This window comes from Pseudomonas khorasanensis (genome assembly GCF_014268505.2).
Taxonomy (GTDB): Bacteria; Pseudomonadota; Gammaproteobacteria; order Pseudomonadales; family Pseudomonadaceae; genus Aquipseudomonas; species Aquipseudomonas khorasanensis.
Genome location: NZ_JABWQP020000014.1, coordinates 1 through 57,671, shown reverse-complemented (window position 1 = coordinate 57,671; position 57,671 = coordinate 1). Strand labels below are relative to the sequence as shown.

At 60.7% G+C, this 57,671-nt stretch carries 48 protein-coding genes and 1 pseudogene (1 of these 49 running past the window's edge); 19 read left to right on the top strand and 30 right to left on the bottom strand.

Translation table 11 applies throughout. The features are described 5' to 3' along the window. Window positions 1–303, bottom strand: the 5' portion of a protein-coding gene (locus HU727_RS22210) for a hypothetical protein (protein ID WP_186533704.1). The gene continues 6 nt to the left of window position 1, outside the view; the window shows 303 of its 309 coding nt (coding positions 1–303); the start codon lies at window positions 301–303; its stop codon lies beyond the left edge, outside the window. 316 nt (window positions 304–619) lie between these two features. Here HU727_RS22210 and yegS point away from each other — a divergent pair, with 316 nt between their 5' ends. Then, window positions 620–1,537, top strand: coding sequence for a lipid kinase YegS (gene yegS / locus HU727_RS22205; protein WP_186533703.1), 918 nt, complete (start codon window positions 620–622; stop codon window positions 1,535–1,537). Here yegS and HU727_RS22200 read toward each other — a convergent pair. The 3 genes from HU727_RS22200 to HU727_RS22190 all read right to left on the bottom strand — a co-directional run bounded on the left by HU727_RS22200 (window position 1,521) and on the right by HU727_RS22190 (window position 3,993). Then, on the bottom strand, window positions 1,521–2,180 hold the full coding sequence (locus tag HU727_RS22200; protein WP_186533702.1) for a response regulator: 660 nt from the start codon (window positions 2,178–2,180) through the stop codon (window positions 1,521–1,523). The genes yegS and HU727_RS22200 overlap by 17 nt on opposite strands. Continuing rightward, window positions 2,177–3,070, bottom strand: a complete 894-nt coding sequence (locus tag HU727_RS22195) for a sensor histidine kinase (protein WP_186533753.1) — start codon at window positions 3,068–3,070, stop codon at window positions 2,177–2,179. Before HU727_RS22195 ends, HU727_RS22200 begins: the two co-directional genes overlap by 4 nt. 458 nt (window positions 3,071–3,528) lie before the next feature. Next, window positions 3,529–3,993, bottom strand: coding sequence for a hypothetical protein (locus tag HU727_RS22190; RefSeq protein WP_186533701.1), 465 nt, complete (start codon window positions 3,991–3,993; stop codon window positions 3,529–3,531). Window positions 3,994–4,445: 452 nt separating this feature from the next. Between HU727_RS22190 and HU727_RS22185 the strand changes: the two genes are divergently transcribed. Together HU727_RS22185 and HU727_RS22180 are read left to right on the top strand one after the other, a co-directional pair. After that, window positions 4,446–5,381 (top strand): chemotaxis protein CheV, encoded by a 936-nt coding sequence (locus tag HU727_RS22185; protein ID WP_186533700.1) that lies wholly within the window; start codon window positions 4,446–4,448, stop codon window positions 5,379–5,381. Between the two features lie 77 nt (window positions 5,382–5,458). After that, the gene (locus HU727_RS22180; RefSeq protein WP_186533699.1) at window positions 5,459–6,265 is read left to right on the top strand and encodes an MOSC domain-containing protein; all 807 of its coding nucleotides are present in this window, start codon (window positions 5,459–5,461) and stop codon (window positions 6,263–6,265) included. A 70-nt stretch (window positions 6,266–6,335) separates the two neighbouring features. Here HU727_RS22180 and ppnP read toward each other — a convergent pair whose 3' ends face one another. The 8 genes from ppnP to HU727_RS22140 form a co-directional block, all read right to left on the bottom strand. Beyond that, a complete protein-coding gene (gene ppnP / locus HU727_RS22175; RefSeq protein ID WP_186533698.1) occupies window positions 6,336–6,620 on the bottom strand; it encodes a pyrimidine/purine nucleoside phosphorylase in 285 nt (94 codons plus the stop codon). A gap of 70 nt (window positions 6,621–6,690) precedes the next feature. Further along, window positions 6,691–7,233: a 3'-5' exonuclease gene (locus tag HU727_RS22170; RefSeq protein WP_186533697.1), complete on the bottom strand. Its 543-nt coding sequence runs from the start codon at window positions 7,231–7,233 to the stop codon at window positions 6,691–6,693. Window positions 7,234–7,303: 70 nt separating this feature from the next. Continuing rightward, window positions 7,304–9,265 (bottom strand): acetyl/propionyl/methylcrotonyl-CoA carboxylase subunit alpha, encoded by a 1,962-nt coding sequence (locus HU727_RS22165; RefSeq protein WP_186533696.1) that lies wholly within the window; start codon window positions 9,263–9,265, stop codon window positions 7,304–7,306. A 112-nt stretch (window positions 9,266–9,377) separates the two neighbouring features. Then, window positions 9,378–10,175 carry an enoyl-CoA hydratase/isomerase family protein gene (locus HU727_RS22160; RefSeq protein WP_186533695.1) on the bottom strand — a complete coding sequence of 266 codons (798 nt, stop codon included), beginning with the start codon at window positions 10,173–10,175 and terminating at the stop codon, window positions 9,378–9,380. Beyond that, window positions 10,172–11,329: a citronellyl-CoA dehydrogenase gene (gene atuD, locus HU727_RS22155; RefSeq protein WP_186533694.1), complete on the bottom strand. Its 1,158-nt coding sequence runs from the start codon at window positions 11,327–11,329 to the stop codon at window positions 10,172–10,174. The genes HU727_RS22160 and atuD overlap by 4 nt, the downstream gene beginning before the upstream one ends. Window positions 11,330–11,359: 30 nt before the next feature. Continuing rightward, window positions 11,360–12,976, bottom strand: a complete 1,617-nt coding sequence (locus HU727_RS22150) for an acyl-CoA carboxylase subunit beta (protein ID WP_186533693.1) — start codon at window positions 12,974–12,976, stop codon at window positions 11,360–11,362. A gap of 3 nt (window positions 12,977–12,979) precedes the next feature. Continuing rightward, window positions 12,980–13,864 (bottom strand): SDR family oxidoreductase, encoded by an 885-nt coding sequence (locus tag HU727_RS22145; protein ID WP_186533692.1) that lies wholly within the window; start codon window positions 13,862–13,864, stop codon window positions 12,980–12,982. Window positions 13,865–13,876: 12 nt separating this feature from the next. Beyond that, the gene (locus tag HU727_RS22140; RefSeq protein WP_186533691.1) at window positions 13,877–15,661 is read right to left on the bottom strand and encodes an acyclic terpene utilization AtuA family protein; all 1,785 of its coding nucleotides are present in this window, start codon (window positions 15,659–15,661) and stop codon (window positions 13,877–13,879) included. 184 nt (window positions 15,662–15,845) lie between these two features. Here HU727_RS22140 and HU727_RS22135 point away from each other — a divergent pair, with 184 nt between their 5' ends. The 3 genes from HU727_RS22135 to HU727_RS22125 all read left to right on the top strand — a co-directional run bounded on the left by HU727_RS22135 (window position 15,846) and on the right by HU727_RS22125 (window position 18,461). After that, window positions 15,846–16,469, top strand: coding sequence for a TetR/AcrR family transcriptional regulator (locus HU727_RS22135; protein WP_186533690.1), 624 nt, complete (start codon window positions 15,846–15,848; stop codon window positions 16,467–16,469). Window positions 16,470–16,599: 130 nt separating this feature from the next. After that, complete coding sequence (locus HU727_RS22130; RefSeq protein ID WP_225919886.1) at window positions 16,600–17,361, top strand: substrate-binding periplasmic protein; 762 nt, start codon at window positions 16,600–16,602, stop codon at window positions 17,359–17,361. Between the two features lie 86 nt (window positions 17,362–17,447). Continuing rightward, on the top strand, window positions 17,448–18,461 hold the full coding sequence (locus tag HU727_RS22125; protein ID WP_186533688.1) for a GNAT family N-acetyltransferase: 1,014 nt from the start codon (window positions 17,448–17,450) through the stop codon (window positions 18,459–18,461). Between the two features lie 125 nt (window positions 18,462–18,586). Here HU727_RS22125 and HU727_RS22120 read toward each other — a convergent pair whose 3' ends face one another. Then, the gene (locus tag HU727_RS22120; RefSeq protein WP_122597088.1) at window positions 18,587–19,141 is read right to left on the bottom strand and encodes an RNA polymerase factor sigma-70; all 555 of its coding nucleotides are present in this window, start codon (window positions 19,139–19,141) and stop codon (window positions 18,587–18,589) included. A 369-nt stretch (window positions 19,142–19,510) separates the two neighbouring features. Between HU727_RS22120 and HU727_RS22115 the strand changes: the two genes are divergently transcribed. Further along, window positions 19,511–32,509, top strand: coding sequence for a non-ribosomal peptide synthetase (locus tag HU727_RS22115; RefSeq protein WP_186533687.1), 12,999 nt, complete (start codon window positions 19,511–19,513; stop codon window positions 32,507–32,509). 192 nt (window positions 32,510–32,701) lie between these two features. Beyond that, window positions 32,702–33,523 carry an alpha/beta fold hydrolase gene (locus HU727_RS22110; protein WP_186533686.1) on the top strand — a complete coding sequence of 274 codons (822 nt, stop codon included), beginning with the start codon at window positions 32,702–32,704 and terminating at the stop codon, window positions 33,521–33,523. Window positions 33,524–33,611: 88 nt separating this feature from the next. On the opposite strand, the gene dsbG is transcribed toward HU727_RS22110, so the two are convergent. From dsbG to dsbD, 3 genes are read right to left on the bottom strand one after another with little or no spacing between them, the layout of a single operon-like run. Beyond that, window positions 33,612–34,382 (bottom strand): thiol:disulfide interchange protein DsbG, encoded by a 771-nt coding sequence (gene dsbG / locus HU727_RS22105; protein ID WP_186533685.1) that lies wholly within the window; start codon window positions 34,380–34,382, stop codon window positions 33,612–33,614. Next, window positions 34,358–35,239: a TlpA disulfide reductase family protein gene (locus tag HU727_RS22100; RefSeq protein ID WP_186533684.1), complete on the bottom strand. Its 882-nt coding sequence runs from the start codon at window positions 35,237–35,239 to the stop codon at window positions 34,358–34,360. The genes dsbG and HU727_RS22100 overlap by 25 nt, the downstream gene beginning before the upstream one ends. Beyond that, on the bottom strand, window positions 35,239–36,972 hold the full coding sequence (gene dsbD / locus HU727_RS22095) for a protein-disulfide reductase DsbD (RefSeq protein WP_186533683.1): 1,734 nt from the start codon (window positions 36,970–36,972) through the stop codon (window positions 35,239–35,241). Before dsbD ends, HU727_RS22100 begins: the two co-directional genes overlap by 1 nt. A 155-nt stretch (window positions 36,973–37,127) precedes the next feature. Between dsbD and HU727_RS22090 the strand changes: the two genes are divergently transcribed. From HU727_RS22090 to HU727_RS22070, 5 genes are all read left to right on the top strand, one after another. Then, window positions 37,128–37,808 (top strand): response regulator, encoded by a 681-nt coding sequence (locus HU727_RS22090; protein WP_186533682.1) that lies wholly within the window; start codon window positions 37,128–37,130, stop codon window positions 37,806–37,808. Beyond that, window positions 37,808–39,130 (top strand): ATP-binding protein, encoded by a 1,323-nt coding sequence (locus HU727_RS22085; protein WP_186533681.1) that lies wholly within the window; start codon window positions 37,808–37,810, stop codon window positions 39,128–39,130. The genes HU727_RS22090 and HU727_RS22085 overlap by 1 nt, the downstream gene beginning before the upstream one ends. Window positions 39,131–39,354: 224 nt before the next feature. Next, entirely contained in the window at window positions 39,355–39,840 is a 486-nt protein-coding gene (locus HU727_RS22080) for a GNAT family N-acetyltransferase (RefSeq protein WP_186533680.1), read from the top strand. A gap of 142 nt (window positions 39,841–39,982) precedes the next feature. After that, window positions 39,983–41,395, top strand: a complete 1,413-nt coding sequence (locus tag HU727_RS22075) for an aspartate aminotransferase family protein (protein ID WP_186533679.1) — start codon at window positions 39,983–39,985, stop codon at window positions 41,393–41,395. An 84-nt stretch (window positions 41,396–41,479) separates the two neighbouring features. Beyond that, entirely contained in the window at window positions 41,480–41,704 is a 225-nt protein-coding gene (locus HU727_RS22070) for an MbtH family protein (RefSeq protein ID WP_186533678.1), read from the top strand. Window positions 41,705–41,886: 182 nt separating this feature from the next. On the opposite strand, the pseudogene HU727_RS22065 reads toward HU727_RS22070, so the two are convergent. The 10 genes and pseudogenes from HU727_RS22065 to soxR all read right to left on the bottom strand — a co-directional run. After that, a pseudogene (locus HU727_RS22065) lies at window positions 41,887–42,786 on the bottom strand (metal ABC transporter substrate-binding protein); the annotation flags it as partial. After that, window positions 42,787–43,686: a metal ABC transporter permease gene (locus HU727_RS22060; protein WP_034155185.1), complete on the bottom strand. Its 900-nt coding sequence runs from the start codon at window positions 43,684–43,686 to the stop codon at window positions 42,787–42,789. Further along, on the bottom strand, window positions 43,686–44,537 hold the full coding sequence (locus HU727_RS22055; protein ID WP_186533677.1) for a metal ABC transporter ATP-binding protein: 852 nt from the start codon (window positions 44,535–44,537) through the stop codon (window positions 43,686–43,688). The genes HU727_RS22060 and HU727_RS22055 overlap by 1 nt, the downstream gene beginning before the upstream one ends. Next, window positions 44,534–45,463: a metal ABC transporter substrate-binding protein gene (locus HU727_RS22050; protein WP_186533676.1), complete on the bottom strand. Its 930-nt coding sequence runs from the start codon at window positions 45,461–45,463 to the stop codon at window positions 44,534–44,536. The genes HU727_RS22055 and HU727_RS22050 overlap by 4 nt, the downstream gene beginning before the upstream one ends. Before the next feature lie 35 nt (window positions 45,464–45,498). Further along, window positions 45,499–46,074 carry a DUF6162 family protein gene (locus HU727_RS22045; RefSeq protein WP_186533675.1) on the bottom strand — a complete coding sequence of 192 codons (576 nt, stop codon included), beginning with the start codon at window positions 46,072–46,074 and terminating at the stop codon, window positions 45,499–45,501. Beyond that, complete coding sequence (locus HU727_RS22040) at window positions 46,071–46,412, bottom strand: hypothetical protein (protein WP_186533674.1); 342 nt, start codon at window positions 46,410–46,412, stop codon at window positions 46,071–46,073. Before HU727_RS22040 ends, HU727_RS22045 begins: the two co-directional genes overlap by 4 nt. Next, window positions 46,409–46,951, bottom strand: a complete 543-nt coding sequence (locus tag HU727_RS22035) for a PA2404 family protein (protein WP_186533673.1) — start codon at window positions 46,949–46,951, stop codon at window positions 46,409–46,411. Before HU727_RS22035 ends, HU727_RS22040 begins: the two co-directional genes overlap by 4 nt. Further along, complete coding sequence (locus tag HU727_RS22030) at window positions 46,948–48,147, bottom strand: PepSY-associated TM helix domain-containing protein (protein ID WP_186533672.1); 1,200 nt, start codon at window positions 48,145–48,147, stop codon at window positions 46,948–46,950. The genes HU727_RS22035 and HU727_RS22030 overlap by 4 nt, the downstream gene beginning before the upstream one ends. A gap of 215 nt (window positions 48,148–48,362) precedes the next feature. Continuing rightward, the gene (locus tag HU727_RS22025; RefSeq protein WP_186533671.1) at window positions 48,363–48,821 is read right to left on the bottom strand and encodes a VOC family protein; all 459 of its coding nucleotides are present in this window, start codon (window positions 48,819–48,821) and stop codon (window positions 48,363–48,365) included. Window positions 48,822–48,929: 108 nt separating this feature from the next. Next, on the bottom strand, window positions 48,930–49,385 hold the full coding sequence (soxR, locus tag HU727_RS22020; protein ID WP_186533670.1) for a redox-sensitive transcriptional activator SoxR: 456 nt from the start codon (window positions 49,383–49,385) through the stop codon (window positions 48,930–48,932). Window positions 49,386–49,478: 93 nt separating this feature from the next. Here soxR and HU727_RS22015 point away from each other — a divergent pair, with 93 nt between their 5' ends. The 5 genes from HU727_RS22015 (at window position 49,479) to HU727_RS21995 (ending at window position 54,162) form a co-directional block, all read left to right on the top strand. Then, a complete protein-coding gene (locus HU727_RS22015; RefSeq protein ID WP_186533669.1) occupies window positions 49,479–49,832 on the top strand; it encodes an antibiotic biosynthesis monooxygenase in 354 nt (117 codons plus the stop codon). Between the two features lie 110 nt (window positions 49,833–49,942). Then, window positions 49,943–50,212: a hypothetical protein gene (locus tag HU727_RS22010; RefSeq protein ID WP_186533668.1), complete on the top strand. Its 270-nt coding sequence runs from the start codon at window positions 49,943–49,945 to the stop codon at window positions 50,210–50,212. Between the two features lie 100 nt (window positions 50,213–50,312). Further along, entirely contained in the window at window positions 50,313–50,927 is a 615-nt protein-coding gene (locus HU727_RS22005; protein ID WP_186533667.1) for a LysE family translocator, read from the top strand. A 205-nt stretch (window positions 50,928–51,132) separates the two neighbouring features. Beyond that, on the top strand, window positions 51,133–52,299 hold the full coding sequence (locus HU727_RS22000) for an aminotransferase class V-fold PLP-dependent enzyme (RefSeq protein ID WP_186533666.1): 1,167 nt from the start codon (window positions 51,133–51,135) through the stop codon (window positions 52,297–52,299). A 54-nt stretch (window positions 52,300–52,353) separates the two neighbouring features. Next, the gene (locus HU727_RS21995) at window positions 52,354–54,162 is read left to right on the top strand and encodes an aminopeptidase P family protein (protein WP_186533665.1); all 1,809 of its coding nucleotides are present in this window, start codon (window positions 52,354–52,356) and stop codon (window positions 54,160–54,162) included. A 47-nt stretch (window positions 54,163–54,209) separates the two neighbouring features. Here the strand turns inward: HU727_RS21995 and HU727_RS21990 are convergent, their stop codons facing one another. Together HU727_RS21990 and HU727_RS21985 are read right to left on the bottom strand one after the other, a co-directional pair. Further along, window positions 54,210–54,806, bottom strand: coding sequence for a 2-hydroxychromene-2-carboxylate isomerase (locus HU727_RS21990; protein WP_186533664.1), 597 nt, complete (start codon window positions 54,804–54,806; stop codon window positions 54,210–54,212). 34 nt (window positions 54,807–54,840) lie between these two features. Next, window positions 54,841–55,569, bottom strand: a complete 729-nt coding sequence (locus HU727_RS21985; protein ID WP_186533663.1) for an SDR family oxidoreductase — start codon at window positions 55,567–55,569, stop codon at window positions 54,841–54,843. An 89-nt stretch (window positions 55,570–55,658) separates the two neighbouring features. Between HU727_RS21985 and HU727_RS21980 the strand changes: the two genes are divergently transcribed. Next, window positions 55,659–56,228 (top strand): TetR/AcrR family transcriptional regulator, encoded by a 570-nt coding sequence (locus HU727_RS21980; protein ID WP_217847142.1) that lies wholly within the window; start codon window positions 55,659–55,661, stop codon window positions 56,226–56,228. Here HU727_RS21980 and HU727_RS21975 read toward each other — a convergent pair whose 3' ends face one another. After that, a complete protein-coding gene (locus HU727_RS21975; RefSeq protein WP_186533661.1) occupies window positions 56,229–56,510 on the bottom strand; it encodes a hypothetical protein in 282 nt (93 codons plus the stop codon). Between the two features lie 165 nt (window positions 56,511–56,675). Beyond that, window positions 56,676–57,563 carry a threonine/homoserine exporter RhtA gene (rhtA, locus tag HU727_RS21970; RefSeq protein WP_186533660.1) on the bottom strand — a complete coding sequence of 296 codons (888 nt, stop codon included), beginning with the start codon at window positions 57,561–57,563 and terminating at the stop codon, window positions 56,676–56,678. Between the last annotated feature and the right edge of the window lie 108 nt (window positions 57,564–57,671).

Genomic DNA, 57,671 nt, shown 5'->3' with positions numbered 1-57,671 from the left:
GCTGATCAGTGTCACCAGGTGGTCGAGTCGGCTGTTGGCCACCCATCCCAGCAACCCCAGCAATACAGCGGTTGCTCCCGCCGAATAAGCCAGGCGGTGTTTGATCGTTCGGACATCATTCAACACTTCGTCCATGTCGCGACGCATGTATTTGAAGTGAGTGTCCAGCTCACTGACACGGGATTCCATATCAAATTCTCCGGTGGGCTTGGCGCTGTGACAGAAATCGGTTTTTTTGCTGGCACGACTCTCGCCAAGAGCGGCTACCGGGCTCATCGTTGCCTTGGCTTCATGGTTCTGCATGAAAGTACTCGCCGACCGTATCAGCTACACCCTTGCTGGCTTTTATATCTCTTGATTCACTAAAAGAAATCCGTGGGTATGGGTTCATTACCGGCACATCCTTGTGTTGTTGGATTGATCGTAAGTGCTGCCGGCACACGGTGACCCATTGGCCTGAACGGGTCAATTAAGCCGATTCCTCTTGTTTCGTAAGAAAAAATACAAGCTCTGTAGGACGACGGCCCATAACGGCTGAATTAATTGTAATTCCTGCGGCTATTTTGTGATGCACAGTGGTCAAGATGTCTCAACCGATTCAATTCTTGGAGTGACGTTTATGAGTGAGCGCCGGGCACTGTTGATTCTGCATGGCAAACAGGCACTCAACGAGGATGTTCGCGCAGCCGTCGAAGCCAAGCGCGAGCAAGGCTGGGAGCTGGCTGTCCGGTTGACCTGGGAGGCCGGCGACGCCCAGCGTCTGGTCGAGGAAGCGTTGGCGGCCGGTTACACGAAAATCATCGCCGGCGGCGGCGACGGCACCTTGCGTGACATTGCCGAAGCGCTTGCGTTGCACCCGCGCGAAGCCAGTCTCGCACTGTTGCCGCTGGGCACCGCCAACGATTTTTCCCGCGCCGCCGGCGTTTCGCTGGAGCCAGCCGAAGCCCTTGAACTGCTCGACGTTTCACCTTCAGCCATCGATCTGGGCGACGTGGGTGGGCAGATCTTCCTGAACATGGCCACGGGCGGATTCGGCAGCCAGGTCACTGCCAATACCTCGGAAGACTTGAAAAAGATTTTGGGCGGCGCCGCGTATCTGTTTACCGGGCTGTCCCGATTCAGCGAACTGCATGCCGCTTATGGCGAGCTGCAGGGGCCTGATTTTCACTGGAGCGGCGAGCTGCTGGCGCTGGGCATCGGCAACGGGCGCCAGGCGGGTGGCGGGCATATCTTGTGTCCCCATGCGCTGGCCGATGACGGGCTGCTGGACATCAGCATTTTGCCGGCACCTCAGGAACTGGTCGGCACGTTAAAGAACCTGCTCAGCGACGGTTTCGGCATCGACAGCATGTTCGTCCGCACCCGCTTGCCGTGGGTGGAAATCAAGGTGGCGGAGGGGCTCTACATCAATCTTGACGGGGAGCCGCTGGAAGGCGAAAGCATGCGGTTCGAGGCGCGTCCCGCGGCGTTGCGAGTCCATCTGCCGAAGGACTCGCCGCTGTTGTCGAGCAATGATGCGATCAGTCATCAAGGCTGATGATCTGTTCGCGTACGGCGAACAGCACCAGCCCCGCTACGTCGTAAATTTGCAGGCGTTTCATGATTTGCGCGCGATGGGTTTCAACGGTCTTGACACTCAAGCCCAGGCCATTGGCGATTTCCCGGGTGGACTTGCCCCGTACGATCAACCTGAGGATCTCCAGCTGTCGCGCCGTCAGATTGTGTGAATCGGCAACGTCCGGCTGGTTTTTCTGATTACGGGTCAGCGCCTGGGTGATTACCGTGTGGGCGATGGCCGGGCTCAAGTAGCGCTCGTTGTTGCGCAGGGCCTCCAGCGCGTGCTCAAGCTCAGTGGCTGTGGTGTCCTTGAGCAGGTATCCATGAGCGCCGCATTCCAGCGCCTGCATGATCAGCGCCGGATCGGTGTGCATCGACAGAATCAGCACTTTGCTTTGCGGGCGGACGCGTTTGAGGCGTTGCAGCGCTTCCAGCCCGCCGGTTTCTTTCATGGAGATATCCAGCAGCACGATATCAGGGCGCAGTTGCTCGACCATTTCGAGCAACTGTGAGCCGTCATTGGCCTCGCCAACAACTGCGTAACCGGGAATATCCAGCACCAGAGCGCGTACGCCGGCCCTGATCAGCGAGTGGTCATCCACCAGAAGTAAGTTACAAGTCAACGCATAACCTTATTCGTACTGGCCCGTTCGAGTGCCCGAGGCGCCCAAGGGAAAAGTGCTTCGATTCGAGTGCCTTTGCCCGGCTCGCTGACGACGCTCAACGTGCCGCCGAGTTGTTCGATGCGCTCGGCCATGCCGGCCATGCCGCGTTGGCCTTCTCTTGCCGGGTCGGCCGCCGGGGCGAAGCCAAGACCGTCATCGCTGATCAGCAGGGTCAAACCTTGCGGCAGACGCTGTACCCGAATCAACAGATTTTTTGCCTGTGCGTGTCGCAAGATATTGGTCACAGCCTCCTGAGCGATGCGAAACGCTGCCACGGCCATTTCCTCGGGAATGCCATTGAGTCGTTGCTGGCAGTCGAGACTCCAGTTGACCGACGTATTGGCCAGCGTCTTGAGCAGGTGCGCACGCAAGCTCGCTTCAAGGCCCAGACTGGTCAATTGACGCGGATTGAGGATGGCTGAGACGTCACGCACTTTGGTGAGGGTTTCCTCCAGCGTGTCGCAGAGCACCGTGCAGTGTTCCTGAAGATCTTCCGGCAGGCGTCGCTTGAGCCACTCACTTTGCAACTTCGCGGCTGTCAGTAACTGACCGATATCGTCGTGCAATTCGCGGCTGAGGCGATGACGTTCGTTTTCCTGAACCTGCAATAGTCGATCGGCCAATTCTTGCGGCTGGAACTTGATCGACTTGCGCGATAACCGGTATTGCACCCAGACGCAGGCGGTGGCGGCTATTTCGAGTCCCAGCAAGCCCAGCGGGACGCGCGCCGAAAAAGCGTAGGCCAGCAGACTGCCAAGCGTTGCCGCGATGCACAGGATGAGTGTGAAGCGGCGAGCGTTTTCCCGTGAGGGTGGCCATGTGGTGATTGACTTGAGACTGGCGTACATAACGGATGGAGCCAATGGATGTTCGCTGCGGGCAGACCGGCCGATGGCTGGCGGTCTCTGTCTGAAATACTGTCAATTATGCTATTAAGTTAAGCCGGCTTGGATAAACGGTCATTGAAGGCCTACTTCGACGGTATCGAAGTCTGGAGTCACTGTGCCATTAACTTGAATACAACTAACGGGCGGCATAATACCACTTAACATACCGTCGGTCGCGTTTGCTATATATGTCCTTTCAGTCAGAAAATACGTGCCATTGGACGCAAGTTCCATAATGGAAAAAGTTTGGTTTTTGTATTCGGACAGCTTTGAAATACCTGCAGTGGCTGATACTGGCACACAGGGAAAACCCTGATAGCGCTGCAAGAAAACAATCGTGAATCGGGTCTGATTATCTGAATGAACTTGTCGCTGGCAGGTACGAACCATTCAATTACGACAGCGACGCGTCTCTCGCGTCAGACCTGACGCGCCGAAAACGTCGAAAGGGGCAAACGTTTGCTCGCCGGCTGAACCTGATTCTGGCCTACCTCGGCCGCAAAAGCCTCGAGCAGGGCGGCCTGTTCGCTACCGTCAAGGCTCAACTGACCGGTTTTATGATCGATCAGTTCGAGCTGCCACGCCATCAGGGTAAAGCACTGTTTCAAGGCCTGGAGCGCCTGTTCATGCAAATCCACCTGAGGCTGCGACAAATCCAGGAGGCTGTAGATGTGCAGGGAAAACTCCGAAATCGCCTCCAGGGCCAGCGCTTCGGCCCGGCCTGAGAGTTTGAGCAGGTTACCGCGCATGCAGTCGATCGCATCCTTGTCGTTACTGATCAATTGCAGGTGGCTCACACATTCTTCGGATTTCGCGAGGAGCGTTTGAGCCTCGACCAGAAATTCGGGGAAGCGTTGCGCCCAGTCTTTACGGTCGATTGGCATGTTTATGTCCACCACGTCGTGTTGGTTGACGGATGGCCATGTGTGGCGACGGTGGTGAATCGTCGGCAGATCGCGCCGGGTCGTGCAGGTGCACCGACCGTGGGGTTCCAGGGGATGGGTTGCCACTGAATTGCGATCGCACACAAAAGCCTGACTCCGTTCATGCAATGAGAATGGCGTCACAGTAATGGCTATTGGAAATGGCGAATATCAGGTTGGGCCTGATTGCTCCTAGGGGAATCCCTGAGGCGCGGGAACCTAACGCGCAAACCGAGGTCGCGCCGCATTGAAGGTAGCAGATGAAATCACTGGCGCCAGTAAAGCATGATGTCAGTGTGACATCAACGGTCGTTTGTGGCATTTTTGCTGGCGCGTTTGCAGTTATCAAGATTAGCTGAGTGCAGCCGATAAACCCTCATAGTGAATTTTCAGAACAAGCCCAGGAGTCATTGATGGCCGGCATTCTCGACACGGTAGACCAACGCACGCAACTGGTGGGTGAGAATCGCCTCGAAATCCTCATGTTCCGCCTGGCCGGTCGCCAGCTCTTCGCGATCAACGTGTTCAAGGTCCAGGAAGTGCTGCAACTGCCGAAACTGACGCTGATGCCTCAGCGTCACCCGTTTGTTTGCGGCGTGGTTAACCTGCGTGGGCAAACCTTGCCGGTGATCGACCTGTCTCAGGCGATCGGCATGCGCCCGCTGGTGCCAGGCCCGAACAGCACCATCATCGTCACCGAATACAACCGTTCGGTGCAGGCCTTCCTCGTCGGCGGTGTCGACCGCATCGTCAACATGAATTGGGAAGCCATTCTGCCGCCGCCGGCCAGCGCGGGTCGTCAGCATTACCTGACCGCCATCAGCAAAGTCGATGATCAACTGGTGGAAATCATCGACGTTGAGAAAGTCCTCGCCGAAATCGTCCCGTACAACGCCAAGGTGTCGCGCGAGAAACTCGAAGATCCGGTGTTGGAGCGTGCCCGGGGCCGTGAAGTGTTGCTGGTGGACGATTCCAATGTGGCGCTCTCGCAGTTGCGCGATACCCTCGGTCAGCTCGGGGTAAAAATGCATATCGCCAGCGACGGTCTGAAAGCCTTGAACATGCTCAAGGCCTGGGCCGACACCGGCGTCAACATGACCGACAAGCTATTGATGATCTTCACCGACGCAGAAATGCCGGAAATGGACGGCTACCGCCTGACCACGGAAATTCGCAACGACCCGCGCTTGCGCAGCCTGTATGTCGTGTTGCACACCTCTTTGTCGGGCAGTTTTAACGACTCGATGGTCAAGAAGGTCGGCTGCGACAATTTCCTGTCCAAGTTCCAGCCGGACAAACTGGTCGATGTGGTGCGCCAGCGCCTGATGCTCGATGCAGTGCCGGCCTGAGACGTCGGCTTGCTCCCGCACTTTGATTCCATGACGCCGCTCGTATAGGGTGGCGTTTTTCCATCAGGAAGCTGGCCATGCTGCGTCTGAGTGCGCTTTATCGTTACCCGTTGAAATCCGGCAAGGGCGAACTGCTGCACAGCATCGAGCTGGATAAGCTGGGGCTGGTGGGCGACCGACGCTGGATGCTGGTGGACGAGGCCAGCGGACGCTTTCTGAGCCAGCGTGCCGAAGCGAAGATGAGCCAGTTGTCGGCGCTGTGGAATCCCAGCGGCGGTTTGACCCTGAGCGCCCCTGAGCAGGGCTCGATCGAGATTCCCGTACCTGCTCAAAACGCTGACCTGCGCGGCGTGACCCTCTGGCGTGACACTCTGCGCGTACCGGACGCCGGTGAAGAGGCTGCGCGCTGGGTCAGCGATTTTATTGGCAAGCCGACGCGTCTGGTGCAAATGCCGCTGGAGCGTGCGCGAACCACGCAATCGGGTTTTGGCAAGGATGACGATCAGGTGGCATTCGCTGACGGTTATCCATTGCTGTTGATCGGCGAAGCCTCCCGGCTGGACCTTTCAGAAAGAGTGGGGCGATCGCTGGAGATGCTGCGGTTCCGCCCTAATCTGGTGATCGAAGGCAGCGCGGCTTACGCCGAGGATGGCTGGAAGCGCATTCGCATCGGCGATATCGAGTTTCGCGTGGTCAAGCCCTGCGCGCGTTGCATCATGACCACCGTCGACCCGCAGACCGGGGAGCGCAGTGCGGATCGCGAGCCCTTCGCGACGTTGCAAAAACACCGCGCCACGGCGGATGGCGCCATGTTCGGGCAGAACCTGGTCAACGACGGCACCGGACGCCTGGAAGTCGGCATGCCGGTGGAAATTCTGGAATAAGCGGTAACGGGAATAAAAAATGCCCGTGTCGTTGGACACGGGCATTTTTTTGCGGTTTGAAACCTGCGGATCAGCCGCGGTATTCGCACAGGTAAGCCGTATCGACAGCGACTTTCAGCTGGAACTTGCTGTTGGCCGGAACATTGAACTGGCTACCGGCGGCGAAGGTTTCCCAGTCGGTGCTGTCCGGCAGCTTGACTGTCAGAGCGCCGGAAACCACGTGCATGATTTCGCGCTGGCTGGTGCCGAATTCGTAATCGCCCGGGGCCATGACGCCGATGGTCGCCGGACCTTCAGCAGTGCCAAAGGCGATCGACTTGACGGTGCCGTCGAAGTACTCGTTGACTTTAAACATGGGCGATTCCTCGAAAAGGGCTTAAAAGGGGGCGGCCAGTATGCACAAGGCTTTCAACCTCGTCACGCGTCTATAGCGGCAGAACCAGTGGCAACAACCGCGCGGTATTTCGGGCATCTTCCAGGGCACGATGTTGCTGTCCGCAAAACTGCATGCCCGCCAGTTGCAACGCACCGTTGAGCCCCAGCGGTCGTTCGAGGCGGCGGGCCTTGGCGAAGCGCTGTTTGAGGTTCATGTGCGGGACTTTGCCCAGGCCGCTGTCGATGTTCAGACGTTGCCACTCCTGCAGCAACTGCTGGCGATCGTAACCACCCCAGCTGGCCCAGCCCTCAAGACGGGTTTGATGCTGCGCGAGCCAGCGTTCGAATGCCGGCCAGACCTCGGTCAACGGTTGTGCCGAATCGATGTTGGCCTGGGTGATGTGCGTCAGTTCACGACAGAACGGCGTCAGCAGCGGCCGCCGGGTCGGTCTGACGAAGCGCTGGAAGTGATCCTGCTCGCGTCCGGCGCGATCAACCAGCGTCGCACCGATCTCGATAATTTCCATTTCGGTGACCGGCCAGCCACCCTCGTCTGTGGTGGCTTCCAGATCTATGACCAGCCAATGGGGCATCGCAGGGTTCCTGATTTCCGCGTTCTGATTTATCAGAGCGTAGTCAAACCCCGCGCTTGTGTCTGGGCGACTACTCGACCTGCAACAGAACCTGACGATTTTTTACCTGATCGCCAACCTTCACTTGCACCCGTTTGAGCACGCCATCGATGCCGGCTTTCAGCGGGTGCTCCATTTTCATCGCCTCAAGTACCACCAGTAACTGGCCCTTGCTGACCGTACTGCCTTCGCTGACCAATACGTCGACAATTGCACCGTCCATCGGTGCTTTCAGGGTGCCGGAGGCGACGCTGGTCTGACTGCCGATCAGCGCATGAGTTCGATCCTCCAGGCGCAAGCTGCCGGGATGTGTGAACAGCCAAAGCTGTTCGGCCTCCAGACGATAGGCGTGGCGTTGGCGCAGACCGTCGACTTCCAGCGTTATCGATTGCGTTGTGTGATCGATGACTTTTACCGCCAGCGTGCGTTCGCCAATCTGCACCACACATTCGCCGGACTTGCGCGCCAACACTGACAGCGTCCAGTCCTGTTGCTCATTGCCCAGGCGATAGTACAAAGGCACGCTGGCGTTGTTGCGCCAACCGGTCAGCGGCGCGCGATGGGGCAGGGCGCTGGCCTGATAGAACAACACCACGGCAACGGCCAGCTCCTGCGTTGTCGGCACATACGTTTTCAGGCAGGCGTGGCTGGAAAAATGCTGCTGGATGAACGCGGTGCTGAATTGGCCGCTGATGAACTGCGGATGCTGCAGCAGGCCTTCGAGCAATCGCTGATTGCTTTGTACGCCCAGCAGCACGGTGTCCTGCACCGCGCGCAACAACTTGCGCCGCGCCTCTTCGCGAGTGGCGCCGTGAGCAATCACTTTACCGAGCATCGGGTCGTAGAACGGGCTGATCAGTTGGCCTTCGAGCAGACCGTGATCGATGCGTGCGCCGTGCTGCAGCGCAGGCTGCCATGCTGCGACGCGACCGGTTTGCGGGAGAAAGTCGGTAGTGGGATCCTCGGCGTACAGGCGTACTTCCATCGCATGCCCATCGAGGCGGATTTGCTCCTGCGTCAGCGGTAACGGTTGCCCTTCGGCAACCAGCAGTTGCCATGCGACCAGATCCAGCCCAGTGATCAATTCCGTCACCGGGTGTTCGACCTGCAGACGAGTATTCATCTCCAGAAAGTAAAACTGCCCACGCGCATCGAGCAGAAATTCCACGGTGCCGGCGCCGACGTAATTCACCGCCCGGCCGGCCTTGAGCGCCGCTTGCCCCATGGCCTGGCGCAGCTCGGCGGTCATCACCGGGCAGGGCGCTTCCTCGATGACTTTCTGATGGCGGCGCTGAATCGAGCAATCGCGTTCGCCGAGATAGACCAGATTGCCGTGTTGGTCGCCGAACAGTTGCACTTCCACATGACGCGGTTCGATCAGCGCCTGTTCAAGGATCAGCTCATCACTGCCAAAGCCGTTCAGTGCTTCCGAGCGGGCGGTTCGCAGTTGCGCCGGCAGCTCGGTGGCGTCGTGCACCAGGCGCATGCCGCGTCCGCCGCCACCGGCGCTGGCCTTGATCATCAACGGATAGCCGATGCGATTGGCCTCAAACAGCAGGGTCGCGTCGTCCTGCGCCGCGCCCTGATAACCCGCGATGCAAGGTACGCCGGCGTCGAGCATGGCGATTTTCGACAACCGTTTGCTGCCCATCAGTTCGATCGCTTCGGCGCTGGGGCCGATGAAGATCAGGCCGGCCTCGGCGCAGGCGCGAGCAAAATCGGCGTTTTCCGAGAGAAAGCCATAGCCGGGGTGGATCGCATCGGCGCCGCTGCGACGGGCAGCGTCGAGGATTGCCGGGATATTCAAGTAGGACTGCTGCACCGGCGCCGGGCCGATGTGCACGGCCTGATCGGCCATTTGCACATGCAGCGCATCGGCGTCGGCGTCGCTGTAGACGGCGACGGTGCGATACCCCAGAGCCTGAGCGGTGCGCTGGATGCGGCAGGCGATTTCACCGCGGTTGGCGATCAGGATTTTGTGGATGGCGGGCATGGTGGGTTTCCTGAGTTTTTGGCGGTGAATGTGCAAGCGTCTTCGCGAGCAGGCTCGCTCCCACGTTTGGAATGCATTTCGACCTGTGGGAGCGAGCCTGCTCGCGAAGCTTTTAGCTGACCCACCGAGGTTTACGCTTTTGCACGAAAGCCGTGGTGCCCTCGGTCCCTTCTTCCCCCGCGACCGCTTCACTGAACCACTGCGCCGCTTCATCGAGCAATTGACTCGACGGTTGCCCGGCACTCGCCAACAACAATTTTTTGGTCATGGCATTGGCCTGCGGGGCACAACGCAGCACCTGTTGCAGCACCTCATCCAATCGCTCGGCGAGCGCTTGTGCATCCTGCTCGACGAAGTGCACCAGACCCAGACGCTGTGCCTCAACCCCATCAAAACGCGCAGCGGTGAGCGCCAGACGCCGCGTTTCGGTCAGGCCGATGCGTTGCACTACAAACGGCGCGATCTGCGCGGGAAGCAAGCCGAGGCTGGTTTCCGGCAGACCGAACTGCGCCTTGTGATCGGCCAGCGCGATATCGCTCACGCAGGCCAGACCCAAACCCCCGCCGAGCACCGCGCCTTGCAGCACGGTGATCAGCACCTGCGGCGTGTGCTGGGCTTCTTCGAGCAATGCGCCGAACGCACGATTCAATTCGCGATAGGCATCGGTGCCCTGAGCGCGGGCGTTGGCCATGTCCTTGATGTCGCCACCGGCGCAGAAATGCCCGTCGGCACCGCTGAGCACCAAGGCTCGCACCGAGCGATCGGCACGTACAGCCGCCAGCACCGCGCGCAATTCTGCGACCATCTGCAAACTCATCGCATTGCGACTGTCGGGGCGGTTGAGCGTTATGTGCAACACGCCGCCGTGCAGTTCCAGCAACAGCGCCCTGCATTCGGGCAAGGCGCTCATTTCTTTTTCCCCGGCAGGATGCCCATCAGCTTGCAGATGATCCCCAGCATGATTTCGTCAGCGCCGCCGCCAATCGACACCAGTCGCACGTCGCGGTAGGCGCGGGACACCGGGTTGTCCCACATGAATCCCATGCCCCCCCAATATTGCAGGCAGCTGTCGCTGACTTCGCGGCCCAGCCGTCCGGCCTTGAGCTTGGCCATCGAGGCCAGTCGCGTCACGTCCTGGCCTTTGATGTACTGCTCGGTGGCCTGATAAACCAGTGCGCGCAGGCACTCGATTTCGGTTTGTAATTCAGCGAGGCGGAAGTGAATGACCTGGTTGTCGATCAGCGCATTGCCGAAGGTCTTGCGCTCCTTGCAATACTCGATGGTGCTGTCGATGCAGTATTCCAGGCCTTTGATCATGTTCGCTGCGCCAAACAGACGTTCTTCCTGAAACTGCAGCATCTGCATCATGAAACCGGCGCCTTCATGGCCAATGCGGTTGCGTTGCGGTACGCGCACGTTATCGAAGAACACCTGAGCGGTTTCGGAGCTGCGCATGCCGAGTTTGTCCAGGTGCGAACTGAGGCTGATGCCCGGCGTGGTCATCGGCACCATGATCAGCGATTTGTTGATGTGCGGTTTGTCGTCCGAGGTATTGGCCAGCAGGCAGATGAAGTCGGCGCTCGGCGAGTTGGTGATCCACATCTTGCTGCCGTTGATCACGTAGTCGTCACCGTCCTTGCGTGCAGTGGTTTTCAGCCCGGCGACATCCGAGCCGGCACCGACTTCGGAGACGCCGATACACCCGACTTGCTCGCCAGTGATTGCCGGGCGCAGAAACTCCTCACGCAGTTCATCTGAGCCGAAGCGCGCCAGGGCCGGTGTGCACATGTCGGTCTGAACGCCGATCGACATCGGAATCCCGCCGCAGCGAATGGTGCCGAACTCTTCGGCGGCGACAATCGAATAGCTGTAATCGAGGCCCATGCCACCGAATTTTTCCGGTTTGGAAATCCCCAGCAGGCCCAACTCGCCGGCCTTGCGGAAAATCTCGTGAATGGGAAAGCGCCCGGCCTTCTCCCACTCATCGACATGCGGATTGATTTCGTGCTCGACAAACTGGCGAACGGTGCGACGCAGCGCTTCGTGTTCCGGGGTGAAGATCATTATTGTTGTTCTCCGTAAGATCCGTGGCAGTCAGAAGCGGCTGACGCCGAAGCTGTTGGGTTGCAGCGTGCGGATATCGGCTTCGTGGCAGATATCCAGCAGATAACCGAGCAGCGTGCGGGTATCACGCGGATCGATCAGCCCGTCATCCCACAGGTTGGCGCTGCCGTAGAGGGCGGTGGACTGACTGTCCAGTTTTTGCGCAGTCATCTGTTCCAGCATGTCGAGCATTTTCGGGTCCGGCACCAGACCGTCCTTGAGCTGTTTGGCTTCGGTGACGATGCGCAGCACTTTGCCGGCCTGCGCGCCGCCCATCACCGCGGTGCGGCTGTTCGGCCAGGCAAAGATGAAGCGCGGATCGAGGCCACGTCCGCACATCGCATAGTTGCCAGCGCCGTAAGAGCCGCCGACGACAATGGTCAGTTTCGCCACCCGTGCATTGGCCACCGCCTGAATCAATTTCGAGCCGTGTTTGATCACGCCTTGCTGTTCCGATTCGGTGCCGACCATGAAGCCGGTGGTGTTGTGGAAAAACAGCAGCGGCGTCTGGCTCTGATCGCACAGCTGGATGAACTGCGCCGCCTTGCTGGCGCCGTTGGGCGTGATCGGGCCATTGTTGCCGATGAATCCGCAGGCGCGGCCCTGGATCTTCAAATGGCCGCAAATCGTTTGCTGGTCGAATTCGCCCTTGAACTCGACGAACACTGATTCGTCGGCGATCCGCGCAATGATTTCCCGCACGTCATAGGGTTTTTTCGGATCGTCCGGGATCAGCCCGAGCAATTCCTCGATGGGGTAGAGCGGCTCTTTGTATTGCGGCTCTGGCAGCCACGGCAACTGTTCATTCCATGGCAGCATGCGCATGATGTCCCGCACCTGACGCACGCCATCGGCATCGTTCTCGGCCAGGTACTCGGCGGTGCCGGCGACCTGCGCGTGCATTTCGGCGCCACCGAGTTCTTCATCGGTGGCCACTTCGCCGGTCGCGGCTTTGAGCAGCGGCGGGCCGGCGAGAAACAGCTTGGCCTTGCCACGCACCACCACCACATAATCCGACAGGCCCGGTTGATAGGCGCCGCCAGCAGTGGCCGAACCGTGCACCACGGTGATCTGCGGCAGCCCCATCGCCGACATCCGCGCCTGGTTGGCAAAACTGCGCGCGCCCTCTACAAAAATCTCGGCGGCGTAGTTGAGGTTAGCGCCGCCGCTTTCGGCGAGGGTGATCATCGGCAGTTTGTTTTCCCGGGCGATCTGCTGCAGGCGCAGGGATTTTTTCAGCCCGCTGGGCGAGATCGTGCCGCCCTTGATCGCACTGTTGTTGGCGACCACCATTGCGCGGATGCCGCAGACGTAGCCGATGCCGGCAATCAACCCGCCACCGGCGGCGCTGCCGTCCTTGTCATCGTGCAATTTGTAGCCGGCGAGGCTGGCCAGTTCGAGAAACGGTGCGCCGGGATCGAGCAACAGATTCAGGCGCTCACGGGGCAACAGCTGCCCGCGTTTGTCGAATTTGTCCTTGGCTTCGGCGGCCTTGTTCAGCAGGTTTTGTTCGAGCTGCTGTACCTGCTCGATGGCGGCGAGCATGGCCGCGCGATTGCGCGTAAACGCTTCACTGTGTGGGTCAAGTTGCGACTGAATGTGCGCCATGGCTTATTCCTTGTCCTTGGGCACGTCGGGCCGCAGCACGTCTGGCAGATAGGCGCGGTGAAAGCCATTGAAGGATTCGCTGTGGCTGGCCTTGTGCAGCGGCCAGGCGCGGCTGCCGAGGCTCGCGGCGCCATCGATTTTCACCGTGGTGCCACTGATGAACGCCGCCGCCGGACTGAGCAGAAAGACAATCGCTGCGCTGACCTCCGATTCGGTGCCGATGCGCTTGAGCGGGACATGCTCGCGCAAGGTCGGAATGACCGCTTTGAACGCACCTTCGTAAGTGTCCATGCCGCTGGAGGCGATCCAGCCCGGCGCCACGGCATTTACCCGCACCCCGGCGTAACCCCACTCGAACGCGGCGGTTTTGGTGAAGTTGTCCATGCCCGAACGCGCCGCGCCGGAGTGCCCCATGCCGGGCATGCCGCCCCACATGTCGGCGAGCATGTTGACGATGCTGCCGCCGTGTTTGCTCATCGACTGGTTGAACACTTCACGCGCCATCAGAAAACCGCCGACCAGATTGGTCCGCAACACGGTTTCGAAGCCTTTCTGATTGATCGAGGCCAGGGGCGATGGATATTGTCCGCCGGCGTTGTTGACCAGTCCGTGGATCGGCCCGTGTTCTGTGATCAGTGCTTTGACCAGTTCCTTGACCGCTTCTTCATCGCGGATATCGCAGGCTTTCCAGTGCGCACGGCCACCGTCCTCGGTGATCTCGGCGGCGACCTTTTCGAGTTTTTCCGGCTTGCGTCCGATCAGCAGAACTTTGGCGCCAAGCGCCGCCAATTCATGCGCGGTGCAACGGCCGATGCCGCTGCCGCCACCCGTGACAATGTGGGTCTGGCCGCTGAACAGATCGGTTCTGAAAATCGACGCGTAAGCCATGCACACCATCCTCTAGTCGAGTTGTTGGACGATGCTCTGTGGCACCGGGATCTGGATTTCCAGCAGTTGCTGGGCGAAGGCCTTGCCTTGCGGGTCGATGCGCAGACTGGCTACGCCACCGCCGCCGAGGGCGTTTTCCAACAGGAAATTAAGACTATGCGTGCCGGGCAGATACCAACGTTCGACGCGGCCATGAACGGGATCCAGAACATGGCGCATCCAGTCGACCACCACCGAGGCGGTCAGCGCTTCGGCGATCCACGGCAGGTATTCGGGTCTGCGCGGCATCACACCGATGTTGCTGTGGTTACCCTTGTCGCCGGAACGCGCCACCGCCAGTTTTACCAGCGGCACGCTGGCATCGGCGCGGCCCTGGGGTCTGGGTGGTTGGTGGGCGAGCGGCAGGTCCTGACTGTCCAGCGCTTGCGCAGCAGGCAGGGCGCTCGAATGGCGCTCGCCGGCCATGTCGACTTGCAGGGTGCAGGCGCTTTTATCGATCAGGAAAGAGAACAGGCGAATCACCGGATACACCGTCGGGCGGCCACCGACGATCCCGGTCAATCCCGGCGCCATGCCGGTCGCGGCCTGGGCAATCTCTTTGGAGAACAGCACCAGTGCGCGTTTGTCCGGGTGGCGCACGGCGATTTTGATCACCACTTCGCGGCTGTCCCGCCGCTGACCATGGGGGCCATAAGTGGCTTCGCTGCCGAGAAGTTCGATGTGGGTTTCGCTGTAGGGTGCCCAGCCGCGCAGGCTGAACATTTCGGCGGTCTTGTCGATGATCGCCTGACTGACGCGCCGCGCCTTGTCCACGGCATCGATGCCGGCCATCAGACAGCTGGCGGTGCAGCGAAACCCGTCCGGATACGTCGCGCTGACTTTGTACTGGTCGGTCGGCGGCAGGCCTTTGGCACCGTGCAGGTGCACCACGTTTTTGCCTTGTTGCCGGAGTTTTACCTGGGTGAAATCGCAGATTACGTCGGGCAGCAAATAGGCCTGCGGATCGCCGATTTCATAGAGCATTTGTTCGCCGACGGTCAGCGGTGTAACCAGCCCGCCGGAGCCCTCGGGTTTGCTGACGATAAACTGACCGTCGGCGCTGACCTCGACGATGGGAAAGCCGATGTGCTCGTAATCCGGCACCTCGCGCCAGTCGGTGAAGTTGCCACCGGTGCACTGCGCGCCGCACTCGATGATGTGCCCGGCCAGCGCGGCCTGGGCGAGTTTGTCGTAGTCGTACCACGACCAGCCGAATTCGTGAACCAGCGCGGCACTGACCACGGCGCTGTCGACCACGCGACCGGTAATGACGATGTCGGCGCCCAGACGCAGGGCCTCGACGATGCCCGGCGCGCCTAGATAGGCGTTGGTCGACACGCACATCGGCGGCAGCGCGGCGCCGCTGAACATCTCGCGGATATCGGCAGGGTGCTTGAGGTGTCCTTGCAGGTCATCGCCGAGCAGCACGGCAATCTTCATATTGATCCCGGCCTGGTCGCAGGCCGCTTGCAGGGCGGCAGCGCAGGCTTGCGGGTTGACGCCGCCGGCGTTGCTGATGACGCGGATGTTCTGCTCGGCCAGTTGCGCCAGCAGCGGCGTGAGCACTTCGATGAAATCGCTGGCGAACCCGGCCTGCGGGTCTTTCATGCGCGCGCCGGCCATGATCGACAAGGTAATCTCGGCCAGATAATCGAACACCAGATAATCCAGGTTCGTGCCGTTCACCAGTTGGGCGGCGGCGGTGGAGGTATCGCCCCAGAAGGCACTGGCGCATCCGATACGGATAGTGCTTGGCATTTTTATCTCCGACTCAGCGACCTGCGACAGAAGTGTCTGGAGGCTACCAAGCAAGCGCTTGGTTTGTAAACCGTCGAAACATTCTTCTGCCCAAGCGCTTGCTTGGCTCCCGCGCGAAGCTTAAATTGCGCGCAACCCGGCGGTTACAGGGGGCAACACACTGATCGACTGTAGGAGAGAACGGGTGGACGAGCAAAAAGCCCTGCGGGTCATGCGCGAACTGGTCGAAGAGGGCCGGTTGACCGACCCGGACAGCGCCCGTGGCAAATTGCTGCAAGTGGCGGCTCACCTGTTTCGCAACAAAGGCTATGAGCGCACCACAGTGCGTGACCTGGCCAGTGCAGTGGGCATTCAGTCGGGCAGTATTTTTCATCACTTCAAAAGCAAGGACGAAATCCTTCGCGCGGTGATGGAGGAAACCATCCGCTACAACACCGCCTTGATGCGGGCAGCCCTGGCTGAAGCCGGCGATGTGCGCGAAAGGGTTCTGGCGCTGATCCGCTGCGAATTGCAGTCGATCATGGGCGGCAGCGGCGAGGCGATGGCGGTGCTGGTTTACGAATGGCGCTCACTGTCCGAAGACGGCCAGGCCAAGGTCCTTGCTCTGCGTGACGTTTATGAAGACATCTGGTTGCAGGTTCTGGGCGAGGCCAAGGACGCCGGCTATATTCGCGGCGACGTTTTCATTACTCGACGTTTCCTGACCGGCGCACTGTCCTGGACCACCACCTGGTTCCGTGCCGGCGGCAGTTTGAGCCTTGATCAGTTGGCCGATGAAGCGCTGATTCTGGTCCTCGAAGCGCGCTGAATGACTGTTTGTCCGGCCGGGGATACTGGCTAACTCGGCGAAACCGCCTAGCTTGAATGCATTGATCGCTATTTTTTTCGGGGAGTGGGGTGTTTTGAAGTCTTCGCCAATTCGGACAGCTGCCGGGCTGATGCTCGCAGCGTGGGCTGCGTTATGGGTATTGCCCGCTCAGTCAGCGCAATTGGTCCGGGTCGGCGCGGCGCATTTTCCGCCCTATACGATTCGCCCCGAAAACGGCGCCGACACCGGGCTGTTGCCGCAGTTGGTCGAGGTCTTGAACCGCTCGCAGAGCGAGTATCAGTTCGTCCTCGTGCCGACGTCGATTCCGCGCCGCTTCGGTGATTTCAAGCAGGGCCGCATCGACATGGCGATCTTCGAAAACCCTGATTGGGGCTGGAAAGATATCCCACACCATGCGGTGGATATGGGGCTGGAAGATGCCGAGATCTTCGTCGCGCAACGCGAGGACGGTCGCCAGCAGGGCTATTTCGCCGACCTTACCCATAAACGGCTGGCGCTGTTCAGTGGCTATCACTACGAATTCGCCAACTTCAACGCCGACCCTAAATTTCTCGCACACAATTTCAACGCCACGCTGACCTATTCCCACGACAGCAACCTGCTGATGGTGCTGCGCGGGCGCGCCGACATTGCGCTGGTGACGCGTTCCTACCTGTTCGATTACCTGCTGCGCAACGAAAAGGTCCGCGACCAATTGTTGGCTTCGCAGCGTACGGATCAGATCTACCACCATTACGCGATTCTGCGGCCGAGCGCTCCGATCAGCGGCGAAGCCTTCGGCGCGCTGTTGCAGGGTCTGCGCGACAATGGCGAGTTGCTGAAGATATTCGAGCCCTACAGGATTGCGGTGGTGCCGGTGCATCATCACTGAGACGCTGTTTTCTAGCCGCGCTTAAATTTCCCCTCGCCGCTCACGTCACTTCGTTGAACTGTCGACGATTATCGTGAGCCCGACCCATGTCCAATCTGAATAACCTGACCGCCCTCGCTCTGCCCTCGGGCAGTCAATTGATCGCTGATGCCAGTGAAAGCCGTCTGAGCCTGAGCCTGGACGGACAGCCGTTGATTCGGCTGCGCCTGGACCGCGACGCCAAAGGCCCGATCCAGCTCGATGAACGTTTTGCGTTGCCGCCCGGTCAAGCGTTGTGGGCGGCCTGTTATTGGCTGTTCGCCCGCGACCCGGCATGCCAACAATTGACCTGGCAACTCGACCAGCCGCCCACCGAGGCGTTGCTCAGCGGTTTGCTGGTGAACACCGAGGTGGCTGGCGAATACCGGTGCGAGCGCACACTGTTCTGGCAATTGCCACAGCCGTGGCTTGGCGCTTCGTTGAGCGACACTTATCCGCAACAGATGGTCATCAGCCAGGGCAAGCGCCACCCGCTGCGCCCGGTGAAACCGCGCGGCGAAGTCTATCGGCGATTCGATGCGCGCCTCGGCGCATGGATTTCCTTGCGTGCCCTGGAAATTGAAAAGGATCTGCCGCGCTTCAATCGCTGGCAAAACAGTCCGCGCGTGGCGAGCTTCTGGCAGGAGGAGGGCAGCCTTGAGCAGCACCGCGAATATTTGCGCAAGCTCGACGCCGACCCGCACACGCTGACCCTGATCGGCTGTTTCGACGATCAGCCGTTTGCCTATTTCGAAGCTTACTGGGCCAAGGAAGATCGCATCGCGCCGTTCTACGATGCCGATGATTACGATCGCGGCATTCACATGTTGGTCGGCGAGGAAAATCATCGCGGCCCGCACAAGGTGGCGAGCTGGTTATCGGCGCTGGTGCATTACCTGTTTCTCGATGATCCGCGCACCCAACGCGTGGTTGCCGAACCGCGTGCCGATAACGCAAAGATGATCGGCCATATGCAGAACCAGTGCTTCCATTGCGAGAAGGAATTCGACTTTCCGCACAAGCGTGCAGCGCTGATGATTCTGGGGCGGGAGCGGTTTTTTGATCGGTGCCCGTTGGCCTGATGTGTTCGGCCTCGCAATTGCGTTGAATCCGAGGCCGTTTTCGCGAGCAGGCTCGCTCCCACAGGGGCGGTGTTCACCGGCCGATGTGGGAGCGAGCCTGCTCGCGAATGGCTGGAGACAAAATCTTAGCGACGACCTGCGATCACCACATCCCGACGACTGCCCGAGACCTTGCGGCAGTGCACCAGCGCGTCACGAATCATGAAGTTGACAAGGGTCGGCGATACGCCCAGTTCCTTGGCGATGTCTTTTTGCGGCACGCCGTGCAAACGGTACATCTCGAAGGCATAGCGGGTGCGGCTGGGCAGTTCGGTCAGCGCATCGGCTATGTGTTCCAGGGTCGAAAAATTGATGTGCGAGGTTTCCGGCGAAGCGCCTTGAATCACCACGTTCAAGCCTTCCTCTTCCGGGCCTGAGTATTTCTGTTCCAGCGCCTGCTTTCGGTAATGATCGATGGCCAGGTTGCGCACGATCTGGAACAGGTAGCTCAGCTGAGCCTTGATCGACGACGTGATCGGCGGCGCCGATTGCAGTCGGAAAAACGCGTCCTGAACCACATCTTCGGCACGGGATCGGCAGCCGGTAATGCGGGCTGCAATCTTGACCAAAATCAGTCGATTGTCGACGAATGCCTGAAGTAGCGGTGAATCGCACCTGCTTGTGGATACTTGTTCCGTCATGGAAATCACCTTGCTGCCAATAGGTTAGTGGGAGGGCCTGGGGGACGGGGCCGTCCTACACATCGAGCGACAAATTATGTTGAATGATAATGATTGTCAAATGAGAAAGAGAAGTAGTGCTGTAAGGCGATGTGTTTTGCGAACTGCGACACGCCGCCGCACCCTGGCCCCGCTGGACGTCGAGCCTGCTGACTAATTATTTCAAGACATCATCCGTTCTCATTGGTGAATGGTTCCGGGTGTTGACCCCCGGCCAGACCGCATTCCGATGCCTGCGTGGTCGACACAGACCGCGCCCTGCACGCCTTTGAACGGGCGTCACGCAGCAACCCGATTCCACTTGCAAGCCGAATTCAGGCAGGAAACCTCATGACCGACGCGTTCGAACTCCCCAGCACCCTGGTCCATGCCCTCAAGCGTCGCGCGGCCCTGACGCCGGACCGGGTGGCCCTGCGTTTTCTCGCCGAAAACCAAGAGCAGGCTGTGGTGCTCAGCTATCGCGAACTGGATCAACGCGCGCGTACCATCGCCGCTGCGTTGCAGGCCGAAGCCGGGTTCGGCGAGCGCGCGGTGCTGCTGTTTCCCAGCGGCGCCGATTACGTCGCGGCGTTCTTCGGTTGCCTGTACGCCGGCGTGATCGCGGTGCCGGCCTATCCGCCGGAGTCCGCGCGTCGTCATCATCAGGAGCGTTTGCTATCGATCATCGCCGACGCCGAGCCACGGCTGTTATTGACCAGCGCCGATCTGCGCGATGCCTTGCAGCACATCGAGGGCGCGCCGCCGCTGTTGTGTGTCGACACCCTCGACAGCGCACTGGCTGAACGCTGGGTTGAACCGAACCTGCCGTCCGAACACATCGCCTTTTTGCAATACACCTCTGGCTCCACCGCGTTGCCCAAGGGCGTGCAAGTCAGTCACGGCAATCTAGTCGCCAACGAAATGCTGATCCGTCACGGTTTTGGCATCGATGTGAACCCGGATGACGTTATCGTCAGCTGGTTGCCGCTGTACCACGACATGGGTTTGATCGGCGGTCTGTTGCAGCCGATTTTCAGCGGCGTGCCCTGCATTCTGATGTCACCGGCGTACTTCCTCGGTCGGCCATTGCGCTGGCTCGAAGCGATCAGCCAATACGGCGGCACCATCAGTGGCGGGCCGGATTTCGCCTACCGCTTGTGCAGCGAGCGGGTCAGCGATTCGGCCCTTGAGCGGCTCGACCTGAGCCGTTGGCGCGTGGCCTATTCCGGTTCGGAGCCGATCCGACTCGACACCCTCGAGCGCTTCGCCGGGAAATTCGCCGCGTGCGGCTTCAGCGAAAACAGCTTCATGGCCTCGTACGGTCTGGCCGAAGCCACTCTGTTTGTCGCCGGCACGCCGCGCGGCAGGGGCATTCCAGCGTTGCGCGTGGACGATCAGACATTGGCGCAAAATCGCGCCGAACCGGGCGACGGTTGTTCGATCATGAGCTGCGGCATCAGCCAGCCGGAACACGCGGTGCTGATTGTCGGACCGAATTCGCTTGAAGAACTGACCGCCAACGCCGTCGGTGAAGTCTGGGCCGCCGGCCCGAGCATCGCCCAGGGTTATTGGCGCAACCCCGAAGCCAGCGCCAAGACCTTCGTCCAGCACGCCGGCCGCACCTGGCTGCGCACTGGCGATCTGGGGTTCGTCCGTGACGGAGAACTGTTCATCACCGGTCGCCTGAAAGACATGCTCATCGTCCGCGGCCACAACCTCTATCCCCAGGACATCGAGCAGACCGTCGAGCGCGAAGTGGAAGTGGTGCGCAAGGGGCGCGTTGCGGCGTTCGCGGTCAACCAGCAGGGCGAAGAGGGCATTGGCATCGCGGCGGAAATCAGCCGCAGCGTGCAGAAAATCCTGCCGCCAGAGGCGTTGATCAAAGCCATTCGCCAAGCGGTCGCCGAAGCGTATCAAGAGGCACCGAGCGTGGTGGTGCTGTTGAATCCGGGCGCATTGCCGAAAACCTCCAGCGGCAAACTGCAGCGTTCGGCGTGCCGTCATCGTCTGGCCGATGGCAGTCTCGACAGTTACGCGGTATTCCCCTCGACCATCCCCGAACCCCGAGACGCAGCGGACAGCATCAGCGAACTCGAAACACTGATTGGCCAGATCTGGGCCGAGCAACTCGACGTCAAACACGTCGCCGCCGACGATCACTTTTTCCTGCTCGGCGGCAACTCCATCGCGGCCACGCAGGTCATTGCCCGGATCCGCGAAGCGCTCGGTGTGGAGCTGAGCCTGCGCCTGCTGTTCGAAGCGCCAACCCTGTCTGCCTTCGCTGCCGCTGTGGCGCAGCAACAACAGGACGGTGGCAGCGCCCAAGGCGCAATCACCGCATTGTCGCGCAGCGAGCCGATGCCGCAATCGCTGGCGCAGAACCGTTTGTGGATGACCTGGCAACTCGATCCGCATAGCCGCGCCTATAACATTCCCGGCGGCCTGCGCCTGCGTGGCGAACTGGACGGACAGGCGTTGCGCGAAAGCTTCCAGCAACTGATCGAGCGCCACGAATCCTTGCGCACGCGCTTCTTCGAACGCGACGGCGTTGCGCTGCAGCAAGTGCTTGCTGCCACCCGATTCGACCTTCAGTTTATCGACATCAGCGACCTGTCAGCGCTGGAGCGTGAAGCCCGCGCCGAGCAGATCCGCGAAGATGAGGCGCACACCCGGTTCGATCTGGAAAAAGGCCCGCTGCTGCGCGTGACGCTGGTGCGCCTCGACGATGAAGACCATCAGCTGCTGGTGACGATGCACCACATCATCGCCGACGGCTGGTCGCTGAATATTCTGATCGACGAGTTCTCGCGTCTCTACGCCGCTGCAACCCAAGGCTCCACCGCCACGCTGGCGCCGCTGCCCACGCAATACGCTGACTACGGCAGTTGGCAGCGCCAATGGCTGGCGCAAGGCGAGGGCGAGCGACAACTGGCGTACTGGAAAGCGCAGTTGGGCGAAGAGCATCCGACGCTGGAGCTGGCCACTGATCACCCGCGCTCGGCCAGACAAAAACACAGTGCCGCTCGCCACAGCGTGCGCTTGAGCGCCAAACTCAGCGAAGCGATCCGGCAGACCTCTCACGCCCATGACGCCACTCCGTTCATGCTGTTGCTCGCAGCGTTTCAAAGCCTGCTGCACCGCTACAGCGGCCAGCGCGACATTCGCATCGGCGTGCCCAACGCCAACCGCCCGCGCCTGGAAACCCAGGGCCTGATCGGCTTCTTCATCAACACCCAGGTGCTGCGCGCGCGGATCGATTCGCGCGGGCCGTTTGCCGAACTGCTGACCCAGACACGCCACGCTGCGCTTGGCGCCCAGGCGAATCAGGATCTGCCGTTCGAACAACTGCTCGAGGCGTTCCCGCAGGCTCGCGAACAAGGCCTGTTTCAGATCATGTTCAACCATCAGCAGCGCGACCTGAGTGCGCTCAAACGCTTGCCGGGTCTGCTCGCTGAGGAACTGCCGTGGCACAGCCGCGAAGCCAAGTTCGACCTGCAACTGCACAGCGAAGAGGACCGTAACGGTCGCCTGACCTTGTCCTTCGATTACGCGAGCGAACTGTTCGACGCCCCGACCATCGAGCGACTGGCCGAGCATTTCAGCAATCTTCTTCGCGAGGTCTGCGAACAGCCGCAACAGGCCATCGGTGATCTGCCGCTGATGTCCGCCGGCGAGCATGATCAGCAACATCAGTGGAGCGTCGCGCCGTGCGCCCCGGCGCAACAATGGCTGCCGGAACTGCTCAACGAACAAGCGCGCAAAACCCCGCAACGCACCGCGTTGGTCTGGGACGGCGGCAGCCTCGATTTTGCCGAACTGCATGCGCAATCCAACCGTCTGGCTCACTACCTGCGCGACAAAGGCGTCGGCCCGGACGTGTGCGTTGCCATCGCCGCCGAGCGCTCGGCGCAATTGCTGATCGGCCTGTTGGCGATCCTCAAGGCCGGCGGCGCCTATGTGCCGCTAGACCCGGATTACCCGGCGGATCGCCTCGCGTACATGCTCAGCGACAGTGGCGTCGAATTGCTCCTGACCCAGACTGAATTGCTTGAGCGCCTGCCGGCCAGCGACGGCGTCAGCGTTATCGCCATGGACACGTTGCACCTGGAAAAATGGCCGAGCCACGCACCGGGCCTGCACCTGCACGGCGATAACCTCGCCTACGTGATTTACACTTCGGGCTCGACCGGGCAACCCAAAGGCGTCGGCAACACCCATGGGGCGCTGGCCGAACGTCTGCAATGGATGCAGAACACTTATGGTCTGGACGAGACCGACGTGCTGATGCAAAAAGCGCCGATCAGTTTTGACGTCTCGGTATGGGAGTGCTTCTGGCCGTTGATCACCGGCGCACGCCTGCTGATCGCCGCCCCGGGTGAGCACCGCGACCCGCATCGCATCGCGCAACTGGTTCGGGAATATGGCGTGACCACGCTGCACTTTGTCCCGCCGCTGCTGACGCTGTTTATCGACGAACCGCTGAGTGCCGAATGCACCAGCCTGCGCCGGGTTTTCTCCGGCGGCGAAGCCTTGCCAGCCGAGCTGCGCAATCGCGTGCTGGCGCAATTGCCAGCGGTGCAATTGCACAATCGTTACGGCCCGACCGAAACCGCGATCAACGTCACGCACTGGCATTGCAGCACCGCCGATGGCGAGCGCTCGCCGATGGGCCGACCGCTGGGCAACGTGATCTGCCGCATCCTCGATGCTGACCTCAATCCCGTGCCAGCCGGCGTGCCGGGGGAGCTGTGCATCAGCGGCATCGGTCTGGCTCGCGGTTACCTGCGCCGTCCTTCGTTGACCGCCGAACGCTTTGTGGCCGATCCGCTGGGCGAGCAGGGCGCACGTTTGTACCGCACCGGCGACCGCGCGCGTTGGTCAGCCGAAGGTGTGATCGAATACCTCGGTCGCCTCGATCAGCAGGTCAAGCTGCGCGGCTTGCGCGTCGAACCGGAGGAAATCGAAGCGCGTCTGCTTGCCCAGGCCGGCGTCGCCCAAGCCGTGGTGCTGGTGCGCGAAACCGCTGGCGGCGCGCAACTGATCGGCTACTTCACAACGACCGATGCCGATGAAAAAGCCGACGAGCAAATCGCTCGCCTGAAAACCGCTTTGGCCGCCGAGTTGCCGCCCTACATGGTCCCGGCGCAACTGCTGCGCCTCGACGCGATGCCCCTGAGCCCCAGCGGTAAACTCGACCGCCGCGCCTTGCCCGAGCCGCAATGGCAAGTGCGTGAGCACGTCGAACCGGTCACCGAACTGGAGCAACACATCGCAGCGATCTGGCGTGAAGTGTTGAGCCTCACACAAGTCGGCCTGCGCGATGATTTCTTCGCGCTCGGCGGTCACTCGCTGCTGGCGACGCAGATCATTTCGCGCACGCGTCAGGCCTGTGACGTCGAGCTGCCGCTGCGAACGTTGTTCGAGCACAGCGAACTCGGTGATTTCGCCGAACAGATCCGCCTGATCCAGGCCAGCGGTCGCACCAACGAACAGCCGCCAATTGCCAGGGTCGATCGCAGCCAGGCGGTGCCGTTGTCCTATTCGCAGCAGCGCATGTGGTTCTTCTGGCAGATGGAACCGGACAGCCCGGCGTACAACGTTGGCGGCATGGCACGCCTGCGTGGCGTGTTGCATGTCGAGCATTTCGAGGCCGCGTTGCAAGCGCTGATCCTGCGTCACGAAACCCTGCGCACCACCTTCCCCAGCGTCGACGGCGTTGCCCGCCAGCAGGTGCACGCCGAGACGGGCGTGCGCATGGGCTGGAACGATTTCTCCAGATTCAGCGCTGAGCTGCGCGAGGAAAAAGTCCAGCAACTGGCCGACGAAGAAGCGCATCAGCCGTTCGATCTGGAAACCGGTCCGCTGCTGCGCGCCTGCCTGGTGAAGACCGCCGAACACGAGCATTACTTCGTCCTGACCCTGCACCACATCGTCACCGAAGGCTGGGCAATGGACATCTTCGCCCGCGAGCTCAGCGCACTGTACGAGGCGTTCGTCGATGATCGCGATTCGCCGCTGCAGCCGCTGCCGGTGCAGTACCTCGACTACAGCGTCTGGCAGCGTCAGTGGCTTGAATCCGGCGAGCGTCAGCGACAGCTCGATTACTGGACGGCGCAACTGGGCCGCGAACATCCACTGCTGGAACTGCCGGGCGACCGTCCGCGACCGCCGGTGCAAAGCCATCAGGGCGAGCTGTTCCGTTTCGATCTGGATGATGAACTGGCCGAGCGGGTGCGTGCGTTCAATGCACAAAACGGCCTGACCCTGTTCATGACCATGACCGCCGCGCTCGCCACGCTGCTTTACCGCTACAGCGGCCAGACCGATCTGCGCATCGGCGCGCCGGTGGCCAACCGCATCCGCCCGGAAAGCGAAGGGCTGATCGGTGCGTTCCTCAACACTCAAGTGCTGCGCTGCCAGCTCGACGGGCAGATGTCGGTCGGCGAGTTGTTCGAGCAGGTGCGCCACACGGTGATCGAAGGTCAGTCCCATCAGGATCTGCCGTTCGATCATCTGGTCGAAGCGCTGCAGCCACCGCGCAGTGCCGCTTACAACCCGCTGTTTCAGGTGATGTGCAACGTGCAGCGCTGGGAATTCCAGCAGAGCCGGACGCTGGCCGGCATGACCGTCGAGTATCTGGCCAACGATGCGCGGGCGACCAAGTTCGATCTCAATCTGGAAGTCACCGACCTCGACCATCGCCTCGGTTGCTGCCTGACCTACAGCACCGATCTGTTCGACGAGCCGACCATCGCGCGCATGGCCAGACATTGGCGCAATCTGCTGGAAGCATTGATCGCCGATCCGCAGCAACGTCTGAGCGAATTGCCGCTGCTCGAAAAGCCGGAGCAACAGCAGCTGCTCGACAGCCTGGGCGTTGAGCCGGGCGAACATCGTCTGGATCAGTGCATTCAACATCTGTTCGCCGAACAGGCGCTGGCGCGTAAAGACGCGCCGGCTTTGACCTTCGCCGGGCAGACCCTGAGCTACGCCGAACTCGACGCCCGCGCCAATCGTCTGGCCTGGGTGCTGCGCGAACGCGGGGTCGGCCCACAAGTGCGCGTGGGTCTGGCGCTGGAGCGTTCGCTGGAAATGGTCATTGGCCTGCTGGCGATTCTAAAGGCCGGCGGCGCCTATGTGCCGCTCGACCCGGAGTACCCGCTCGACCGCCTGCATTACATGATTGAAGACAGCCGCATCGGCCTGCTGCTCAGCGACCGGACGATGTTCCAGGCGCTAGGAGAGCTACCGCCAGACGTGGCGCGCTGGTGCCTGGAAGATGACAGCGCGGCACTGGCCGATTACCCGACGGGCGAACTGCCATTTATCAGCCTGCCGCAGCATCAGGCTTACCTGATTTACACCTCGGGCTCGACCGGCAAGCCGAAAGGCGTGGTCGTTTCCCACGGCGAAATCGCCATGCATTGCCAAGCCGTGATCGAACGTTTCGGCATGCGCCCGGACGATTGCGAACTGCACTTCTATTCGATCAACTTCGACGCCGCCACCGAGCGTTTGCTGGTGCCGCTGCTCAGCGGTGCGCAGGTGGTGTTGCGTGCGCAAGGTCAGTGGGACGCGGAAGAAATCTGCGGCTTGATCCGTACCCATCGAATCAATGTCCTCGGTTTTACCCCGAGCTACGGCAGCCAGCTCGCACAATTCCTCGCCACGCAAAATGAGATTCTGTCGGTGCGGATGATCATCACCGGCGGCGAAGCGCTGACCGGCGAGCATCTGCAGAGGATTCGTGCGGCGTTCCAACCGGCGCAATTCTTTAACGCTTACGGCCCGACCGAAACGGTGGTCATGCCGTTGGCGAGTCTGGCGCCGGAAGTGCTGGAAGAGGGCGCTGGCAGTGTGCCGATCGGCAGTGTGATCGGTGCGCGGGTGGCCTATATTCTCGACGCTGACCTGGCGCTGGTGCCGCAAGGCGCGACCGGTGAATTGTTTGTCGGTGGCGCGGGGCTGGCGCAGGGTTATCACGACCGTCGGGGCATCACCGCCGAGCGTTTTATTGTCGACCCGTTTGCCGCTGACGGCGGGCGCATGTACCGCACCGGCGATCTGGTGCGCCAGCGTGCCGATGGCCTGGTCGAGTATTTAGGGCGCATTGACCATCAGGTGAAAATCCGCGGTTTTCGCATCGAACTGGGCGAGATCGAAACGCGCCTGCTCGATCACGATTCGGTCCGCGAAGCGGTGGTGCTGGCGCTGGACGCGCCGAGTGGCAAGCAGTTGGTTGGCTACCTGGTCACCGAAGTCGCCGAACACAGCGAAGCGCAACAGGCTGAGCTTCGCGAAGCGCTGAAGATTCACCTCAAGGCGCAACTGCCGGATTACATGGTGCCGACGCACCTGATGCTGCTGGCAAGCATGCCGTTGACCGCCAACGGCAAACTCGACCGCCGCGCCTTGCCGGCGCCGGATCCCGAGCTCAATCGTCAGGACTATGTCGCGCCGAGCAACGAGCTGGAGCAGACGCTGGCGCAGATCTGGTGCCAGGTGCTCAACGTTGCGCAAGTCGGCCTCAACGACAATTTCTTCGAACTGGGCGGCGACTCGATTCTGTCTATCCAGGTGGTCAGTCGTGCGCGCCAGCAAGGCATTCACTTCAGCCCGCGTGATCTGTTCCAGCATCAAACCGTGCAGACCCTCGCTGCAGTCGCCAGCCGCACGCAGCAGGTGACCGCCGAGCAAGGTCTGGTGCGTGGTGAGTCGCGGTTGACGCCGATTCAGCACTGGTTCTTCGATACCGAAATTCCCGAGCGCCAGCACTGGAATCAGGCGTTGTTGCTGGAGCCGACAAAGACCCTTGAGCCGCAACGCCTGGCGCAGGCGTTGCGCGCAGTGATCGAACAGCACGATGCCCTTCGTTTGCGTTTCACTCAAACCGATGACGCGTGGCAGGCAACGCATCAGACGCTGACAGATGAAGATGTTCTCTGGCAGTCGAGCGTCGATTCGATGGATCGGTGCGAAGCCTTGTTCGCCGATGCCCAGCGCAGCCTGCACCTGCAAAGCGGCCCGTTGCTGCGCGCGGTGCTGGTTGATTGCGCCGAGGGTCGGCAGCGTCTGTTTATCGCCATCCACCACTTGGTCGTCGACGGCGTTTCGTGGCGCGTGCTGCTGGACGATCTGCAAACGGCGTATCGCCAACTCGATGCGGTTCAAACGCTGGAATTGCCGGCAAAAACCAGCGCCTTCAAGGATTGGGCGGCGCGTTTGCACGCCTACGCCGGCAGTGAATCGCTGCGTGAAGAACTGAGCTGGTGGCAAGCGCAACTGGCCGGTCCGAGCGCCGATCTGCCGTGCGAAAACCCGCACGGCGGCGGGCAGAATCGCCATGCGCAAACCGTCAGCGTACGTCTCGATGCCGAGCGCACCCGGCAGTTGCTGCAACAGGCACCGAGCGCTTACCGCACCCAGGTCAACGACCTGCTGCTGACCGCATTGGCCCGTGTGCTGTGTCGCTGGAGCGGACAGCCATCGGCACTGATTCAACTGGAAGGCCACGGCCGCGAAACCCTGTTCGACGAGATCGACCTGACTCGCACGGTCGGCTGGTTTACCAGCGCGTATCCGCTGCGCCTGACCCCGCACAACATCGAAGAAGCCGCCGGGCAGGGCGCGTCGATCAAGGCGATCAAGGAACAGCTGCGCGCCGTGCCGCACAAAGGTCTTGGCTATGGCGTGCTGCGTTATCTGGCCGACGACGGCTGTTGCCAGAGCATGGCCGCGCTGCCGAAGGCGCCGATCACCTTCAACTACCTCGGCCAGTTCGACCAGAGTTTCGGCAGCGACGCACTGTTCCGTCCTCTGCAGGAACCCACCGGCGCCGCCCACGATCCGCAGGCACCGTTGCCGAACGAGTTGAGCGTTGACAGTCAGGTCTACGGCGGTGAATTGCTGCTGCGCTGGACCTTCAGCGCCGAGCGTTACACAGCGCAAGCCATCAACGATCTCGCCGATGCCTATCTCCTTGAGTTGCAAAGCCTGATCGGGCATTGCCTGCAAGACGGGGCCGGCGGCCTGACGCCGTCGGACTTCCCGCTGGCAAAACTGACCCAGGCGCAACTCGATGCGCTGCCAGTACCGGTCGCGCACATCGAAGACGTCTATCCCCTGACGCCGATGCAGGAAGGCATGCTGCTGCACACATTGCTCGAACCGGGCACTGGCCTGTACTACATGCAGGATCGCTATCGCATCAACAGCGAACTCGATCCCGAGCGTTTCGCCCTTGCCTGGCAAGCGGTGGTCGCGCGCCACGAAGCGTTGCGCGCCTCGTTCTGCTGGAACGTTGGCGAAGACATGCTGCAAATAATCCACACCCCGGGCCGCACGCCAATCGAATATCTCGACTGGAGCGCCATCGCCGAAACCGAGCAGGAACCCAAGCTGCAAGCGCTGCTGAAAAGCGAGCGCGAGGCCGGCTTCGATCTGCTCAATCAGGCGCCGTTCCACCTGCGCCTGATCAAGGTCGGCGCGGCGCGCTACTGGTTCATGATGAGCAACCATCACATCCTCATCGATGCCTGGTGCCGTTCGTTGCTGATGAACGATTTCTTCGAGATCTACACCGCCCTCGGTGAAGGACGCGACGCTCAGTTGCCGGTGCCGCCGCGTTATCGCGACTACATCGGCTGGCTGCAGCGTCAGAGTCTGGCCGAGGCGCGGCAGTGGTGGCGGCAGAATTTGCAAGGTTTCGAGCGCACCACGCCGATCCCGAGTGACCGGCCATTCTTGCGCGAACACGCAGGCGAGAGCGGTGGCATGATCGTTGGCGACCGCTACACCCGCCTCAATGTCGAGGATGGCGCGCGGCTGCGTGAACTGGCGCAGGCCCATCAATTGACCGTCAACACCTTCGCTCAGGCGGCCTGGGCTTTGGTTCTGCGGCGCATGAGTGGCGATCGCGACGTGCTCTTCGGCGTGACCGTGGCCGGTCGCCCGGTGGAGATGCCGGAAATGCAGCGCACCGTTGGCCTGTTCATCAACAGCATTGCGCTGCGGGTGAAGATGCCGGAGGACGATCAGCGCAGCAGTGTGCGGCAGTGGCTCAGCGGCTTGCTCGACAGCAACATGCAATTGCGCGAATACGAATATCTGCCGCTGGTGAACATCCAGGAACAGAGCGAACTGCCGAAAGGCCAACCGTTGTTCGACAGCCTCTTTGTCTTTGAAAACGCACCGGTGGAAGTGTCGGTGCTGGATCGTGCGCTGAGCCTCAATGCGACATCGGATTCGGGCCGCACACACACCAATTTCCCGCTGACAGCGGTGTGCTACCCGGGCGACGACCTGGGTTTGCACCTGTCGTATGACCAACGTTACTTCGACGAATCGACGGTCGAGCGCATGCTCGGCGAGTTCAAGCGACTGCTGCTGGCGCTGGTCGACGGCTTCCATGGCGACATGGCCGATTTGCCGCTGTTGGGCGACAAAGAGCGTGATTTCCTGCTGCACGGCTGCAACCAGAGCAGCCATGACTATCCCCTCGAGCAAAGCTACGTGGCGCTGTTTGAGGCGCAGGTCGAGCAGCATCCGCAGCGCATTGCCGCCAGTTGCCTCGATCAGCAATTGAGTTATGCGGCGATTAACCACAACGCCAACCGCCTCGGTCATGCACTGGTTGCCGCCGGGGTACGGATGGATCAACCGGTGGCGTTGCTGGCCGAGCGCAATCTCGACCTGCTGGGCATGATCATCGGCAGCTTCAAGGCCGGCGCCGGTTATCTGCCGCTGGACCCGGGCCTGCCGAGCCAGCGTCTGAGCCGCATCATCGACCTCAGCCGCACGCCGTTGCTGGTGTGCACCGCCGCCTGCCGTGATCAGGCGCAGACCCTGCTGGAGGCGTTCGGCTGTTCGAATCGTCCGCGCCTGTTGGTGTGGGAAGACGTGCAGGCGTCGGCGACAGCGACGCACAACCTCGGCATTCACAGCGGCCCGGACAACCTTGCTTATGTGATTTACACCTCGGGCTCGACCGGTTTGCCCAAAGGCGTGATGGTCGAGCAGCGCGGCATGCTCAACAACCAGTTGAGCAAACGGCCGTACCTCGATCTGAGCGAGACCGATGTGATCGCGCAGACCGCCTCGCAAAGCTTCGATATCTCGGTCTGGCAGTTCCTCGCCGCGCCGCTGTTCGGCGCGCGGGTGGACATTGTGCCAAACACCATCGCCCACGATCCGCAAGGTTTGCTGACGCATGTGCAGGAGCAGGGCATCACCGTGCTTGAGAGTGTGCCGTCGCTGATTCAGGGCATGCTTGCCTCCGAGCGTCTGAGTCTCGACGGCCTGCGCTGGATGCTGCCGACCGGTGAGGCGATGCCGCCGGAGCTGGCGCATCAATGGTTGCTGCGCTACCCGCACATCGGCTTGGTCAACGCTTATGGCCCGGCGGAATGTTCGGACGACGTGGCGTTCTTCCGTGTCGATCTGGCCTCGACGCGCGGCACCTATCTGCCGATCGGCACGCCGACCGATAACAACGCGCTGTACCTGGTCGATGGCGCACTGGAGCTGGTGCCTTTGGGCGCGGTGGGTGAGTTGTGTGTGGCCGGCATGGGCGTCGGTCGCGGGTATGTCAGTGATCCGCTGCGCACCGCGCCGGTGTTCGTGCCGAACCCGTTTGGCGCGCCGGGCGAGCGGCTGTACCGCACCGGTGACCTGGCGCGGCGACGCAGTGACGGCGTGCTGGAATACGTTGGCCGGGTCGATCATCAAGTGAAAATTCGCGGTTATCGCATCGAGCTGGGTGGAATCGAGGCACGCCTGCACGAACAGCCGGAAGTGCGTGACGGTGCGGTCGGCGTGCAGGAAGGCGCCAACGGCAAGCATCTGGTGGGTTATCTGGTGGCGGCCGAATCGTCCCTTGATCCGAGCGAACGCCTGGAGCGCATCAAGCAGCGTCTGCGCGCCGAGCTGCCGGAATATATGGTGCCGCTGCACTGGTTGTGGCTGGAACAGATGCCGCTCAATGCCAACGGCAAACTCGACCGCAAAGCCTTGCCGGCGCTGGAAATCGGGCAGTTGCAGAGCGAGGATTATCTGGCCCCGCGCAACGAACTGGAGCAGACCCTGGCTGACATCTGGGCCGAGGTGCTCAAGGTCGACAGGGTTGGCGTGCGCGACAACTTCTTCGAACTGGGCGGGCATTCTTTGCTGGCCACGCAGATCGCGTCACGGGTGCAGAAAGCCCTGCAACGCAACGTGCCGCTGCGCGCGATGTTCGAGTGCAGCACGGTGGAGGAACTGGCCGGCTACATCGAAGGGCTGACGGCCAGTGACATCACCGAAGAGAAGGTCGACCGGTTGAATGATTTGATGGCGGAGCTGGAGGGGTTGTAGTTTTCCAGTGTTTTCATCGGCCTCATCGCGAGCAGGCTCGCTCCCACACCGGATCTGTGGTGTTCACAGAACCCCTGTGGGAGCGAGCCTGCTCGCGAATGGCGTCTGTACATTGCCGTACATTTCCATCCTTGACGATCACCAACCGGCAGCTCAGTCTGCCGGTTCTCTTTTTTGTCGCGGGGGTGGTCGATGCCTTTTTTTACAGTTGACGGACAAGCGCTGCATTACCTGGATCAAGGCACCGGCCCTGCCGTGTTGCTGGCCGGCAGTTATCTGTGGGACCAGGCGATGTGGGCGCCGCAAATCGCGGCGCTGACGCCGCACTATCGCGTGATTGCCCTGGATGTGTGGGGACACGGCCAATCAGGGAAGTTGCCCGAAGGCACAACATCGCTGGATGACATCGCCCGTCAGGCACAGGCCTTGCTCGATCACCTGGACATCGACCGCGCTACGTTGGTCGGGCTGTCAGTTGGCGGCATGTGGGGAGCGCGTCTGGCCTTGGCCGCCCCCGAGCGTCTCAACGGTCTGGTGCTGATGGACACCTATGTCGGCGTCGAGCCGGAACCTACGAAGCAGTACTACTTCTCGCTGTTCAAACAGATCGAAGACATGGGCGAAATCTCCGAGCAACTGCTCGACATCGTCGTGCCGATCTTCTTCCGCCCGGGGATCGATCCGCAGTCGGCGCTGTATCAGGATTTTCGCGCGAAGCTGAAGGGCTACTCGCCTGAGCGCCTGCGCGAAAGCATCGTGCCGATGGGGCGAATCACGTTTGGTCGAGACGATCTGTTGCCACGCTTGGGCGAGCTCAACGCAGCGACGACGCTAGTGCTGTGCGGTGATCAGGACAAACCACGACCACCGGCCGAGGCCCGGGAAATGGCTGAATTGATTGGCTGTCCGTGTGTGCTGGTGCCGGAGGCAGGGCATATCTCCAATCTGGAGAATCCGCAATTTGTGAATGACGCGTTGCTGAAGTTTTTGGCCGAAGGTAATTCGCGGCGCTGATGACAAAAAAATCGCAGCGTGCCGCAGCTCCTACAGGGATATGCGTTTCTTGTAGGAGCTGCGGCACGCTGCGATCTTTTGATCTTGCTTATTTAGGCCCGAGAATCTTCACCAGCTTGTCCGGTGAAGGCGCGCCTTGCTGCTGTTGCAACTCGCCCTTGTCGTCCATGTAGAAAATCGCTGGGGTGGCCTGCAATTCCAGGTCTTCCATCAGTTGCATGTTCGCCGCGAGTTTGGTTTGCACGGCCACCGGAATGTCTTTCAGGGCCTTGAGCGCGCTGCCCTTGCCGGCCTTTTCGTGATCTTCCAAAGCCTTGGCCGGATCCTTCGCCGCGAGCAGTGCCGCCGATTTACCCGGGCTGTCCTCGCGAATGATGCCGACCATGATGTGGCGCAACTGCACCTTGCCGGCCTTGACCCATGGCCGCGCCTGTTCCCAGAACATGTTGCAGTACGGGCAATTCGGGTCGCTGAACAGGTACACGGTACGCGGCGCGTCCTTGTTACCGTCCTGAATCCAGTTGCTCGCCTCAAACTTGGCCCAGACTTCCTTGGACATCGGCGCGTAGACCAGTTTTTGCAGCGGTTCGCTGCTCAGGTCCTTGCCGTCGGCGTCGTACAGATTGCCCACCAGGACGTGTTTGCCATCCGGGGTCAGGTACAGCGCCATGCCGCGGTTCTGGTATTGCGCGGCGTAACCGCGCAGGCCATCGGGGGCGTCGAACTGGCCGACGATTTTTGCGCCCTTGGCTTCAATCTTTTTGATCGCAGCGGGCAAATCTTCAGCAGCCTGCACCGACGGCAAGTGCAGCAGGGCAGTGCCCAGGGTCAGCGTCAGCAGGTGGCGGAGGCGGGGCATGGCAGTTTCCTTGCAGAGTTGGCCGGTGTAACGGCCTGATTCGGGCTTGAGGGCGAAGTATCGAAGGCTTCCAGGGCGCGGGCGAGGCTGGCGTTCGACAGTTCACCGAGGTGACTGGTCAGCAAGCGTCCGTCCGGGCTATAGAACAGCGTAGTCGGCAGTGCCATGGAACCCACGGCCTGACCCAGTCGGCCACTGCGGTCGAACAACACGTTGTTGAGGCTAAGGCCCTGGGTTTCCAGATACGTCGCCACGCTTTGCATGCTTTCAGCCTGATTGACGAACAGAAAGGTCAGGTCCGGGCGTTGTTGCTGCGCGTTTTCCAGCACCGGCATTTCCCGCCGGCACGGTGGGCACCAGGTCGCCCACAGGTTGATCACCAACGGGCCGCCCTGATAATCACTGAGTTTGATGGTTTCGCCGGCAGCATTGCGTAGGGAAATATCCGGAAGGCGCGTGCCCTGTTCGTAGATATTCAGCGACAGGGTGGCGAGCAGCCAGAACGCTACACCACTGGCGACGCCGAAACCCAACGGGCGACGCAAACCGGGACGACGCCAGCCGCGAAACAGCGCGGCCAACAGCAACACAATCACGCCCGGCCAGGCGAGAAAACCGCCGTCGCGCAGATCAATGATCTGCCACGGGTCAGTGCGATAGTGCGACCAGTACAGCGCGACAAATGCAATGCGCGCCGCGAGCATGCCCAGCAGAAACAGGCTGAACAGTGCTGACTCGGGGTTATCGCCGCCGCGCTTTGCCACCCGCCAGCCGACAAACGTCGCCAGCGCCAAGGCACTGATCAGCAGCAAATGGTTAAGGGCGATGGCAAAGGTGCCGAGAGTGAACGTCAGCATCAGTTGGCGTCTCGGGTGGCGGACCAGCGTTGCAGGAAGGTGTCGGCATCAACCTCGCCGGTAATGCGCTGGCTGCGGCGTTCTTCGCCATCAGCACCGATCCAGATGAAAGTCGGCGGCCCCGGCACTTTGTAGCGGCTGAGCAGTTCGCGGCTGGCGGCATTGTCGGCGGTTACATCCAGGCGCAACAGGCGTACGTCACTCAATGCCTGCATGACGTTGTCCTTGCCGAACACCTTTTTTTCCATGACTTTGCACGCTACGCACCAGTCGGCGTAGTAATCGAGCAGCACCCACTGGCCCTGAGCCCTGGCCGCGTCGAGTTCGCGTTGCAGCGCTGCTGGCTCCTGAATCGTTGTGAAGGCGTCATGGCCGCCTGGCGCTGCGCTGGCGACACGACCAGCAGTGTAAATCTGCAGCGGCTGATACGGGTCATCGCTGCCGCCGGCCGCACCGATCACCAGCAGGCTGCCCCACAAACCGAGCAACAGGGACAGGGCGCCAAACAACTGTGCGACGCGGCCAAAACCTTCGGATTGTTTCCAGGCGCTGTAAGCCGCGATCAACAGCAGCGCGCCACACAGGCCGAGCCACAAAGACGGGTCCAATACCGGGCGCAGCATCAATAATGCCGTGGCGAGAAACAGGAAGCCGAACACGCCTTTGAGCAGATTCATCCACGCGCCGGGTTTCGGCAGGAAGCGATTACCCACGGTGACGAGCAGCAACAACGGCACACCGATGCCGATGCCCAGCGCAAACAGAATCAGGCCACCGTGCAAGGCGTTACCGCTTTGAGCGATGTACAGCAGCGCGCCGGCCAGTGGTGCGGTCATGCACGGCCCGACCAACAGACCGGATAACGCGCCCAGCACTCCGGCGCCGATCAGGCTGCCGCCGCTGCGGCTGCGCGAAGCGTTTTCAAGACGATCACGCAGGGCCACCGGCAGTTGCAGCTCGAAGAAACCGAACATGGGTAACGCCAACACCACGAAAACAGCCGCAAACGCGCCGAGCAGCCATGGGTTCTGCAACCACGCCTGCAGGTTCGCACCGAGCAGCGCGGCGATAACGCCCATCGCCGCATAGACCAGCGCCATACAGACTACGTAGCTACTGGCCAAGGCAAAGCCGCGCCGTGGGGTGGCGCCGCTGCCGACAATCATGCCGGCCAGAATCGGCAGCATGGGCAGGGAGCACGGGGTAAACGCCAATAGCAGGCCCAGACCGAAGAACACCAACAGGCTCCAGCCCAGCGCCCTTTGTTGCAGGCTGCTGGCCAAGGCTTCATCCGGGGCTTCGCCGCCAATGGTCGCTGTCGCTTTGCCACCCAGATCAATCACCCGGGTCTGCGGCGGGTAGCACAGGCCAGCATCGGCGCAGCCCTGATAACTGACCTTGATCTGACCACTGGCCGAGGCCGGGATTTTCAGCTCCAGGCCTTGACGATACACCGGTTGCTCACCGAAGAACTCATCGCTATGGGATTCGCCTTCAGGCAACACGGGGTGCTGATCGGCAGCCAGTCCGTCGAATTTCAGAGGTTTTTGATACAGGTAATAACCGTCGGTGATCTGCCAGAACAGCTGGGTCTCACCCGAGTCAAGACGCTCGGACGTGAGCACGAATGCTTTGTCGACCGGCAAAAAGTCCGGTTTGGACTCAAAGGGATTATTTCCCGCTTGGGCGAGGCCCGAGATCAGCAGTGCAAACAAAAGAAAAAAATGACGCATGGAGAAGTCTTGTCCCTGTGCAAGTGAGGTGCACAATGGGCGGCGGCGATTAACCGATGATTAACCGCCATGCCCTTGTCGCAGTGACGTTCGGCGCCATAATGTCAGCTTAATCGGCCAACTGCCTAATCCGCTTTTTTCCTGTGGGATTGACCATGCACGTACTGGTTTGCGAAGACGACGAGCTGATTGCCAGCGGCATCGTGGCCGGCCTCACGGCTCAGGGCCTGACCGTCGAGCACGTCAACACGGCATCGAAAGCGCGGGCGATGCTCAAAGTCGCCGAATTCGACGTGATGGTGCTTGATCTCGGCCTGCCCGACGAAGATGGCCTCAAGTTGCTGCAGCAATTGCGTCAGAGCGGCCTGGAGATTCCGGTGCTGATCCTGACCGCCCGCGATTCGGTGACCGACCGAGTCGATGGCTTGCAGGCAGGCGCCGACGATTACCTGCTCAAGCCTTTCGACCTGCGCGAACTGTTCGCTCGCCTGCAAACCTTGCTGCGTCGAGTGGCCGGGCGCAGCGTCAATTTGATCGAACATGGCGCGCTGACCTACGACCCGAGCAGCCGTGAAACCCGGCTGGCCGGTCAACCGATCGATTTGTCGCGCCGCGAGCAATCGCTGTTGCAGGCATTGCTGCACAATCGCGGCCGGGTGCTGTCCACCGAACAATTGAAAGACAGCGTCTACGGCTTTAACGACGAGCTGGAAAGCAACGCGCTGAATGTGCATATCCATCACCTGCGCAGCAAACTGGGCAAAGGTATCGTCGAAACCGTGCGGGGGCTGGGCTATCGCCTCGGTCCTGCCGATGGTGGAGAACACGGCAAGTGATGAGTCTGCGACTGCGCCTGAGTCTGACGCTCGGCGCCGCGTTTGCGCTGATCTGGGCGCTGGCGGCGGCGTGGATGCTCAGCGATCTGCGTAATCAGATGATGTTCTCCCTTGACCAGCGTCTGGTCGCCTCGGCGCGCATGGTCGCCGGGTTGCTGGAGCAATTGCCGACGCTGCCGAGCAAGGGCGAGGGCACTCATTTCAGTGCCGAACAATTGAACATTCCCGGCGGCATGGCTTGTCAGGTCAGTTCGCTGCGCGGGGAAATTCTCGCTCGCAGCCACAACAACCCCGAACAAGCGCTGGAAGCCGAGAAGATGGGCTTCCACGATCAGATGATCGACGGCGCGCCGTGGCGCAGTTTTACCCTGGCGCGCGGCGATGTGCGCATCACCACAGCGGATCGCCAGATCGAACGCGAAGCCCTGAACATGTCGATTCTGCTCGCGGCTTCGGTGCCGGTCGGCGTGGCTTTGCTGGGTTGCCTGTGCCTGTTGTGGCTGGGCATCGGCCAGGGATTGGCACCGCTCAACCGCTTGCGTGAAGCGCTGATGCGGCGCAATGCCGATTCGCTCGAACCGTTGCAGTTGCGAGCATTTCCCAGCGAATTGAAGCCGTTGCTGGAAACACAGAACCAATTGTTCCATCGCATCGGCAAGACCATTGAACGTGAACGTCGCCTGACCGGTGACGCCGCACACGAACTGCGCAGTCCGCTAACGGCGATCAAGACTCACCTGCAAGTGGCGCGCATGACGGACGGCAGCGCTCGCGATCAATCGCTGGCCCGGGCCGAGGAGGGCGCCGATCGCCTGCATCGCACCCTTGAGCAATTGTTGTTGCTGGCGCGGGTCGAGGGCAGTCTGTCCTTCGATGACGGCTCGCAATGCAGCGCCGAACAAGTGGCCAGGCTGGCGATCCAGGACGCAACGGGCGGTGAGCGGCTGCGGATCAAACTGCACGTGCCCGATGATCTGCCCCCCTCACCGCTGCATATGCCTGCCGTGCTGGCAATTGCCGCGCTACGTAATCTGCTCGACAACGCCTTGCGCCACACGCCTGAAGACTGTGCCGTCGAGGTCACCCTGGAGACCATTGGCAACCGCGTGCGTTTTGTCGTACGCGACCACGGCCCGGGCATTGCGCCGGAGGATCTGCAATATCTGACGCAGCGCTTCTGGCGCAACGGCCAGAGCACCGGTTGCGGACTGGGCCTGGCGATCGTTCAGGCGATCGTCCAGCGTTGTGACTGCGCCCTGCATTTCGTCAGCCGCCCGGATGGTCTGCGGGTCGAGCTGACCCTGCCGCTGCAGCACCTCTGACTTCATCGCAAGTCTCATGCAGGAGCTGCCGAAGGCTCGGGCCGCGATCGGACGATCTTTTGATCCTGTTTGCCAGTTCAAGATCAAAAGATCGCAGCCTCCGGCGGCTCCTGCAGAATTCGATGTCTGGCACATCAAATGTAACTTCTCGGCGTTCGCTATCAACCAGTGTTGGGGCTAAGGTTCAAACCAGCTTTGACTCAATGGATTGAGGGAACTGCGCCATGGAAGCATCCGTCTGCATACGTTCGGCCACCCTGGCCGACACGGGGATCATCAATCGCATTATCGAACGCTCGATTCGTATTGGTTGCGCACTCGACCATCGCAACGATGCGCGCCTCGTCAACGACTGGATCAGCCAGTCCACCGTCGATTTCATCAGCAGCCTGCTCGCCAACCCCAGGTGCTATCTCTGTATCGCATTGCTTGAAGACAAACCGGTCGGTGTCGGCATGGCCGAGATCAATGGCCGAATCTCACTGTGTCACGTCCAGCCGGAATCCTTCCGGCGAGGCGCTGGCCGGGCACTGATGCACAATCTTGAGGGTTGGTTGCGGGTTCGCGGCGTGCAACATGTTCATCTCAACAGCACCGGCACCGCCGAGGCGTTCTATCGGCATTTTGGCTATCGACAAGCAGCGCCGCCGCTGGTCTCCAGGGGCCTGCAGACCTTGCCGATGCACAAGCCCTTGCCGCAACCGGCCTGACAAGTCGATCAAGGGTGTAAATCCTCGCCGCGCTGAAGCGTTTCCAGAACAGGAAAACCTGCAAGTGCGCCCCGCGACCGGAACGCGCATCTGTTCGGGTGCTGTTTTGGTCACTATCCATAGCGAATTGAGGGGTCGAGAGATGTCAGTCGCCACCAGCCTTATCGAAGAACCGTCGGCGCGTGTCGCCCCGGCGCCGGCGGAAACCTTATACGAATTCAACGAGTCACCGTTGCTGGCGCGTCAGAGTCGGCAGGAATCCAATGCGCGCAGCTATCCGCGACGCATCCCGCTGGCGCTCAAGCGCGCGAGGGGCTTGTATGTCGAAGACGTTGAGGGGCGCTCGTTTATCGACTGCCTTGCCGGTGCCGGTACGCTGGCGCTGGGGCACAACCATCCGGTGGTGATCGAGGCGATCCAGCAGGTGCTGGCCGATGAGTTGCCACTGCATACCCTCGACCTCACCACGCCGGTCAAGGACCAATTCGTGCAGGATCTGTTCGGCCTGCTGCCGGCAGAGCTGGCCACGCAAGCGAAAATCCAGTTCTGCGGCCCGACCGGCACCGACGCCGTGGAAGCGGCGCTGAAACTGGTGCGCACCGCCACCGGACGCAGTACGGTGCTGTCATTCTCCGGCGGTTATCACGGCATGAGCCAGGGTGCATTGAGCCTGATGGGCAGCCTGGGACCGAAAAAACCGCTGGGCGCCTTGCTCAGCAATGGCGTGCAGTTCATGCCATTTCCGTACGACTACCGTTGCCCGTTCGGCCTCGGCGGCGCAGCCGGTGTCAAAGCCAACCTGAGTTATCTGGACAACCTGCTCAACGATCCCGAAGCCGGCGTGCAATTGCCGGCGGCGGTGATCGTCGAGGCAGTGCAGGGCGAGGGTGGCGTGATTCCGGCCGATATCGAGTGGCTGCGTGGTTTGCGCCAGATCACCGAAAAGGCTGGTGTAGCGCTGATCGTCGATGAGATCCAGAGCGGTTTCGCCCGTACCGGCAAGATGTTCGCCTTCGAACACGCGGGCATCGTTCCGGATGTGGTGGTGCTGTCCAAAGCGATTGGCGGCAGCCTGCCTTTGGCCGTGGTGGTTTATCGCGACTGGCTCGACACCTGGCAACCGGGCGCTCATGCCGGTACGTTCCGTGGCAATCAGATGGCCATGGCCGCAGGGTCGGCGGTGATGCGTTATCTGGTCGAGCACAAGGTCTGTGAACACGCCGCTGCCATGGGCGAACGCCTGAGTGAACACCTGCATATCCTGCAGCGCGACTTTCCGCAATTGGGTGATATTCGGGGCCGTGGCTTGATGCTCGGCGTCGAACTGGTCGACCCGAACGGCGCACTCGATGCGCTCGGGCATCCGCCAGCATTCGCCCGCCTGGCACCGCTGGTGCAACGTGAATGCCTCAAGCGCGGCCTGATTCTGGAACTCGGTGGTCGCCATGGCGCCGTGGTGCGCTTCCTGCCGCCGCTGGTGATCACTGCCGCCGAAATCGATCGGGTTGCCGAAATCTTCGGTCGCGCGTTGGCCGCTGCCACCGCCGCGCTGTAAATTTTTTCGCGCCGCGTACGTTCTTTCTACATATCCCGGCTGCATGCGTTGTGCAGCCGACCATTACATCGATGGAGAACCAGCATGACGTCAGTATTCGACCGCGAGGACATCCTCTTTCAGGTCGTGGTCAACCACGAAGAGCAATACTCGATCTGGCCCGATTACAAGGCCGTGCCAGAAGGCTGGCGCACCGTGGGCAAGAGTGGCCTGAAAAAGGAATGCCTGGCTTACATCGAAGAAGTCTGGACCGACATGCGCCCGCTGAGCCTGCGTCAGAAGATGGACGGGCAGGTCGCGGCGCAATAAGCGACCGGGCAAAAGAAACCCGCTGGACCGGTGAGGGGCAGCGGGTTTTTTCATGCCTGGAAACAGGTGACGTCAGGTCAGGCCTCTTCGCGAGCAGGCTCGCTCCCACAGGGAACGCATTGCCAAATGTGGGGGCGAGCCTGCTCGCGAAGAACGATAACGCGGTCTTGCCTGAAACTACGCCCCACCAGCCCCTTGAGCAACAAATCCACATTGCCTTCCAGCTCCGTCACCGGATCCGCCGCATCGGTGCTTAGTACCACCAGCCGGCTGCCGGACTCGGCAATCGCCGCTTTCACCGGCTCCGCTGGCTGACGATGATGCAGCACGACTGCGACGTCATCGTCCTTGAGCGTCGCTGTCAGCTTTTTCAGCGCTTCTGGCGTCCACTCGGCATCAGGGCGCGCATCCTGCCCGATCAGTTCGAGGTTGAGGCTGCCGATCAGATAGCCGAAGTGATCGCTCAGACTCATCACACTCAGATTGTCGGCCTCGGCCAGACGTGCCTCAGTGTCGGCGCTGAGTTTCAGCAGGCGCTGTTTCAGCGCCGCCAGGTTGGCTTCGATTGTCGGTTTGGCGCCGGGTGCCAGACGCACCAGGTCCGCTGCCATCACATCCGCCATGCGCCCCATATTGTTGCTCGCCAGCCATGGCTGACTGTTCAGGCCGTCGACTTGAGGTCCGGGTTGTACGGCAATCCCCGGCAGAGCGCCGTCGACCGGACGGGCGGCGTCAACTTCGACGATGCGAATGTTGCTGCGACGAGCGATCGGATACAGCGGATCGTCGGCCCATAGCGAGCGCACGCCGATCACGGCGTCCGCGTCGGTGGCCAGCTTGCTCAACGCCTGCGCACCGCGACCGGTGAAATACGCGGTCTGACGGCTCCCCGGGAGGTTGGCTGGCGCGGCGCGTTCCAGGTTGACGTCGGTGCCTTTGAGCAGCGCTTCGCCCAGGCCGTAGGTGATCGGCAAGGACGCCAGCACGCGCAGGGGCTGGGCGCCTTCAGCGGCCATTAAAGGTGTGCAGACCACGCCGCACAGCGCGATGGCCAGAGTCAGGTTACGCAATGAAAAAGCCATTTATCCAAGGTTCCCTTTCAGGCTGGGGACGACGCCGCGCGCAATGGCGGCAAGGGCGAATGCGATGCCGGAGACCAGAATGATCGCCGCGCCGGACGGGATCGGCAGGTCAAACACGATAGGCGCCAGAATTCCGCACAAAGTGCTGACGGTCGCGATCAGCACCGAGCACCAGAAAAAGCCTTTCAGCGACTGGCTGAGCAAGCGTGCCGCAGCGGCCGGAATCACCAGCAGGGCGCCGACCAGAATCGCACCGATCACTTTCACCGCCGCCACGGTGATCAGCGTCACCAGAATCACGAACAAGTAATCCAGCGTCTTGACCGCCACGCCCCGCACCGCCGCCAACTGAGGATTGAAACTGGCAAGCATGATGCGGTTGTACAGTGGCAACGCGAGGGCCATGACCAGCGAACCGACGATGGCCAAGACCGCCAGATCATTGCCGTTGACGGTCAGCACCGAACCGAACAACACATTTTCCAGAATGTGCACGTTGATCTTGCCGGCCAGAATCAGCAGCAGACTCGCGCCCAGTGCCAGCGACACCGAGAGGAAGACCCCGATCAGCGTGTCCGGAGCCAGACCGGTGCGGTTACGCAGGTAATTAAGCAGGATGCCGAACAGCAGGCAGTAGCCGAACAGGCTGCCATAGGGCCCGGTATAGGGTTCGCCGAGCAGTATGCCGATCGCCACACCAGTCAGCGCCGCGTGACCCACCGCTTCGGAGAAAAACGCAAAGCGCTTGACCACGACCAATGTACCGAGCCCGCCAAGCACCGGACCGATCAGCAGACCGGCGAGCAAGGCGTTGACCACAAAACCGTAGGCCAGCGCTTCCGGCAGATAACCGGAAGACGCCCAGCCCTGAACCATCAAACGAAAGGCTTCGTAGCTCATCAGACAGCGCTCCGTGGATGGGTCGAAAACAGGGTCAGCAGGCGTTCCGGGGTCAGCGCCTCTTGCGGTGTGGCATCGAACAGCACGCGGCGGTTGAGGCCGGTGACCCGATCGGCCAGCCGCCCGACCGCTTCCAGATCATGCTCGATCCACAACACTGTGATACCCGCCTCGCGCCAGTCAGTGAGCAGGCGTTCGAACACCTGAATCCCGGCTTCATCAAGGGCCGACATCGGCTCGTCGAGCACCAGCAATTGCGGTGCCGGGATCAGCCCCTGCGCGAGCAGGACACGCTGGCGTTCGCCGCCGGACAACGCGCCCATGCGGCGCTTGCGCTTGTCCTGCATACCGACTCGCTCCAGCGCATCACCGATGGCGCCGGCGTAGTGTTTGCTCAAGCCCAGGAAGGCCGGGCGGCGCTGACACATGGCGGCCATGAAGTCATCGACAGTCATGGGCAAACCCCGATCGAATTCCAGTGCTTGGGGGACGTAGCCGATCGTGCCGGGCTCGCCGGGCCATTCCAGGCTGAGCCGGCCCTGGTGGGGCATTTGCCCGAGCAGGGTCTTGATCAACGAACTCTTCCCGCCGCCGTTGGGGCCGACCAGAGCGTGAACACTGCCGGGCTGTACCTGGAAAGTGACCTTGTCGAGAATCGTTGTGCGGCCGAGCGTCAGGCTGATATCAGCGAAGTGCAGCTTCGGCCCGGCAACCCATTGTGGGAGCGAGCCTGCTCGCGAAGACGATTTTTCATCCACTGAAGTTATTGACAGCTCCGAAGCCTTCGCGAGCAGGCTCGCTCCCACAGGGAGGTCGGTGCTATCGGCGACGAGGTTTTCTTTCGATGTCATGCCCCCGACTCCTGAATCGCCCGGACGACGGTGTTGAGGTTGCCGGTCATTTCCTTTTCGTACTTGTCGGCGGTGTATTCGCCGTAGGAAATATGCGAAAGCGGATACAGCTTCACGCCCGATTCTCGCTGAATGGTGTCGACGTAGCTGGAAGGAAAGTCCATTTCCGAGAAAATGACTTTGACGTCGAGTTCGCGCAACTGATCGATGGTCTTTTTCAACTGGCTAGGGCTCGGCTCGATGCCGTGGGCAGGCTCGACCACCGCCGTTACTTCCAGGCCGAATTCGCGCAACAGATAGTCGTAAGCCGCGTGAACCGTGGCGACACGCAATTCGGCGTTCGGCGCCTGGGTCAGTTTGGCCAGGGCGTCGGCGCGCATTTGTCTCAGGCGTTTGCCATAGGCGCGGGCGTTCTGGGTATAGGCCTTGGCGTTGTCGGGGTCGAGCTTGCCCAGTTCACGGGCGATGTTGTTGACCTGAGCGATCGAGGCGCTGATCGACAGGAACGTATGCGGGTTGACCACTTTGCCTGCACCGCGTGCAGCGACACCCGTGGCGGCCAGCAACGGCACGTTTTCGTTGGCTTCAATGGTTTTGACATTGGGCGTTTCGCTGGCCGCAATCATGCGATCGGCGAAGTCGTCATGGCCGACGCCGTTGAGCACGATGACGTCCAGCCCGCTGATACGCTTGATGTCTTCAGCCCGTGGCTCGTAGGCATGCGGGTTGAAGCCGGCGGGAATCAGCGGCACCACTTCGGCCTTGTCGCCAACGATGTTCGCGACATAGCTGTAATACGGATGCAGGGTGATGCCGATGCGCAGGCGTTTGCCTTGCTCGGCGCTGGCGAGCGGGCTCAGCAGGCAGGCGCACAGGCCAAGCAGAAGTACGCGTAACAATGGACGGCGAGGGGATGAAATGGACATGGGCAAGCAGTCTTCTCTCGAATGAGGGCGAGGAATCAATGGCGATGTTCGCGGGTGACCCCGGCATCGAATTGCGCGACGATCTGTTTCCAGCCAGCAGCGGACAGCGCGGCATCGGACAGGTCCAGACCAGGCATGAGGTCGGCGCCGCGGTTCAGCCAGATGTCCGGCGCAGCACTGGCATCGGCGCCGATGCGCATCAGGAACGAACCGGCCACATCAGGCGCGGCGCTGCGGCCAAAATAGGCGCTGTCGGCGAACATCTGCCACGCATGACCGCCACGGCTGACCGAACTGGCATCCTGAGCGAACGGCGCAAAGCCTTCCTCGGCCAGCGCCTGTGGGGTCGGCAGGGTGTTTTGTTCTTCGCGCAGCAAACGGATTTCGTCCAGCGTCACCCGCAGGTCGGCGTAGATGCCTTGCTCGGCGGCGCTGAGGTCGCGGCGGGCATCGTACTGGTTGCTGGCGACGGGTTCCGGTTCATGGGAAACCCCACGCCACGCCACCACCGAACCGGCGACCGCGAGAATCAACAGGCACAACAGCAGCACATTGAGGGTTTCATGGCCGGCACCGGCCGGGCGCACCACTTGAGTCGTTGGTGTACTCATGGGGCTTGGATATCCGCCTGGTCGATTTCCACAACGTGGCCGGGACCTGCGTCGAACAGGACATAGAACTCACTGCCAGGCTTCTTGAAGGTCAGCGTCGAGTCGGCGCCCAGTTTGCCCGGTACCAGAATGGTTTCGTCGTAGCCGATCACGTCGAGGGTCACCCCTGGCGCGCCGCTGCCGTCGGAGAAACCTCCGGTGCATTGGATCTGTTCGGCGTCGATGGCCTTGCATTCGCACATGGGGTTATGCGCCAGGGCGCTGGCACTGAAACCTGCGCTCAGCACCAGCAGTGCGGCGCTGGCGAGCAAGCGGGAGTGGAGTGGCGAGCGAGTCATGGTTTGGCTCCTTGTTTGTTCAGCCACGCAACGGTGGCGGGAGAGGCCTGGCTCAGGGGGATCGAGGCCTGATGCATGCTGCCGTCCCAGCCTTCCATGGTGATCCACAGCTCGGCGTCGGGTTTGGTCTTTTCCGGGATGGGCATCTGCGTCCCCATGCGGTAAGGGGTGCCGAAGAAGATGGTGCCGGCGGCGCGCAGGCTACGCGGTTTGCCGATGCGCAAGTAAGTGGCCTTGACCGGTTCGACGCAGGCATCACAGAGGGCGGCGGTGAAATCCTTCATGTAACCGGCCGGACCACTCAGGCTTGGCGCTTCTTCGCGCAGTTCGGCCAGGCGCAGGCTCCACGGGCCGACTTGAACGGTGCCTATTTCACGTTGGCCCAAACCACTGTCGCCTCGAAACAGCGAGGCATCGGCGAAGTATTTGGGCATGAAACCCAGCGGAATCAGCAGCAGCAAGACATTGATGTGGAACCGCCACTTGTGCCAGAAACGCGACAGGCGAGACGGCGGCGTTATCGAGATGGCTTTGTTCACAGGCTGGCCTCCGAAGTTTCGCGGCGCGTTGCCGGTTGTGCGATAACGCGGGTTTTCCTTTCCTCGCGTTTCAGCGCATTGACGGTAGCCAGGGCGGTGCGCTTGGTCCAGATCAGCAGACCGCTGAGGATCATCATGCTCAACAACAGACCGAAGAAGAACCAGATCAACTTGATCCAGAGACCGCCGAAGTCGCCGGTGTGCAGCGGACGCATGGACTCGGTGACGAACTCGAGCGATGAGCGGTCGGAAAGCAACCGTGAGGAGGCCATTTCGCCGTTGTACGGGTTGAGTGTCGCGCTCTGGTACATCAGCGGATACCAGCCACGGCCGCTGACGCTCATGTGGGAATAGGCATTGCCCGGCATATTGACGGAGCTGGCTTCCAGCCCCGGAATTTTCTGTTGGGCGATTTCGATGGCGCGGTCCAGGCTGATGCGCGGCGGCGGGGTACCGGCTGCGGAGATCGGCACGCTTTCGCGGGACATCGCCGGAATGATCGGCTCGCTGGAAATGGAAATCTGGTTATCGAACAGGATCGCCTTGATCAGGAACCAGATGCCGGTGATGGATATCACCGCAATGAACCAGATCGACCAGATGCCGCAGAGTCGATGGAAATCGCCCCAGAAGATCCGTGCGCCATGGCGCACGCGCAAGGTCGGCCGCAAAAAGCCTTTCCAGAATCGCTTGTAGACCACCAGCCCGGTTATCAGCGAAACGAGCATCGGCACGCCGAGCAGTGAGACCAGATACCAGCCCCAGCTGTAGCCATTGGTGAACGGCACCAGCCACCAGCCGTGCAGGGCGCGGGTGAAGGCCTTGAAATCAAAGGCAGGCGCGGTGCCCTGGATGACGCCGGTGTATGGATTGACATACACCGTCAGCGAGCGCCCGTCGGGGTAGCTGACTTCGACGTCGAGGGCAAAGTGCGACTCGTCAGGGCGACTGATGCTTTCGACCAGCGTCTGCGGTTCGGCTTTTTTGATCGCGGCCAGAATCTGGTCGTAGCTCAGCCGCGGTGCATCGTCCGACGGCTGACTGGCGCGCATTTGCGGGTTGGCCAGCCAGACGATTTCCTGGCTGACCACTGCCAGCGTGCCGGTGACACAGACGATCAGCACGAAGAACCAGATCGGTAACGCCAGCCAGCTATGCACCAGGAACCATAGTTTGGAGCGGGATTTCTTGGACATGATTGCGCGTCTTGATTTCGGTGGAAGGGTGCCGGGCTACGGGCTTCGCAGCACGGGGATCCCCGGGAGGCCGCTCGTGGCTTTTGCCTACGCGAACGGCCTGCATTCCTATAAGACGTATGAGAGAGGAAAATCCCGAAAGCGGATATGAAAGCAAATGTTTCGCAGTTGCATCAGCGTTGCGCTTCCTTGCGGTCAGGCACGCAACGAAGTCTTCAACCCTCGCTGAACATCTCCATTGCCCGCTGGCGGATTTGCTCTTCGGTCAGGTCTTCTTTATGCGTGGCCAGAAACCACAGATGTCCGAAGGGATCTCTCAGCGTCCCGCTGCGATCACCATAAAACTGGTCCTTGACCTCCGAGACGATTTCCGCGCCGGCAACCAGCGCCTGTTCAAAGGCCTCGTCGACATTGGTTACATACAAGTGCAACCCGATGGAGACTGCCTGTTGCGGATTGCGCAGCGGCCCTTGATCGCAAGGCGTGCCGAGCATGATCGCGCTGTCGCCGATGCGCAATTCGGCGTGGCCGATACCGCCGTCGGGCATGGTCAGGCGCATGACTTCACTGGCATTGAAAGCTTTTTTATAGAATTCGATGGCCTCGGCGGCCTTGTCGATGCCCAGGTATGGGGTAATGCTGTGATACCCCTCGGGAATGGGTTTGACGCTCATGGCAGTCTCCCTGATTTTGTTCTAATGAATGTGGCTTCACCGGATTTGTCCGGAGCAATCACTATAGAACCGTCCCTGCAGCGCAGATTTTCCCCCGACGAGCAGCGCTTATTTTTCCAGCGGAAAGTGCGGGCCCGGTCCCTGTTCTCCCAGCACGTCGCCCTTGTTTCGCAATGGACAGGCCTCCATCGACAGGCAGCCACAGCCAATGCAACCGGTGAGCTGATCGCGTAGAAGCGCCAGCTGATTGATCCGCTCATCGAGTTCGCGCCGCCATTGTTCAGACAGAACTTTCCAGTCCGCCGCCGACGGTGCGCGGTCCTGAGGGAGGATTTTCAGCGCCTCGCCGATCTCGGCCAGCGGTATGCCCAGCCGCTGAGCGACTTTGATCAGGGCCACCCGGCGCAGCACGGCGCGTGGATAGCGGCGCTGATTGCCCGCATTGCGTTCACTCTTGATCAGGCCTTTGGATTCATAAAAGTGCAGGGCCGTGACCGCCACGCCACTGCGCGCAGCGACTTCTCCCACGGTGAGCGGTTTGTGCACCTTGTCTTTGCTGATCATGCTGAAAATGCTCTTGACCTTGACTTAACTAGAGGTTTTACCCTGCAGCTCTTCGGGTCGCAAGGCTCGCTTCAAGATAAGTGGGGGCTTTCCATGAGCAATCGCAGCTTTACCCAATTGATCGAATTCGAAATCGAACCCCGTGAGCAGCCGGCGCTGGTCTCGGCATTGGCGGTGCAGACCGAGCGCCTGGCCCAACGCTACGACGGTTTTCTCAGCGCCAGCGTGCAGGCCAGCGACGACGGCCGCCGCGTGTTGAGCTTGCTGCAATGGCAAACCCGGGAGGCGGGGGAGGCGGCGTTTCGCAGTTTCGAAAGCGGCGAACTGGACTTCTGGCAATTGATCCGCGCCCATCGAGCGAAAACCGTGACCTTCAATTCGTTCCAGGTCCACAGCAGCATTGCCCGCAGTCACGACGACGCGTTGCACTGCCGCCTGGCGGTTTAGGCGTATTAGCGCAAATCCGATAGCCACTATTGAGAGCGTTGATTTCTGCGCGAGCGTGCCCGGGCGTAGCCTTTCTCCATCGACCCCACATTGCTCGCCAGGACGCTCCCATGAATCGTTTACTGACTGTTTCTCTGATGCTCGCTGTTTTCGTACTTGCCGGCTGTGCCAGCCATGTTTCGCCGGAGTTGCGCCCTTACACCGCAGAAGAATCCCGCGAACTGGCGCTGGAAGCGTTGAACCGCAGCGGCCTGTCGTTCGACGAATACCATGCGAAAAAAGCCCAATTGCTTGGCCAGCCGCAGAAGAGTTTCGGCTTCGACCAACAGGGCGAGATGAGCGCCGAGCGTGCCGTACAGCTGCACGGTCGTCCAAGCTGAAAGCAAACTGTACTGCTTGAAGTTTTCCCTAACTGTCCGTGGGTTTGCCGAGCGGCGTGGGATAGGGTCAACACCTGACTGACCCTGATGGACCGACTCGATGAACCTCTCGCTTGATCTGCTGTTGGGCTTTGCCCTGTTTGCCCTTGTTACCTCGATTACGCCGGGGCCCAACAACACCATGTTGCTGGCATCGGGGGTGAATTTCGGCTTCAACCGTACCATCCCGCACATGCTCGGCATTACCTGCGGCTTCTTCGTCCTGGTAGTGGCGGTAGGCTTCGGTCTGGGCGCGGTGTTCCAGGCTTATCCGATTCTCTATACGGTGCTGCGCTATGTCGGCGCGGCGTATCTGCTGTATCTGGCCTGGAAGATCGCTCACTCCGGCCCCGTCGGCGACAGCGCACACGGCGAGGCTAAGCCGATCAGCTATCTGGGCGCCGCGGCGTTCCAGTGGGTCAATCCCAAAGCGTGGATCATGGCCATCGGCGCCATCAGTACGTACACGCCGATGCAGGGTTATTTCACCAATGTCCTGGTGATTGCCGCTGTGTTTGCCATCATCAATCTTCCGAGCGTCGGCGTCTGGGCAGCGTGCGGTACGCTGTTGCGCAATGTGCTCAAGGATCCGCGCTGGTTGCGTGTGTTCAACTGGGGCATGGCCGCGTTGCTGGTGATGTCGCTGTACCCGTTACTTCTCGAAAGCTTTAACTGACGCATTGCTTCAACCGCCGGCCCGATGCCTGTTAAGCTCGGTTTCAGGAGCGTTCCTACGCACTTTTAAATGAAGCCTACTTCTTTAACGGCATCCGATCAGGTATTGATGACGCTCTCGAACCCATGCACAGCTCACGAGGCTGTGCAGTTGCGTTTGCAGACACGAGCCTCCTGATCCCGGAACACGCTCTGCGAGTCCTTTTATGAACACACGTCCGTTGTATTTCGATTATGCCGCCACCACCCCGGTGGACGAGCGGGTCATCCAGGTGATGATCGAGTGTCTTGGGTTTTACGGTAACTTCGGCAATCCGGCTTCCAGCTCCCACGCTTACGGCCAGCAGGCCCGGCAAACGGTCGAGCAGGCGCGCCGGCAAGTCGCCGATCTGGTCGGTGCCCGGCCTGATCAAATCGTCTGGACCTCCGGTGCTACCGAGTCCAACAACCTCGCCCTCAAAGGCGTCGCCCAGGCGCGTGGCTTTTCTGGCGGCCACATCATTACCAGCCAGATCGAACACAAAGCCATTCTCGACACCGCCCGGCAATTGCAGGATTCGGGTATCGCGGTCACGTATCTGGTACCGGATGCCGAAGGCTTGATCACGCCGCAAGCGGTCAGTGAAGCCATGCGTGACGACACGTTTCTGGTATCGCTGATGCTGGTCAACAACGAGTTGGGCACGGTCAATGATGTCGAGGCGATTGGTGAAGTTGTGCGCAGCCGTGAGGCGCTGTTTCATGTCGATGCGGCACAAGGCGCCGGCAAAGTTGCGATTGATCTGAGTCGATGGCCGGTGGATCTGATGTCGTTTTCCGCGCACAAACTCTACGGTCCCAAAGGCGTCGGTGCTCTCTATGTCGGCCCGCAGGCGCAGCAACGGGTGCAGGCGCAGATTCACGGCGGCGGTCACGAAGGTGGCTTGCGCTCAGGGACCCTGGCGACACATCAGATTGCCGGCATGGGTGCGGCATTCGCCGTGGCGGCCGCCGCATTCGATGAAGAGAAGAAAACCATCGTCGCCTTGCGTGAGCGTCTGCTTGAGCAACTGCTGAGTCTGCCGGGCGTACGTCTCAATGGCAGCGCGTCGCAACGCATTCCGCACACCTTGAGCCTGACTTTCAGCGAGGGCGAATTCAACAGCGCGGCGTTGAGCCAGTCGATCGCGTTTTCTGCGACCTCGGCCTGTAACTCCGCGAGTAATACGCCATCCCACGTGCTGCTGGCGCTGGGGCATGACGCGCAGCTGGCCGGGCGCACCATCCGCTTGAGCCTCGGGCGGTTTACCACCGTTGACGATGTCGACAAGGCTGCCGAACTGATCAGGACCGCCTGTGCCAGTGCCCCGGCATTCTGGGCAACAGGGCTTTAACCGCCGCTTTGGCGGCTACGAACAATAATGATGACGTGATTAGCAGGAGACATGATGAGTTCCAACACCTTGACCGAAGGATCGGTGCCACAGCGCCTGGCGCAGACCCGTGAACTGATGCGCCGTGAAGACATTCACGCGCTGCTGGTGCCTTCTGCCGATCCGCATTTGTCGGAATACCTGCCGGGTTACTGGCAAGGCCGGCAATGGTTGTCGGGCTTCCATGGTTCGGTTGGCACGCTGATCGTTACCGCTGATTTCGCCGGTGTATGGGCCGACAGTCGTTACTGGGAACAGGCGACCAAAGAGCTGAGCGGCAGCGGCATCGAACTGGTCAAGCTGCAACCGGGACAGCCGGGCCCGCTGGACTGGCTGGCCGAACAAACCCCGGAAGGCGGGGTGGTCGCGGTCGATGGCGCGGTGATGGCCGTGGCTTCGGCGCGCACGTTGAGCAGCAAGCTCGAAGCGCGCGGCGCTCGCCTGCGCACCGACATCGATCTGTTGCAGGAAGTCTGGAGCGATCGTCCGAGCCTGCCCAACGCTCCGATCTATCAGCATCTTCCACCGCAGGCGACGGTCAGCCGTGGTGAAAAACTCGCCAAACTGCGCGAAACCTTGAGCGAGCGTGGCGCCGATTGGCATTTCATCGCCACCCTGGATGACATCGCCTGGCTGTTCAACCTGCGTGGCGGCGATGTTTCGTTCAACCCGGTGTTTGTTTCGTTTGCCTTGATCAATCAGCAGCAAGCCACGCTATTCGTCGCGCTGAGCAAGGTGGATGCCGAGTTGCGCGCCGTGCTGGAACAGGATGGCGTGACACTGCGTGACTACAGCGAAGTGGCCGCTGCGCTGCGTTCTGTTCCAAATGGCGCGAGCCTGCTGGTCGATCCGGCGCGAGTGACAGCCGGTTTGCTGGATCACCTCGACAGCAGTGTAAAACTGGTCGAAGGCCTGAACCCGACCACGCTCGCCAAGTCGCAGAAAAGCGAGGCTGACGCTCAGCACATCCGCAAAGCGATGGAGCAGGACGGCGCGGCGCTGTGCGAATTTTTTGCCTGGCTGGAATCAGCCTGGGGCCGCGAGCGGATTACAGAACTGACCATTGACGAAAAACTCACCGCAGCCCGCGAGCGCCGTCCCGACTACGTTTCGCTGAGTTTCAACACGATCGCTGCATTCAACGCCAACGGCGCAATGCCGCATTATCACGCCACTGAAGAAGAACACGCAGTGATCGAGGGCGATGGTCTGTTGCTCATCGACTCCGGCGGTCAGTACCTTGGCGGTACGACCGACATCACGCGCATGGTCCCGGTCGGCACGCCAACGCAAGAGCAGAAGCGTGATTGCACGCGCGTGTTGAAAGGGGTGATCGCCTTGTCGCGGGCACACTTCCCAAAAGGCATTCTGTCGCCGCTTCTCGATGCCATCGCCCGAGCTCCGATCTGGGCTGAAAACGTGGACTACGGTCACGGTACCGGCCATGGCGTAGGCTATTTCCTTAATGTTCACGAAGGTCCGCAAGTGATTGCCTATCAGGCCGCGGCGACGCCGCAGACCGCGATGCAACCGGGGATGATCACTTCAATCGAACCCGGCACTTATCGCCCGGGCCGTTGGGGGGTGCGCATCGAAAACCTGGCGATGAATCGCGAGGCCGGCAGCAGCGAATTTGGCGAGTTCCTCAAGTTCGAAACCCTGACGCTGTGCCCGATCGATACCCGTTGCCTGATTGCGGAATTGCTGACGCAGGAAGAAAAGCAGTGGCTCAACGTTTATCACGCCGAGGTGCGTGAGCGGCTGAGCCCGTTGCTTGACGGCGCAGCGCTGGACTGGCTGAACGAGCGTACTGTCGCCCTCTAGCCAATTGTGTCCCCAAGGCACTGCTTACGGTGTCTTGGGGTTTGGCTTCAGCTTTGGCGCAACGCCTCTGCAACGAAGTCGAGTCGATCCTGACCGAAGAACAACTGGTTGCCGATGAACATGCTTGGGGCTCCGAAGACGCCGCGTCTGATGGCGGTTTCGGTGTTTTCCTTCAGCGCGGCTTTGACTGACTCATCGTTTGTCAGCGCCAGTATTTCCTGCGGGTCGTAGCCATGTTCGGTCAGTACCGCCGCTACGGCCGCCGGTTCATTGAGATTGCGACCCTCCACCCAAAGCGCTTTGAACAGGCAATCGATGAAGTCGTGGAAGCGTTGTGGTTGATGCAGCTGAATACCGGTCACGGCACGCATCAACATCAATGTGTTGATCGGGAAGTGAGGATTGATTCTGAGCGGGACGCCGTAACGTTTGGCGAAGCGGTCCAAATCCTGAAACATATAACGCCCTTTCGCCGGGATCATAGCCGGCGATGCATTGCCGGTGGCTTTGAAAACCCCGCCCAACAACATTGGTATGTAGGTCAGTTCGCTCTGGGTTTCAGCGCAAATCTTCGGTAGCTGGGTGTAGGCCAGATACGTGGCAGGGCTGCCCAGGTCGAAATAAAATTCTACGGTTTTTGTCATTATCTGGATGCTCTTTTATTGTTTTAGGGAAGGCTTACCAGCGTTCATTCCAGGGACGAAGGTCCAGCTCGAAAGTCCAGGCATCCCGGGGCTGACTGTGCAGATACCAGTAGTTTTCGGCGATGTGTTCAGGGTTGAGAATGCCGTCCTGGTCCTTGGTTGCATACTTTTCGGGAAAGCTGTTACGAATGAAGTCAGTATCAATCGCCCCATCAACCACAACATGGGCGACGTGAATATTCAAAGGCCCCAATTCCCTTGCCATGCTTTGAGCCAGTGCGCGAATGCCGTGTTTGGCCCCGGCAAACGCTGCAAATCCTGAGGCACCGCGCAAACCGGCCGTAGCACCCGTGAACAGGATCGTGCCGCGTTGCCGTTTCACCATGCGCTTGGCCACTTCGCGGGCATTGAGAAAACCCGAGAAACAGGCCATCTCCCAAATCTTGAAATATTTGCGCGCGGTCTCCTCAAGAATGCTGCACGGCACGTTGGCGCCAATGTTGAAGACGAAAGCTTCAATCGGGCCTAGGCGGGTTTCGATGTCTTCAATCAGCGCGATGACGTCTTCTTCTTTTCGCGCATCGCAGGCAAAACCGTGGGCCTCACCACCGTCACCGATTATTGCGTCAACCAATGGCTGCAGTTTATCGGCACTGCGTCGAGTCACGCAGGCGGTAAATCCCTCGCGGGCAAAACGCTTGGCAATCGCGCCGCCTGTGGCGTCGCCAGCCCCAACGACCAGCACGACCTTCTTGTTATTCATGGGTGAACCCTTTTGGTTAACGATCGTTTAGTTAACGAACGTTATGCTAGGATCGAAGCAGCGTCAAGGCGAGCCATTGCGGAGAAGACATGCGTTATTCAGCCGGACATAAACTGGAAACCCGCGAGCGTTTGTTGCAAAGCAGTTCGCTGTCGGCGAAGAAATCGGGTTTCTCCACGGTAGGGGTGGATGGCCTGATGAAAGCCATCGGTTTGAGTGGCGCAGCGTTCTACAGTCACTTTTCTTCAAAAGATTCGTTGTTTGCAGCAATCGTCGAGCGCGAGCTGAGTCAGAGCCTGGAGCGTCTGGGAGGGCAGGGGGGGGCGGATCGAGAACGGCTGCAACGCTGTCTCAAGCAATACTTGAGCATGGCGCATGTCGAGCAGCCTGAATCCGGCTGTGCACTGCCCGCGTTGGGGGCGGAGATCGCCCGTTCTGATGTGATCGTGCGTGAGCAGGCTGAAGTCTGGATCTGTCGGCTTCAACAAAGCTGGGCCCAGATACTGGAGAGCGATACATTGGCCTGGGCGATACTGTCACAGTGCGTCGGTGCTTTGGTGGTCGCGCGGATGCTTGCGACGCCGGACATGCAGCGCACGGTGCTCCGTGCGAGTCACGAGGAAATCGTCCGACAGCTCGGTTCACCTCGCACCGAGTGATTACTTGCAGATGACAATCATGCTGCGACTGGTATAACCGGCCGGGTTCAAGCCGAACGGGTAATCACCAGGCTCTTCTACAGAGTCCCCGGATTTGGCAATCACCTTGTAACCTTTGGGCGCGCATGAGTTGGCGGCGCTGGTGTAGCACTTGTCCCAGGAAGATGAAAGTCCGGAACAATTGATGTGCAGACCCTTCTTGCCACGTTTGACCTGGGTTTCAGAGGTCGCTGCGCAACCTGCAATCGCCAGTATGGCGACCAATAGGAACATTCGTTTCATTACCATCCTTAATAGCGCCGCAAGTCTGCCGCTCGGGTCTGCCTGTATTCGTCCACGCTTGTAGCGTTATGCATCCTTTGCGAAAAAATCCATGCCTGGCGATGGGTTACGGGCCTAAACATGGCCTAAATAAGCGCCGATTACCAGACCCGTCTTAATTGTGCTTCAGTCCGCCGCCACAACTGGTCGCGCGGCGTGTCCCATGGTCAGGGTCGCGCCAACGGACGCCAGAATAATGCAAAGGATGGCCAGCCATTGTGACAAGGAAAGGTATTCCTGGAGAAAAAGCAGCCCTGATAGCGCACCAAATGCCGGTTCAATGCTCATCAACGTGCCGAACGTCCGCGCGGGCAAACGGGTGAGCGCTACCATTTCCAACGTATAGGGCAGGGCAGTCGACAGAATGGCGACACCGACCGCGATCGGAATTAAAGAGGGTGTGAGCAGCGCGGCGCCAGCGTGAACGATTCCGATCGGCGCAACAAACAGCGCTGCGATCATCACGCCCAGAGCGGCAGTCGTGACTCCGTTGTCCGCCCCGGCCTTTTGCCCGAAGAGAATGTATAACGCCCAGCAAAGCCCAGCGCCCAGAGCATACCCTGCGCCAACCAGATCAATACCGGCGGTGGTCGCGCCGGTGGGTATCAGCAGAAGCAAGCCAGCTGCCGCGAGAGCGATCCAGAGAAAATCGATGGCTCGGCGAGAGGCGTATATGGCCACAGCCAAAGGACCGGTGAATTCGAGCGCAACCGCTATACCTAGCGGTACTGTGCGCAGTGACATATAGAAGAGAAAGTTCATGCCGCCCAATGCCATCCCGTAGACGATCACGGTACGCAAGGACTTCGCGGTCAGCCGGGCACGCCAGGGGCGTAGCAGCAGCAACATGATCAAGCTGGCGAATAGCAGTCGCAGCGTCGTGGTTCCTTGGGCTCCGACAATTGGAAACATGCTCTTGGCCAGAGAAGCACCTGACTGGATGGACGCCATGGCGATCAAGAGCAGGCCAACCGGAAACAGCATGGAGGCAAGCGAGCGGGGCTGGTCATTCATACGTGGCATCGTCCAAGGCAAAAGCGGGCTGTTGGTGTGAGTTGGGCAATATACTGCGCATTCGGTTTGATGGCGTCTATATATAGAAGGGTATTTCCGTTTTTTGAG

Excerpts from the sequence above, each read along its gene's own strand:
- HU727_RS22165 (WP_186533696.1), bottom strand. The coding sequence starts at position 9,265 with ATGCCCGCCATCCACAAAATCCTGATCGCCAACCGCGGTGAAATCGCC.
- HU727_RS22050 (WP_186533676.1), bottom strand. The coding sequence starts at position 45,463 with ATGTCCATTTCATCCCCTCGCCGTCCATTGTTACGCGTACTTCTGCTT.
- HU727_RS22195 (WP_186533753.1), bottom strand. The coding sequence starts at position 3,070 with ATGTACGCCAGTCTCAAGTCAATCACCACATGGCCACCCTCACGGGAA.
- HU727_RS22040 (WP_186533674.1), bottom strand. The coding sequence starts at position 46,412 with ATGACTCGCTCGCCACTCCACTCCCGCTTGCTCGCCAGCGCCGCACTG.
- HU727_RS22160 (WP_186533695.1), bottom strand. The coding sequence starts at position 10,175 with ATGAGCGCCTTGCCCGAATGCAGGGCGCTGTTGCTGGAACTGCACGGC.
- ppnP (WP_186533698.1), bottom strand. The coding sequence starts at position 6,620 with ATGTTTAAAGTCAACGAGTACTTCGACGGCACCGTCAAGTCGATCGCC.
- HU727_RS22055 (WP_186533677.1), bottom strand. The coding sequence starts at position 44,537 with ATGACATCGAAAGAAAACCTCGTCGCCGATAGCACCGACCTCCCTGTG.
- HU727_RS22110 (WP_186533686.1), top strand. The coding sequence starts at position 32,702 with ATGCCTTTTTTTACAGTTGACGGACAAGCGCTGCATTACCTGGATCAA.
- HU727_RS22100 (WP_186533684.1), bottom strand. The coding sequence starts at position 35,239 with ATGCTGACGTTCACTCTCGGCACCTTTGCCATCGCCCTTAACCATTTG.
- HU727_RS22045 (WP_186533675.1), bottom strand. The coding sequence starts at position 46,074 with ATGAGTACACCAACGACTCAAGTGGTGCGCCCGGCCGGTGCCGGCCAT.
- HU727_RS22025 (WP_186533671.1), bottom strand. The coding sequence starts at position 48,821 with ATGAGCGTCAAACCCATTCCCGAGGGGTATCACAGCATTACCCCATAC.
- HU727_RS22000 (WP_186533666.1), top strand. The coding sequence starts at position 51,133 with ATGAACACACGTCCGTTGTATTTCGATTATGCCGCCACCACCCCGGTG.
- HU727_RS22185 (WP_186533700.1), top strand. The coding sequence starts at position 4,446 with ATGGCCGGCATTCTCGACACGGTAGACCAACGCACGCAACTGGTGGGT.
- HU727_RS22070 (WP_186533678.1), top strand. The coding sequence starts at position 41,480 with ATGACGTCAGTATTCGACCGCGAGGACATCCTCTTTCAGGTCGTGGTC.
- HU727_RS21995 (WP_186533665.1), top strand. The coding sequence starts at position 52,354 with ATGAGTTCCAACACCTTGACCGAAGGATCGGTGCCACAGCGCCTGGCG.
- HU727_RS22150 (WP_186533693.1), bottom strand. The coding sequence starts at position 12,976 with ATGGCGCACATTCAGTCGCAACTTGACCCACACAGTGAAGCGTTTACG.
- HU727_RS22030 (WP_186533672.1), bottom strand. The coding sequence starts at position 48,147 with ATGTCCAAGAAATCCCGCTCCAAACTATGGTTCCTGGTGCATAGCTGG.
- HU727_RS21990 (WP_186533664.1), bottom strand. The coding sequence starts at position 54,806 with ATGACAAAAACCGTAGAATTTTATTTCGACCTGGGCAGCCCTGCCACG.
- HU727_RS22145 (WP_186533692.1), bottom strand. The coding sequence starts at position 13,864 with ATGGCTTACGCGTCGATTTTCAGAACCGATCTGTTCAGCGGCCAGACC.
- HU727_RS22075 (WP_186533679.1), top strand. The coding sequence starts at position 39,983 with ATGTCAGTCGCCACCAGCCTTATCGAAGAACCGTCGGCGCGTGTCGCC.
- HU727_RS21975 (WP_186533661.1), bottom strand. The coding sequence starts at position 56,510 with ATGAAACGAATGTTCCTATTGGTCGCCATACTGGCGATTGCAGGTTGC.
- HU727_RS22170 (WP_186533697.1), bottom strand. The coding sequence starts at position 7,233 with ATGCCCCATTGGCTGGTCATAGATCTGGAAGCCACCACAGACGAGGGT.
- rhtA (WP_186533660.1), bottom strand. The coding sequence starts at position 57,563 with ATGAATGACCAGCCCCGCTCGCTTGCCTCCATGCTGTTTCCGGTTGGC.
- HU727_RS22005 (WP_186533667.1), top strand. The coding sequence starts at position 50,313 with ATGAACCTCTCGCTTGATCTGCTGTTGGGCTTTGCCCTGTTTGCCCTT.
- HU727_RS22080 (WP_186533680.1), top strand. The coding sequence starts at position 39,355 with ATGGAAGCATCCGTCTGCATACGTTCGGCCACCCTGGCCGACACGGGG.
- HU727_RS22130 (WP_225919886.1), top strand. The coding sequence starts at position 16,600 with ATGCTCGCAGCGTGGGCTGCGTTATGGGTATTGCCCGCTCAGTCAGCG.
- HU727_RS22060 (WP_034155185.1), bottom strand. The coding sequence starts at position 43,686 with ATGAGCTACGAAGCCTTTCGTTTGATGGTTCAGGGCTGGGCGTCTTCC.
- HU727_RS22140 (WP_186533691.1), bottom strand. The coding sequence starts at position 15,661 with ATGCCAAGCACTATCCGTATCGGATGCGCCAGTGCCTTCTGGGGCGAT.
- HU727_RS22120 (WP_122597088.1), bottom strand. The coding sequence starts at position 19,141 with ATGACGGAACAAGTATCCACAAGCAGGTGCGATTCACCGCTACTTCAG.
- dsbD (WP_186533683.1), bottom strand. The coding sequence starts at position 36,972 with ATGCGTCATTTTTTTCTTTTGTTTGCACTGCTGATCTCGGGCCTCGCC.
- HU727_RS21980 (WP_217847142.1), top strand. The coding sequence starts at position 55,659 with ATGCGTTATTCAGCCGGACATAAACTGGAAACCCGCGAGCGTTTGTTG.
- HU727_RS22090 (WP_186533682.1), top strand. The coding sequence starts at position 37,128 with ATGCACGTACTGGTTTGCGAAGACGACGAGCTGATTGCCAGCGGCATC.
- HU727_RS22125 (WP_186533688.1), top strand. The coding sequence starts at position 17,448 with ATGTCCAATCTGAATAACCTGACCGCCCTCGCTCTGCCCTCGGGCAGT.
- dsbG (WP_186533685.1), bottom strand. The coding sequence starts at position 34,382 with ATGCCCCGCCTCCGCCACCTGCTGACGCTGACCCTGGGCACTGCCCTG.
- HU727_RS22015 (WP_186533669.1), top strand. The coding sequence starts at position 49,479 with ATGAGCAATCGCAGCTTTACCCAATTGATCGAATTCGAAATCGAACCC.
- HU727_RS22010 (WP_186533668.1), top strand. The coding sequence starts at position 49,943 with ATGAATCGTTTACTGACTGTTTCTCTGATGCTCGCTGTTTTCGTACTT.
- HU727_RS22180 (WP_186533699.1), top strand. The coding sequence starts at position 5,459 with ATGCTGCGTCTGAGTGCGCTTTATCGTTACCCGTTGAAATCCGGCAAG.
- HU727_RS22085 (WP_186533681.1), top strand. The coding sequence starts at position 37,808 with ATGAGTCTGCGACTGCGCCTGAGTCTGACGCTCGGCGCCGCGTTTGCG.
- HU727_RS22115 (WP_186533687.1), top strand. The coding sequence starts at position 19,511 with ATGACCGACGCGTTCGAACTCCCCAGCACCCTGGTCCATGCCCTCAAG.
- HU727_RS22190 (WP_186533701.1), bottom strand. The coding sequence starts at position 3,993 with ATGCCAATCGACCGTAAAGACTGGGCGCAACGCTTCCCCGAATTTCTG.
- yegS (WP_186533703.1), top strand. The coding sequence starts at position 620 with ATGAGTGAGCGCCGGGCACTGTTGATTCTGCATGGCAAACAGGCACTC.
- atuD (WP_186533694.1), bottom strand. The coding sequence starts at position 11,329 with ATGATCTTCACCCCGGAACACGAAGCGCTGCGTCGCACCGTTCGCCAG.
- HU727_RS21985 (WP_186533663.1), bottom strand. The coding sequence starts at position 55,569 with ATGAATAACAAGAAGGTCGTGCTGGTCGTTGGGGCTGGCGACGCCACA.
- soxR (WP_186533670.1), bottom strand. The coding sequence starts at position 49,385 with ATGATCAGCAAAGACAAGGTGCACAAACCGCTCACCGTGGGAGAAGTC.